46 protein-coding genes and 3 pseudogenes (1 of these 49 running past the window's edge) are annotated in these 57,671 nt (G+C 63.1%); 24 read left to right on the forward strand and 25 right to left on the reverse strand.

What is annotated here, in order from left to right:
• Positions 1–232: 232 nt before the first annotated feature.
• Both BJP07_RS01290 and BJP07_RS01295 read right to left on the reverse strand, forming a co-directional pair.
• Positions 233–1,954, reverse strand: coding sequence for a VanW family protein (locus BJP07_RS01290; RefSeq protein ID WP_083583998.1), 1,722 nt, complete (start codon positions 1,952–1,954; stop codon positions 233–235).
• Positions 1,905–3,092, reverse strand: a complete 1,188-nt coding sequence (locus BJP07_RS01295; RefSeq protein ID WP_071565696.1) for a glycoside hydrolase family 3 N-terminal domain-containing protein — start codon at positions 3,090–3,092, stop codon at positions 1,905–1,907. Before BJP07_RS01295 ends, BJP07_RS01290 begins: the two co-directional genes overlap by 50 nt.
• Between BJP07_RS01295 and BJP07_RS01300 the strand changes: the two genes are divergently transcribed.
• The 3 genes from BJP07_RS01300 to BJP07_RS01310 all read left to right on the forward strand — a co-directional run bounded on the left by BJP07_RS01300 (position 3,093) and on the right by BJP07_RS01310 (position 6,921).
• Positions 3,093–3,269: a DUF2613 family protein gene (locus BJP07_RS01300; RefSeq protein WP_071565697.1), complete on the forward strand. Its 177-nt coding sequence runs from the start codon at positions 3,093–3,095 to the stop codon at positions 3,267–3,269.
• Positions 3,256–6,216, forward strand: coding sequence for an alpha-(1->3)-arabinofuranosyltransferase family protein (locus BJP07_RS01305; RefSeq protein ID WP_071565698.1), 2,961 nt, complete (start codon positions 3,256–3,258; stop codon positions 6,214–6,216). The genes BJP07_RS01300 and BJP07_RS01305 overlap by 14 nt, the downstream gene beginning before the upstream one ends.
• 432 nt (positions 6,217–6,648) lie before the next feature.
• Positions 6,649–6,921 carry a hypothetical protein gene (locus BJP07_RS01310; RefSeq protein WP_071565699.1) on the forward strand — a complete coding sequence of 91 codons (273 nt, stop codon included), beginning with the start codon at positions 6,649–6,651 and terminating at the stop codon, positions 6,919–6,921.
• 192 nt (positions 6,922–7,113) lie between these two features.
• On the opposite strand, the gene BJP07_RS01315 is transcribed toward BJP07_RS01310, so the two are convergent.
• The 5 genes from BJP07_RS01315 to BJP07_RS01335 form a co-directional block, all read right to left on the reverse strand.
• The gene (locus BJP07_RS01315; RefSeq protein ID WP_071565700.1) at positions 7,114–7,584 is read right to left on the reverse strand and encodes a hypothetical protein; all 471 of its coding nucleotides are present in this window, start codon (positions 7,582–7,584) and stop codon (positions 7,114–7,116) included.
• Between the two features lie 62 nt (positions 7,585–7,646).
• Positions 7,647–8,372, reverse strand: a complete 726-nt coding sequence (locus tag BJP07_RS01320; protein ID WP_071565701.1) for an ABC transporter ATP-binding protein — start codon at positions 8,370–8,372, stop codon at positions 7,647–7,649.
• 2 nt (positions 8,373–8,374) lie between these two features.
• A complete protein-coding gene (locus BJP07_RS01325) occupies positions 8,375–9,424 on the reverse strand; it encodes an iron ABC transporter permease (RefSeq protein WP_071565702.1) in 1,050 nt (349 codons plus the stop codon).
• Between the two features lie 7 nt (positions 9,425–9,431).
• Positions 9,432–10,616, reverse strand: a complete 1,185-nt coding sequence (locus BJP07_RS01330; protein WP_071565703.1) for an ABC transporter substrate-binding protein — start codon at positions 10,614–10,616, stop codon at positions 9,432–9,434.
• A complete protein-coding gene (locus BJP07_RS01335) occupies positions 10,613–11,653 on the reverse strand; it encodes an acyltransferase (protein ID WP_255365887.1) in 1,041 nt (346 codons plus the stop codon). Before BJP07_RS01335 ends, BJP07_RS01330 begins: the two co-directional genes overlap by 4 nt.
• On the opposite strand from BJP07_RS01335, the gene BJP07_RS01340 reads away from it, so the two are divergent.
• The 3 genes and pseudogenes from BJP07_RS01340 to BJP07_RS11550 form a co-directional block, all read left to right on the forward strand.
• Positions 11,654–12,448, forward strand: coding sequence for a porin PorA family protein (locus BJP07_RS01340; protein ID WP_255365888.1), 795 nt, complete (start codon positions 11,654–11,656; stop codon positions 12,446–12,448).
• Between the two features lie 436 nt (positions 12,449–12,884).
• A complete protein-coding gene (locus BJP07_RS01345; protein WP_255365889.1) occupies positions 12,885–13,832 on the forward strand; it encodes a hypothetical protein in 948 nt (315 codons plus the stop codon).
• A gap of 136 nt (positions 13,833–13,968) precedes the next feature.
• Positions 13,969–14,154 (forward strand): annotated as a pseudogene (locus BJP07_RS11550) (three-helix bundle dimerization domain-containing protein); the annotation flags it as partial.
• A 1,134-nt stretch (positions 14,155–15,288) separates the two neighbouring features.
• On the opposite strand, the gene BJP07_RS11385 reads toward BJP07_RS11550, so the two are convergent.
• On the reverse strand, positions 15,289–15,576 hold the full coding sequence (locus BJP07_RS11385) for a hypothetical protein (RefSeq protein WP_252931550.1): 288 nt from the start codon (positions 15,574–15,576) through the stop codon (positions 15,289–15,291).
• Between the two features lie 41 nt (positions 15,577–15,617).
• Between BJP07_RS11385 and BJP07_RS01365 the strand changes: the two genes are divergently transcribed.
• On the forward strand, positions 15,618–16,487 hold the full coding sequence (locus tag BJP07_RS01365) for a DNA methyltransferase (RefSeq protein ID WP_143109623.1): 870 nt from the start codon (positions 15,618–15,620) through the stop codon (positions 16,485–16,487).
• 1,240 nt (positions 16,488–17,727) lie between these two features.
• Positions 17,728–18,183, forward strand: coding sequence for a DIP1984 family protein (locus BJP07_RS01370; RefSeq protein WP_071565709.1), 456 nt, complete (start codon positions 17,728–17,730; stop codon positions 18,181–18,183).
• Here the strand turns inward: BJP07_RS01370 and BJP07_RS01375 are convergent.
• Entirely contained in the window at positions 18,180–19,247 is a 1,068-nt protein-coding gene (locus tag BJP07_RS01375; protein ID WP_071565742.1) for a glycosyltransferase family 4 protein, read from the reverse strand. The two genes, BJP07_RS01370 and BJP07_RS01375, sit on opposite strands and share 4 nt — an antisense overlap.
• Before the next feature lie 4 nt (positions 19,248–19,251).
• Here BJP07_RS01375 and BJP07_RS01380 point away from each other — a divergent pair, with 4 nt between their 5' ends.
• The 5 genes from BJP07_RS01380 (at position 19,252) to BJP07_RS01400 (ending at position 23,446) form a co-directional block, all read left to right on the forward strand.
• Positions 19,252–19,992 (forward strand): class I SAM-dependent methyltransferase, encoded by a 741-nt coding sequence (locus tag BJP07_RS01380; RefSeq protein ID WP_071565710.1) that lies wholly within the window; start codon positions 19,252–19,254, stop codon positions 19,990–19,992.
• A gap of 11 nt (positions 19,993–20,003) precedes the next feature.
• On the forward strand, positions 20,004–20,387 hold the full coding sequence (locus tag BJP07_RS01385; protein WP_071565711.1) for a hypothetical protein: 384 nt from the start codon (positions 20,004–20,006) through the stop codon (positions 20,385–20,387).
• A gap of 351 nt (positions 20,388–20,738) precedes the next feature.
• Positions 20,739–21,392, forward strand: coding sequence for an ABC transporter ATP-binding protein (locus BJP07_RS01390; RefSeq protein WP_071565712.1), 654 nt, complete (start codon positions 20,739–20,741; stop codon positions 21,390–21,392).
• 34 nt (positions 21,393–21,426) lie between these two features.
• The gene (locus BJP07_RS01395; RefSeq protein ID WP_071565713.1) at positions 21,427–22,236 is read left to right on the forward strand and encodes a hypothetical protein; all 810 of its coding nucleotides are present in this window, start codon (positions 21,427–21,429) and stop codon (positions 22,234–22,236) included.
• Positions 22,220–23,446: a hypothetical protein gene (locus tag BJP07_RS01400; protein ID WP_143109624.1), complete on the forward strand. Its 1,227-nt coding sequence runs from the start codon at positions 22,220–22,222 to the stop codon at positions 23,444–23,446. Before BJP07_RS01395 ends, BJP07_RS01400 begins: the two co-directional genes overlap by 17 nt.
• Before the next feature lie 165 nt (positions 23,447–23,611).
• Here BJP07_RS01400 and BJP07_RS10930 read toward each other — a convergent pair whose 3' ends face one another.
• From BJP07_RS10930 to BJP07_RS01415, 4 genes are all read right to left on the reverse strand, one after another.
• Positions 23,612–23,962, reverse strand: a complete 351-nt coding sequence (locus BJP07_RS10930; RefSeq protein ID WP_071565715.1) for an ATP-binding protein — start codon at positions 23,960–23,962, stop codon at positions 23,612–23,614.
• 27 nt (positions 23,963–23,989) lie between these two features.
• On the reverse strand, positions 23,990–24,676 hold the full coding sequence (locus tag BJP07_RS10935; RefSeq protein WP_071565716.1) for a response regulator transcription factor: 687 nt from the start codon (positions 24,674–24,676) through the stop codon (positions 23,990–23,992).
• Between the two features lie 10 nt (positions 24,677–24,686).
• Positions 24,687–24,908: a hypothetical protein gene (locus BJP07_RS10940; protein WP_143109625.1), complete on the reverse strand. Its 222-nt coding sequence runs from the start codon at positions 24,906–24,908 to the stop codon at positions 24,687–24,689.
• A gap of 120 nt (positions 24,909–25,028) precedes the next feature.
• A complete protein-coding gene (locus BJP07_RS01415; protein WP_143109626.1) occupies positions 25,029–26,306 on the reverse strand; it encodes a sensor histidine kinase in 1,278 nt (425 codons plus the stop codon).
• Between the two features lie 841 nt (positions 26,307–27,147).
• Between BJP07_RS01415 and BJP07_RS10820 the strand changes: the two genes are divergently transcribed.
• The gene (locus tag BJP07_RS10820; protein WP_083584004.1) at positions 27,148–27,333 is read left to right on the forward strand and encodes a hypothetical protein; all 186 of its coding nucleotides are present in this window, start codon (positions 27,148–27,150) and stop codon (positions 27,331–27,333) included.
• A 390-nt stretch (positions 27,334–27,723) separates the two neighbouring features.
• Here BJP07_RS10820 and BJP07_RS01425 read toward each other — a convergent pair whose 3' ends face one another.
• Positions 27,724–29,547 carry a phosphoenolpyruvate carboxykinase (GTP) gene (locus BJP07_RS01425; RefSeq protein WP_071565717.1) on the reverse strand — a complete coding sequence of 608 codons (1,824 nt, stop codon included), beginning with the start codon at positions 29,545–29,547 and terminating at the stop codon, positions 27,724–27,726.
• 330 nt (positions 29,548–29,877) lie between these two features.
• Between BJP07_RS01425 and trmB the strand changes: the two genes are divergently transcribed.
• The 4 genes from trmB to BJP07_RS01445 are packed head-to-tail and all read left to right on the forward strand — an operon-like array spanning position 29,878 to position 34,633.
• On the forward strand, positions 29,878–30,639 hold the full coding sequence (gene trmB / locus BJP07_RS01430; RefSeq protein ID WP_071565744.1) for a tRNA (guanosine(46)-N7)-methyltransferase TrmB: 762 nt from the start codon (positions 29,878–29,880) through the stop codon (positions 30,637–30,639).
• A 3-nt stretch (positions 30,640–30,642) separates the two neighbouring features.
• The gene (locus tag BJP07_RS01435) at positions 30,643–31,323 is read left to right on the forward strand and encodes an NYN domain-containing protein (RefSeq protein WP_071565718.1); all 681 of its coding nucleotides are present in this window, start codon (positions 30,643–30,645) and stop codon (positions 31,321–31,323) included.
• 9 nt (positions 31,324–31,332) lie between these two features.
• Complete coding sequence (locus BJP07_RS01440) at positions 31,333–33,651, forward strand: MMPL family transporter (protein ID WP_071565719.1); 2,319 nt, start codon at positions 31,333–31,335, stop codon at positions 33,649–33,651.
• On the forward strand, positions 33,635–34,633 hold the full coding sequence (locus tag BJP07_RS01445; RefSeq protein WP_255365890.1) for a YbhN family protein: 999 nt from the start codon (positions 33,635–33,637) through the stop codon (positions 34,631–34,633). The genes BJP07_RS01440 and BJP07_RS01445 overlap by 17 nt, the downstream gene beginning before the upstream one ends.
• A 64-nt stretch (positions 34,634–34,697) precedes the next feature.
• On the opposite strand, the pseudogene BJP07_RS10945 reads toward BJP07_RS01445, so the two are convergent.
• The 3 genes and pseudogenes from BJP07_RS10945 to BJP07_RS01460 form a co-directional block, all read right to left on the reverse strand.
• A pseudogene (locus BJP07_RS10945) lies at positions 34,698–34,871 on the reverse strand (cytochrome c biogenesis protein CcdA); the annotation flags it as partial.
• Positions 34,872–34,910: 39 nt separating this feature from the next.
• The gene (locus BJP07_RS01455; protein WP_071565720.1) at positions 34,911–36,386 is read right to left on the reverse strand and encodes a multicopper oxidase family protein; all 1,476 of its coding nucleotides are present in this window, start codon (positions 36,384–36,386) and stop codon (positions 34,911–34,913) included.
• Between the two features lie 71 nt (positions 36,387–36,457).
• Positions 36,458–37,075 carry a CueP family metal-binding protein gene (locus BJP07_RS01460; protein WP_071565721.1) on the reverse strand — a complete coding sequence of 206 codons (618 nt, stop codon included), beginning with the start codon at positions 37,073–37,075 and terminating at the stop codon, positions 36,458–36,460.
• A 403-nt stretch (positions 37,076–37,478) separates the two neighbouring features.
• Between BJP07_RS01460 and BJP07_RS01465 the strand changes: the two genes are divergently transcribed.
• The 6 genes and pseudogenes from BJP07_RS01465 to BJP07_RS01490 all read left to right on the forward strand — a co-directional run bounded on the left by BJP07_RS01465 (position 37,479) and on the right by BJP07_RS01490 (position 42,763).
• Complete coding sequence (locus tag BJP07_RS01465) at positions 37,479–38,201, forward strand: response regulator transcription factor (protein ID WP_071565722.1); 723 nt, start codon at positions 37,479–37,481, stop codon at positions 38,199–38,201.
• Complete coding sequence (locus BJP07_RS01470; protein WP_071565723.1) at positions 38,198–39,325, forward strand: cell wall metabolism sensor histidine kinase WalK; 1,128 nt, start codon at positions 38,198–38,200, stop codon at positions 39,323–39,325. Before BJP07_RS01465 ends, BJP07_RS01470 begins: the two co-directional genes overlap by 4 nt.
• A 25-nt stretch (positions 39,326–39,350) precedes the next feature.
• A pseudogene (locus tag BJP07_RS01475) lies at positions 39,351–39,647 on the forward strand (heavy-metal-associated domain-containing protein).
• A 51-nt stretch (positions 39,648–39,698) separates the two neighbouring features.
• Positions 39,699–41,933: a copper-translocating P-type ATPase gene (locus BJP07_RS01480; RefSeq protein ID WP_071565724.1), complete on the forward strand. Its 2,235-nt coding sequence runs from the start codon at positions 39,699–39,701 to the stop codon at positions 41,931–41,933.
• Between the two features lie 82 nt (positions 41,934–42,015).
• A complete protein-coding gene (locus tag BJP07_RS11390) occupies positions 42,016–42,333 on the forward strand; it encodes a hypothetical protein (protein WP_255365891.1) in 318 nt (105 codons plus the stop codon).
• 85 nt (positions 42,334–42,418) lie between these two features.
• The gene (locus tag BJP07_RS01490) at positions 42,419–42,763 is read left to right on the forward strand and encodes a DUF3054 domain-containing protein (protein ID WP_071565725.1); all 345 of its coding nucleotides are present in this window, start codon (positions 42,419–42,421) and stop codon (positions 42,761–42,763) included.
• A 130-nt stretch (positions 42,764–42,893) separates the two neighbouring features.
• On the opposite strand, the gene BJP07_RS01495 is transcribed toward BJP07_RS01490, so the two are convergent.
• The 8 genes from BJP07_RS01495 to BJP07_RS01530 all read right to left on the reverse strand — a co-directional run.
• Positions 42,894–44,438 (reverse strand): acyl-CoA carboxylase subunit beta, encoded by a 1,545-nt coding sequence (locus BJP07_RS01495; protein ID WP_071565726.1) that lies wholly within the window; start codon positions 44,436–44,438, stop codon positions 42,894–42,896.
• The gene (locus BJP07_RS01500; protein ID WP_071565727.1) at positions 44,428–49,122 is read right to left on the reverse strand and encodes a type I polyketide synthase; all 4,695 of its coding nucleotides are present in this window, start codon (positions 49,120–49,122) and stop codon (positions 44,428–44,430) included. The genes BJP07_RS01495 and BJP07_RS01500 overlap by 11 nt, the downstream gene beginning before the upstream one ends.
• A 38-nt stretch (positions 49,123–49,160) precedes the next feature.
• Positions 49,161–50,963, reverse strand: a complete 1,803-nt coding sequence (locus tag BJP07_RS01505; RefSeq protein ID WP_071565728.1) for a FadD32-like long-chain-fatty-acid--AMP ligase — start codon at positions 50,961–50,963, stop codon at positions 49,161–49,163.
• A 40-nt stretch (positions 50,964–51,003) separates the two neighbouring features.
• Positions 51,004–51,933 (reverse strand): cutinase family protein, encoded by a 930-nt coding sequence (locus tag BJP07_RS01510; protein WP_071565729.1) that lies wholly within the window; start codon positions 51,931–51,933, stop codon positions 51,004–51,006.
• A 9-nt stretch (positions 51,934–51,942) separates the two neighbouring features.
• The gene (locus BJP07_RS01515) at positions 51,943–52,413 is read right to left on the reverse strand and encodes a DUF732 domain-containing protein (protein ID WP_071565730.1); all 471 of its coding nucleotides are present in this window, start codon (positions 52,411–52,413) and stop codon (positions 51,943–51,945) included.
• 9 nt (positions 52,414–52,422) lie between these two features.
• On the reverse strand, positions 52,423–54,366 hold the full coding sequence (locus tag BJP07_RS01520; RefSeq protein WP_071565731.1) for an alpha/beta hydrolase-fold protein: 1,944 nt from the start codon (positions 54,364–54,366) through the stop codon (positions 52,423–52,425).
• A 572-nt stretch (positions 54,367–54,938) separates the two neighbouring features.
• A complete protein-coding gene (locus BJP07_RS01525; protein ID WP_071565732.1) occupies positions 54,939–55,940 on the reverse strand; it encodes an alpha/beta hydrolase family protein in 1,002 nt (333 codons plus the stop codon).
• 27 nt (positions 55,941–55,967) lie between these two features.
• Positions 55,968–57,671 carry the 3' portion of a hypothetical protein gene (locus BJP07_RS01530; protein ID WP_071565733.1) on the reverse strand. Its footprint extends 105 nt past the window's final position, so the window shows 1,704 of its 1,809 coding nt (coding positions 106–1,809); its start codon lies off the right edge, out of view; the stop codon is at positions 55,968–55,970.

Below are 57,671 nucleotides of genomic sequence, written 5' to 3' on the forward strand. Positions count from 1 at the left end.
AACACCGACTGGGTTGCCTGAGAAAGTCACGATTATCCGCACAACAAGTAAGACCGCGCCGACGCCGTGTGCGTTGATGATGCATTGTTAACCATGATTCCAGTCCACAACCACTTGACACCGAACGCCGGAAAAATTTGGTCGCCATAACCGCAGGCCGTAAAAGGGCTAGACGTCAAGAGGTGCGTCTTTTGTCACTGAAGCGAAAGGGAAGAAGCCAAGAACAGAGACCCTACCCGCAGCGGACGATGGGCTGCGGGTCGTAGACCGTGGTGGTGGTTTCGCGGCTGAGTTCGTTGCCGGCGAGGTCGGTGATCACGCGGGTGTCGGAGGTGGTGAAGCCGGGGGCGCCGCCGGATGGGGCGCAGTCGGGGCCGGTGACGGTGCGGGGTTGCGGCTGGGTGTAGGCCCAGCGTCCACCGTTGATGGATTGGACGTTGACGGTTTTGACGCCCATGAAGCTGACGGTGATGTTGCCACCGCCGTAGTTGGTGACGATTTTGACGGGGTGGTTACTGTCGTTACGGAACATGAGGTCGATGGCGCCTTCGTAGACGGTGGCTTCGCGCCCGGCTGGGTAGCGGGAAATGTAGTAGGAGTGCGGGGTGGAGGCGACGTCGGTCATGCCGGCGAAGTAGGCGGCGTTGTAAAGGGTGGTGGCGAACTGGGAGATGCCGCCGCCGACGGCGGTGCCGCCGCGGCCGTTGATGATGATGCCGGATTCCACGTAGCCCTGGGCGGTGCCGCGGGGGCCGGTGTAGCCGTTGAGGGAGAACGTTTCGCCAGGGTTGACGATGGCACCGTTGACGGTGTTGGCGACGATGCGGATGTTTTCCCCGGAGGCGCCGGAAAAGCCGCCGGTGGTGAAGGAGCCGACGGTTTCGTTGAAGGTAGCTTGTTCGGCGTCGGCGGTGGTGAAGGTGGCGGGGACGTCTTTGTAGGTGGCGTCCCAGGTGCGGTCGGCGTTGTGGAGGAGGCGGTCGTCGAAACCTTTGAAGGTGGCGTCCCAGTCGACGTTGATGCCGTCGACGGAGGGTTCGATGCCGCCGCTGGTGAGCACGCGGGCGTTCTTTGCCTCGACCTCGGACTCGGCGAGCTGTTCGCCGAGGATGGCGCCGGCTGCCTTGTGGTCGACGATGGGTGTGAGGGCTTCGTCGAAGTGGAGGATCTCGCCGATGCGTTCCTTGGGGATTACGGCTTTGACGTCTTCGCGGCCGTTGACGGTGAGCGGCCCGGAGAAGGCACGGTGGACCGGGCCGTCCATCGCTTCTTTCAGGGCGGACGCGCCGATGCGCGGCGCTATTGGTTGCGGCTCAACGGTGACGCCGTCCGGGTTGAGCCAGTGGGCGGTCAGTTGGGTGCGCAGCGCGTCGGCGGGGACGTCTTGGCCGTCTTCGGGGGTGCGCTCGTGGGCGGTGCCTCCCTCGAGAGTGATGGCGGCATCGATTGGGTTGCGGTGCAGTTCTTTCTGCAGGCGGGTGATTTCGGGGGTGAGTTTCGCATCGTCGACTGAGGGGACGACGGCCACTTCGTGCTCCCTGATCAGGCCACTGAGGCGCTCAATCGGGCTTGCGGACTGCAGCCCGGCCGCCTCCACCGTCGCCGAGTAGTCGATGCCGAGTCCGGCGCGCTGCGGCACCACTTCGGCGCGCTCGGAGCCGGAGGTGACGGTGATGGGGCGCGAGGGGGCGTCGCCAAGTTGGGCTTTGAGCTCGGCTTCTGCCTCCTGCGGGGTGAGTCCGCCGATGGCGACGCCGCCGACGGTGGTGCCGCGTGGCACGTGGCCGCGGTTGAGCGCCAGGTCGGCGAGGTAGATGGCCAGCAGCACCGCGAGTACGCCCACGGCGAAGCCAATGAAGATTTTTGTTGCCCTATTCACCCGCCCCAGGGTAATCGAGTGTGGGCTATAACCCAACGTCAATGAGTTGTTGTTGGACGCGGGTGGCGGCCTCATTGATGCGGGTCTCGGGGATTTCGCCCTTTTCGACGCCCGCTACGACACCATCGATGATCCGCGCGATGTCGTGGCCGGTGGACCAGAGGGCTTGGTCGGCACCTGCGCTGATGGCGAGGCGGACCGCGTCGGGCGTCGGGGCGTACTCGAGGATGCCGCGCATGCCGGAGAGGTCGTCGGTGACGGCCACGCCTTCGAAGGGGACGCCGCCGGGGTAGTCGCCTTCGCGCAGGATGCGGTAGGCCTCCGGGTTGAGGCTGCTGGGCACGCCTTCGGCGCCGAGGCCGGGCACGATCATGTGGCCGACCATGACGCTGGCGCGCGGGAAGCGCTGCAGCAGCTCGCCGTAGGGGACGAGGTCGAAGGCGTGCAGGTCCCCAATGGGTGGCGTGGTGGCGAGCTTCTTGTGGGTGTCGCCGGAGGCGCGGCCGTGCCCTGGGAAGTGTTTGAAGGTGGGGGTGACGCCGGCGTCGAGAAGGCCTTGGGAGAAGAGAGCGGCGATGCGGGTGACTTCGGCGGGGTCGCGGTGGAAGGCGCGGTCCCCGATGACGGCGAGGTCGGCGGCGTCGATGTCGACGACGGGCGCGTAGTCCACGTTGATGCCGTGGGCGCGAAGCGAGCGGCCGATGTCGTAGCCGGTGCCCTGGATCACGGCGGGCGTCCCGGTGGCGATGCGGCCCGGCGCGGGGAAGTCGCCGAGGATGTCGGTGTGGCGCTGGACGCGGCCGCCTTCGAAGTCGATGGCGACGGTGAACCCGCGCGGGTACTGCTCGCGCAGGGCGTTGATGTCGTGGCCGGGGTCGTCGAGAAGCTTGGGGTCGGCCCAGCTGGGGATGATAAGCCCGCCGACGCCCTGGTCGAGGGCCGCGCGGGCCTGGTCGTAGTTCTTCACCCCGACGACCATGAGGGATGCAACGCGCGCACGCAGGTCCTCCGGGACGCGCTGCTGGGCTGGCGTTTTGGGGACGATCTCGGTGATTGGCACCGTGTCGGTGGGCAAAAGTGGGATGTGGTTGTGGAGCGGAGCGGGCGTCGTCACGGGTTGTGGGGCCGGTGCGGGCGCGCACCCGGCGAGCACGACGACGAGCCCCGCCGTCGCCGCGGCGGACCCCCATACACGTCTGGTACGCTTTTGCACATGTCAAACCGTACTACCTTGCCTTCCGTTGTGGCTAGCGCCGTCGTCGGTGTCGTGCTCGGCGTGGTGGGCGTGATTGGGGTAGCGGCGTTCTCCGGGCAGAATTCCGTGCCGGTGTCCAACGCCGTCCCGGCAGACGAGGCCGTGCTTGGCGGCCCGGAATATGGCGCGCGCTAGACTCCGCAGCTGTATTCCCCACCTGGTCGCGTGGGTCATCATCGCGCTGATCGTGTGGGCGCAGGCGCCGGGGCAGATCGCCGCGGACACCAAGTTCGACCTCACCACCAACCCAGCCGGGTTCCTCGCGCAGGCAATGCACGCCTACACGGGCCGCTTCACGCTCGGGCAGCTGCAAAACCAGGCGTACGGCTACCTCTTCCCCCAGGGTGCGTTCTTCCTGCTGCCGCTGCCCGCGTGGGTGCTGCAGCGCTGCTGGTGGACGCTGCTGGTCGGATTGGCGTTCTCTGGGACGTACGCGCTGGCCAAGCGGCTGGGCATGCGCGGAGTGGCGGGCCCGGCGGTCGCCGGGACGCTCTACGCATTCAGCCCCCGCATCCTGACCACGCTGACCGCCATTTCCTCGGAAGCCTGGCCGGTGGCGCTGGTGCCGTGGACGCTTCTGCCGCTGCTCGGGGACCAGCGCCGGGGGCCTCACCTTGCGGCGGCGTTACTGCCGGTGGCGTGCATGGGTGCGGTCAACGCGACGGCCACCATCGCCGCCTGCCTGCCCGCCCTGCTCGTGCTGTGCGCGCAGCGCCAGTGGCGCGCCGCCGCGCTGTGGCCGGTGGGCGCGGTGCTGGTCAACGCGTGGTGGCTCGGCCCGCTCGTGGTGCTCGGCCGCTATTCCCCGCCGTTCACCGACTTTATTGAGTCCGCCTCAGTCACCACCGCGTGGCTCAACCCGATCGAGGTCCTGCGCGGCACCACCAGCTGGACCCCCTTCGTCGACGCCGAGCGCGCCGCCGGCCACCTCCTGGTCACCGAACCCGTATTCGTGCTGCTCACGGCGGGTGTGGCGGCGCTCGGCATCGCGGGGCTCGCCCGCCGCGACATGCCCGCCCGCGCCCCGCTCGTCACCGTCTTCGCCGTGGGCGTCGGCATTCTGTGTTTCGCGCACGCCCACCCCTCACTTTTCGACGCCTCCCTCGCCGCCTTCCGCAACCTGCACAAGTTCGACCCGCTTGTCCGCATCCCGCTGGCGTTGGGGGCCGGGTGGGTGGTCTCCCGGGCACGAACCCCGCAGCTGGTCGGTGCCGTCACACTGGTGGCGGTCGCGGTGTCCCCGGCGTGGTCGCTACGCCTGCTGCCACAAGGCACCTGGCAGGAACCGTCCGCGGACTGGGTCGCGGCGGCCCGCTGGCTCGACGAACACGCAGCCGGCACCCGCACGCTCGTCGTCCCCGCCGCGCCCTTCGCCCGCCAGACCTGGGGCTGGACGCGCGACGAACCGATCCAGGCACTCAGCCAGGCGCGCTTCGCGGTGCGCGACGCCATCCCCCTCGTCGACCCGGAGGCAATCCGGGGCCTGGACGGCCAGGTCCGCGCCGTGGACTCGGAGGCGCTACGCGCCATCGGAGTGGGCGTCGTCGTGGTGCGGCACGACTTGGAGGCGGAGGTGGCGTCGACAAGCGTGCCCGATCTTGGCGAGCCGACCGTGCGCTTCGGGGACGTCGATATCTATGCGCTGGAGCCCGCGCGCGACATGATGCTGACCAGCGCCTCCCCCGTGCGCGTCGACGCCGGCGGCGAAGCCCTGCCCCTGCTGTGGCGCGAGTTCGGCTACTTCCCCGCGACCCTGACCAGCGGCGATGCGGACATCGTGACGGATACACCGGCGCTGGCGGTGCGCAACTACGGTGCCGTGCAGCGCGCGCAGTCCGCGCACCTAGCCTCCGCTTCGGAGGGCAAAGACGTGCGCAACCGGGTGCCGGACTACCCCTCCGCGGGCACACCGGTGGGTGTCGCGATGGAAGGGAATGCCTCCGCATCCTCCTCCGCCGCCGACGCCACCGCCTTCGGCGGCGCCCGCGCCTCCCGGTCACTCACCGCCGCCTTCGACGGCCTCGACGACACCGCCTGGTGGCCCGCCGCCCAAGACCCTCACCCGTGGCTGCGCTTCACCCCCAACGCCAACACCGCCACCATCACCGCCACCGCCAACACGAAAGTGCAGGTCACCGACTTATCCGGCGAGCGCACCCTCAGCCTCGTCGCCGACCAGCCCCGCACCATCAGCGTGCGCGGCGAAACCACGCTCACCCTCACCGAACCCGTCGGCATCACAGAAATCGACGTCGGCATCCACCGCATCGTCGACGTCCCCGGCACCGCCGACACCTACTTCTTCCAACGCCTCATGCCCGAAACCACCACGCTGCAGCGCGCCTTCACCACCGCCGAAGACGCCGAATGGGAACTCTCCTCCCCCGCCCTTATCGACGGCTCCTCCGCCACCAACACCGTCTTCCTCCCCGCCGGGCGCCACGAACTAGTCACCGACGCCGAAACGATCACGCTGCGGCGCGGGCCCAAGCCTGGGGCTTCTGTTTCGTGGGAGCCGGTGGCTGGTGACGCTATTGCGCCCGCTGACCAGGATCGCCTGCTCATCACCACCCGCGCGTTCAACCCGGGACTCCAGGCCAGCCTCGACGGCGAACCCCTCACCGCCCAACGCATCGACGCCGGTCAACTCGCCTTCCGCATCCCCTCCGGACGCGGCGGCACCCTTGCGTTCTCCTTCGCAGGAGAGCACCCCTACCGCCTCAGCCTGTTCGGCGGGGCGGCGCTCAGCCTGGTCACCGTGCTGGTGTTGGGGTGGTCCGCGTGGCGACGCCGGTTTGTTGGCACTCCGGCCCGCCCGATCCCCGGCGGGATAGTGGCGGCGTTGCCGCTGGCAGCCGCGCTGTGCATCAACCCGGTACTCGGGATCGTCAGCGCCATCGGGGTCTGGACGGTGCGCCGCTACACCCTCCTGGCCAGCCGATACATTGCCGCCGGCGCAGTCACCGCGATGGGGTTGTGGCTGGCCCGCGCGCCCTGGCCTTCCGCTGGGTACGCTGGCGACGCCACCCTCATGCTCGTGGCCGGGTGCGTCGCGGTGGCCTGCCTCGCCTGGCCGGACTGAGTGTTGGCCCTGCTAAAAAAGTTCCCGCGCCCGGGAACTACTTTGCGTTTGAGGCCGGTTCCGGTCGACCAACGTGACGTTTCCCCAGGTCGCGACCGCTGTCTACGAAGAAAGTTCCCAAGACCACCGCTTCTTCGCACCAGATTCCAGGTTTTCGGCGAGCGGGTTTGCAAAAACCCCAGGTCGCGCAAACCTCATGCAGGAATTTGGTGCGCACCCGGCCGCTCATCGCCTCGCACGCTTTAAACACCTCGACCGGAACAAATTCGGGTGACAGCACGCCACTCCATCTACAAGCGCTCTGCGATGTGCGGCAGCAATCACTAGAATGATCGCAGCCGGTGCTCACGGCAGAGCTGACAAGAATTGCAAGAATCAAAGACCAGTGCTTTGAGTAGATAGCACGACCGAGATATTGCGAAAGGTGTCGTTATGTCTGAGAAACTGATGATCATTGGATCATATTTGGCTCTATTCGCGGCGGTACTGGGGCTTCTTTCCGGCCAGTTTCTGCTTGCGACGGTAGTCGCGGCGATTGGCGTGTGGGGGTTGGGGTCGCATAATCGGCGCTCAGCAGTCGATGATGTTATTGATTCTGATCTGCCAACCCCTTCGGCAGCAGAGTTAAAGAGCTATCGGGAGAAGAATCCAGATCTCTCTTTTTCTGAAGCAATCGTTGCTTGGCAGAAGGGTGAATCAGCCTGAATCCTTCGGGTTGCAGGCGATAGCGTTACCGCGTTTTCAGTCCATCACGCCCCAAAACCGTTTAAAGCGCACGCTTTTAACACCTCGACCGGAACAAAAACCGCCCGACTACGCAGGTCAGATGACGGTAGCGGAGCACACGGGGTGAGTCTGAGACCTATTGGGCACCCACACAACCACCAGGCGCGTGATCTACCAGTTCTGGAGCAAGCGAGCCCCTAGTGGCGACTGCAGCGTCACCTTCATGGAGGCCGTGAAACCGATCAGGATGCACTCATTGGGCGAACCTGGAATATTCCCTTCGTACACTCTCACTTTTACTGTGGTTGCGGTCTCCGTTGTCTCCGCGCGGTATCCGTAGCAAGTTTCGGTTCCGGCGGGGAAGAACACTCGAATTTGTGTGGGGCTGATTACTTGATAGCCCGACCATTTGACTTGATGCTCATTTTTGAGATCGTCGCGCGCCTCCCGGTCGAAGGGTTGTTGGCGCGTTTTGTGGACGATCCCCATTGCGCTGCTGAGTTCGTCGCCGACAGGGGTGGCTGAGACTATTCCTACCGCACTGCCCACCACCGCCAACACCGCTAAAATAGCGCCGATCAAATGTACATTTTGTGCATTCAAACCTGCGTTTATGCCGAATTTAGATAGTATGCCAGACACTTTCGCTCCTTCACTCACATTGGTATAGCCACCATAGCACGCGTCGTGGCCTGTTTGGGCGTCTACGCAGGGCAAATGACGGGCGCGCCGGAGACTGGGTCGTAAAGGACGCGGGCTTCGATGCCGTAGACCTCTTGGAGGAGTTCGGGGGTGAGCACGTCGAGGGGTTCGCCGTGCGTGACGACGCGGCCGGCTTTCATGACCAGGAGTTCGTCGCAGTAGCGGGCGGCGAGGTTGAGGTCGTGGATTGCGACGACGGCTTGGCGTTCGGTGTCGGCGACGATGTTGCGGATGATGGTGAGCAGGCTGACTTGGTGATGGAGGTCGAGGGCGGAGGTGGGCTCGTCGAGAAGGAGGAGTTGGGGTTCGCGTACCAGCATCTGGGCGACGCCGACGAGTTGGCGCTGGCCGCCTGACATGTGGCAGACCATCCGGTCGGAGATGTGGAGGATGCCGAGGCGGTCCATCATCGCGGCGGTGGCTTCGAGTGGGTTGGTGACGGCGCCTCCGGCTTTTGCGGCGACGACGATGGATTCGAACGCGGTCAGCGACGCGCTGGTCAGCAGGTCTTGGGGGACGTAGCCGACGTCGTGGGGCCCACAGGAGGTGGTGACGGTCCCGGACGTGGGGGTTTTGAGGCCGGCGATGGTTTTGACCAGGGTGGACTTGCCGGCGGCGTTGGGGCCGAGGAGGCCGGTGACGGCGCCGGGGGTGCCCAGGCGGAAGGTCATGTCGTGCAGGATTGGTGTGCGTCCGTAGGCAACGTTGAGGTCTGTGGCGACGATCATGGTTAACGGCCTGCCTTGCGGTAGCGGGAGAAGATGAGGAAGACGAAGAATGGGACGCCGACGATGGCGGTGATGATGCCGATCGGGATCACCAGGCCTGGTTTGACGGTGATGGAGACGGCGTGCGCTGCGGTGAGCAGCAGGGCACCGGCCGCGGCGGAGGCGGGCAGGTAGAACTTCTGGTCCTCCCCGACCAACATGCGGGCGATGTGAGGGCCCACCAGTCCGATGAAGCCGATAACACCGGCGAAGGCCACCGAAGCTGCTGCCAGCAGGGATGCCACGATCAGGGTGATGACGCGCAGGCGGGAGACGTTGATGCCGAGGGAGGCGGCGCGGGCGTCGCCAAGTCGGAGGGCGGTGAGCCGCCAGGCGTTGAACACCACGAACGGGACTGCGGCGGCGAGGAGGGCGCCGATGATGCCGTCGGCGAGCCAGGTGGCGCGCTGCATGGAGCCGAGCGTCCAGAAGACGATCTGTTGCAGCGCCTCAAGTGTTGCGCCGTACTGCATGAGCGACAGGAGTGCCTGGAAGAAGAAGGACAGGGCGATGCCCAGCAGGATCATGGTTTCGGCGGCGGCGCCGCGCCACACGGCAGCGGCGGCGACGACGGCCACCGCCACCAGCGCGGCCAGCGCGGCGGCGAGTGCCAGGTTGAACTGGGGGTGCGCGATCAGGTTAATGCCCAGCACGATCGACACCGCGGCGCCGAACGCGGCCGCTGCCGAGATGCCCAGCGTGAACGGCTCCGCGAGCGGGTTGTCCAGGATGGTTTGCATCATCCCGCCCGCAAGTCCCAGGGACGCGCCGATGAGCAGCGCCATCACCGAGGCCGGCAGGCGCAGGTCCCACAGCACCACGGAGGCTTGCTCGGGTGCGGTGTTGGGGTGGAGGAGGGCGTCGAGAAGCTGGGAGGCGCTGAGGTTGATCGGGCCGACCACCGTGGCAACGACGAAGCTGACGAACGCGACGAGCAGCAGCGCGCTGATCGCGATGAGTTTGCGTCGTCCTCGCTGGTGGTAGGCGCGGATCGCCTGATCTTGCTGGTTCATGGTTCCCCTACTGCTGTGCCTGGGCGAAGAACGCGCCGGAGTAGTCGAATGGCAGCCAGTCGGCGTGGAACTGCTCGAAGTCCTTCGCCGGGTCCATGTCAGCGAAGGCTTCTGGGTGCAGCCACTTCGCGAACGCCTCAAGTGCGAACACGTTGTACGGGTTGTCGTAGAACTGGTGGTAGACGGCGAAGTACTTGCCCTGCTTCGGCGCCTGCAGCAGGTCGAGGCCCGGGGTGCCCAGCGGGTTGTTCAGAGTTTCAGCGGCGCGCTGCGGGCTGGACTGGTAGCCGAGCTCGACGTGGCTGAAGGTGTCCGGCTGGTCGGGCTTGCGTGCCCACTCGCCACCGGTGACGATGAGGTTTTCGGGCTGCAGCTCGATCATCTTCTCAGCGCTGAACTGCTTGGAGTCCGCGTTGATGAGCTGTTCGCCCAGGTTGTTGCCTCCCGCCGCGGTGAGCAGCTGGCCGAGGTTCGCCTTGCCGGGGGTGCTGCAGCAGTCAACGAAGCCCGCGGCGGACCAGATCAGGCCGTCTTTCTTTCCGTCCTTTGCGACGGCCTCTTCGACCCGACCCTTGATCTCTTCGACCTTCGATTCGTAGAACTCGCCATACTCCTTGGCGCGCTCCGACTTACCCAGCAGGTCGCCGAGCAGCTGCACGGAGCTGACGGTGTGCTCGAGTGGGGACTGGCGGAAGTCGGTGAAGACGTACTTCATGCCGGTCTGGTCCATCTTTTCCAGGAGGCCGGATTCCTCGGCGACTTTCTTCTGGTCAAGCGTCATCACGACGACGTCCGGGTCCTGCGCCATGAGCGTCTCCAGGGAGACGTCGCCCTTGCCGATGTTGCCGATCTCCTGCGCCTTCATGGCGCCCTCGCTGATCTCGAAGACCTTGTCCTTGAACGCCGGGGCGGCTTTGGTCAGGTCGTTGCCGTAGGCGACGACGTGGTCGAAGGGGTCCCCGCCGAGCAGCGCGGTGGCGAAGACGCCGCGGCCCTCGCCGAGCACGATGCGCTCCGGGGCGTGGTCGAAGGTGACTTCGCGGCCGGTGACGTCGGTGACGGTCAGTGCCTTGTCCGCCTGGGTCGGCTCGGCCGATGGGGTGGTGTCGGTGCTGTTGCCCGAGCACGCGGCGAGTGAGGCGGCCGCGCACAGGGCGACGGCGCCGGTCATTGCTTTACGCAGGATGTTCACAGTGGTTTCCTTGCCGTAGTAACATTCATTCCAATAGAGCGAATCAACAATATATCAGGCAAGGCTTGCCTAACAAGCTTGGCGCGTAGTTGGTGCACCACCCTCGCGCCCGGCACCTCCACCCACGTGTAGGACAAATAGCTCACCACCAGGCTCAACGCCACCGTCAGGGTGAGGATGGGGACGAAGTGGGCGTCGAAAAGCGATACCCCCAAGATTGGGAACACCGCGTAGAGCACCGCCATGTGCCACAAAAACAGCGAGTAGGACCAGCGGCCCAACAGCTGCGCCGGGCGGGTACACAGCGCGGTGCCGTGTAGGCGCGGCGCGAGCGCGAACGGCACGATCCAGAGTGCTGCGAACAGCGCCCCAAGCAACACACGGACGTTGAACTCGACAGCACTCGGGTGCTCCAGCCCCGCAGGCCCCAGCACCCCGCCCGCCCACGCGACCGGCAACGACAACGCCGGGAACACCCAACGCAGCTCCGGCACCCGCAGCTGCCACCTACACCCGGCGCGCTCCGCCTCCGCGCACAGCAGGCCCACCGCGAACCACGGCGCAAAGGAGATTGGCCAGATCTGCAGGTTCAGCTCCCCCGGCGTCTGCTCCGGGGCGGGAATCAGGTGCGGCCAGACCAGGGCGGCCGCCAGCGCCACCGCCAGCACCACGGCGCGGCCCCGCCGCCCGCACGCCAGGTACGCAGGCAGGACCAGGTAGAACGCCACCTCGACACAGAGGGACCAGTGCTGGGTGAGGCCGTCGATAAGCCCGCCGGGGACGTAGAGCTGCGTGAGCGTCAGGTTGGCCACAAGCGGGCCGGCGCGTACCCCCGCGAGCGGCGGCAACGTCACCACGATGATCGCCACGGACACCACGTACGCAGGCACAATGCGGGCAACGCGGCGCCAGTAGTACTCGCGCGCCGGGCGGGGCTCGCCGCGCGCCAGCAGGAACGCCGAGAGCGCGAAGAAAACGGCCACGAAGTAGTCGAAGCGCGCGAGCACCGGCGAGTCGGTGGCCGTCTGGAACGCCACGTGCGTCACCACAATGCCGAGCGCCGCGATACCACGCAGGCCCGCCAGTTCCGGGAGTACGTTAATGTTTCTGATGTGGACATTGTAAGCAAACGGCGCCTGGGTATCTGCGCCGCCATCATCGCGGTGTGCGTGGCGCTGAACTTCCTGTCCCCGCTCATCATTAACCACCAGCGCGTGCTCGCCCCCACAGAAAGCACCCTACTTTTCGACGGCCCCTCCGCCCTCACCCGCACCCTTTTGATCATGGAGGGCCCCTCGGAGGAGAACCCGAAGAAGGAGGCGCTGACCATGTCCGCCACCGTCCGCGACGACGGCGCCGTCATCGCCGAGGACTCCTTCGAGGTCAACCCGGCCTCCGCCTACCCCACCAGCGGGCGCCAGGGCCTCGGCTACGTCCTGCCGTACAACCCGGAGCGCCGCTCCTACCCGTTCTACGACCCGCTTGCGGACCTCGTCGTGCCCCTGGACTACCTCGGCGCGGGCTGGGTCGCGGGCCTGGAAACCTACAGGTACACCGCCACCATCGACGTGCCCGAGTACCACGCCGAGCGCACCATCGACGTCGAGCGCCGCACCGGCCGCCTCCTCGACGAGTCGTGGACCATCACTCGCGGCCCCCTCAAGGGCCTCTACACGCTCAGCGACGAATCCAAGGCCGCCGCGGCTTCCGCCGCACTTCACGACGTCCACATCCTCAAATCTCTCCAGGTCATGGCGTTCGTAACCCGCCTGGTCAGCGCGCTCGCGCTCTTCTACGCCTTCGTCCTGCTGGTGCGGCGCCGCCGTGATTAAGGGGCGTCTGCTCTCCTGGCTGCTGCTCGTCTACGCGGCGGCCCTGGTCCTGGGCGTGACCTGGCCGTTCCTCGCGCCGGGCGATGCACTCGCGTACCGGGACATGCTCGTCCTGCCGGACATGGCGCTGACCCGCGCAGCCCTCGGCTTCGGGGACCTGCCGGCCCGCAACGTCCCCCAGGACGCGCTGCTCGCCGTCCTCCCCTTCCCGGTCCTGGCGGTGCGCGCGCTCGTGGTCTGCGCCGCCGCCGCTGCCGCTTGGGCGGGCTGGCGGATCGGGCGCGGCGGCTGGGGCCGGTTCGCGGCGATCACGGTCGCGGTGTGGAACCCGTTCGTCGTCGAGCGTCTACTGCAGGGGCAGTGGTCGGTGGCGGTGGCCGCCTGGCTGCTGCCGCTCGTGGCGCTTGGCGCGCGTGGCAGCATCGCCGCCCAGTGGGTGTGCTCGCTCACCCCCACCGGCGCAATCGCGGCCGCCCTCCACTCGCGGCGCTGGCTGTTCAGCGCCCTGACCTGCGCACCCTGGGTGGTCGCCGGTGCGATCGCCGCCGTTGGCGGCGGGCACGGCACGTCCTCGGCGCAGGCCGCCGCCATGTTCGCCCCGCGTGCGGAGGCGGGCGTCGGCACCCTCGGCGCGCTGCTCGGCCTGGGTGGGATCTGGAACGCGCACGCCGTGCCCGCCTCCCGCGCCTCCGGCTTCGCCCTCTTCGGCGTACTGCTGTTCGCCGTGCTGTGCCTGGCGTGGCGCCACGTCCCGCGCCGCCTCCTCGCGCTGGCGGGCCTCGGTTTCGCGCTGGCGCTCGCGTCGTGGGCGGGCTGGCTCACCCCCATCATCCAGCACGTTCCCGGCGGCGGCCTCCTTCGCGACGCCCACAAACTCCTCATCCTCGCCATCCCCGCCTACGCCACCGCCGCCGGCAACCTCCCGGGGCTTCGCGCCCAGCTCGCGGGCAGTTTCGCCCTCCTCCAGCTTCTCGACGCCCCCTTCGCCCTCTCCGCCCTCACCCCAGTTCCGGCGTCCTCCCTCCCGATCCCGCACGTCGACGACCAGGGCAGCGACGTCTTCTTCGTCGACCGCCCCGCCCTCACCCGACGCGCCGACGGCGCCATCATCGTTGACCCCGCCCCCAAGATCATGAACGTCGTCGAGTCCGGCGCGCTTCGCGTTGGCAACGTGGAAGTCGACCCGCCGTCCCCGCGCTGGTCCGCTCTCAACGCGGACGTGGGGCGTGCTGGCTCGATGGGCGTCGGCGTGGTGGTGTACCCGGATGGCCGCTCAGTAAACACGGGGGCCGCGCCCGTCGGTTTGCCGCCGCTTGGCCTCGGGCTGTTCGCCCTGTGGTGCTGTTCGCCGCTGATTGCGCTGCTGACCAGACGCATGAGATAGTTGGGACACACCCATTATTGGAAAGAATACAGTATTTGTGCGGGCAGGTTAAAGTAAACTCCAGGTAAACCAGAGTTGAACAAGGAGCGTAACCATGCAGATTCAGTCCAACACCATCTAGAAGCGCGTACTTCGCAACATCCGCCACGACCTCCTCGAGTCCTGGACCCCACAATTCAGCGAAGCCGAAATCAACGACGCCTTCGACACCGTCCTCGCCGAGCACTGCAGCACCGCAACCGTCGAAGACTTCATCCCCGTCCTCGTCGAAGCCGAGATGCTCAACCGCCTGCGCGCAGGCAGCCTCCTCGCGGCCGCCTAAACTCCGGTTCACTCATACTCAACGCGCTATGCCTGCCCCCATCCCCCTCCCTTCCATCTGCGAAAAGTTCCCGCGCCCTGCGTCCGGGAACTTTTTCGCGTTTTCGGGGGCCTCGGCGGCCCTCCGGACGCGTTTCCCAGGCCACTTCGTTTGCTCGCTCGAGCCCGCTGAAATAGTTCCCAAGCCGCTCGGGAACCATTTTGCGTTTTGCAGCTGCTCCGGTCGACCGACGTAGTGTTTCCCCAGGTCGCGACGACTGACCACAAAGAAAGTTCCCAGGGACCACGGGATAATGGAAAACAAGGCACATGCCTAGGAACAAAAACCGGGGCACTTCACCACCATCTTGTTGAGGCCAATGGCTAGGGTAAAAGCGGATTCCGTACTTTCCACCCTGCAAAATGGAAATCTCCATCCTAATACATGATTCTGCTGTTGAATCTGCCAAATAGAAGGGCTGATCAGGTTCGTAATACCACGTTTCAGGCCCTCCAGCGATGCACTCACCAGTGGAGCGCCCTCATATGGGAAAACAGAAAGACAAAAGCATCAAACGTTGAGTACTAGTTCAACACTTGATGCTCTTTCTGTGAAACATTCAGTCAGTGAGCTGAATGGTCAGAGTAGGTTTTCCGAGTCTATTTCTTTCCATCGTTGAGCTGCCGTGCCACGTTGTTTAAATGCGCTTACGAGGTCGCGAGCTACTGCGGGATGTCCTACGATGTGGCTTACTTTTGATAGTAGTTCGTTACTATCAGTCGCTTCTGAGTTGAGGAAATCTAGGATTTCTTGTCGAGTCCTGTATTCTTGTTCGAAGGTGAGGTCATGGCGTAGGCACGCTTTATCCCACGCTTTATGCCCTTCGGGGGCTGAGTTGAGTAGGATTGCGATCCGTCCTTGGTTAAGTTCTAATTGGGAAATGCGATGCTCGATATTGTTCATGTTTTTATAGGGCCAGCCAAGCAATAACGGCTGCGATCATCAGTGAGTAGGACGTACCGACGATTGGTTCTAGGGCTGTAGTGAGCTTTTCTTTCACGATGTGGTGTGCCAGATCTGGTAGCTCTGCTACCTCATCGATTTCGTCGGCAATTTCGTCACTATGCTGCAGAATCTTTTTGCGTGCTCCATCGTCTAGTGTGTCACCAGCTCGCTCGATGAACTTTCAGGTGTATTGCGGAGTAGCCATGAAATACCCTGTAGGGATTTCTTGGCGATGAATCCTTTAACTCCATACGGCTGCACTTCAGGGGTCTCTGATTTGAAGGTGCTGTGTGCGAGGTTGGAGCTTCCTTGGGTACTTGTCGCAGGCGCCTGCTCAGTTTCTTTTTCTGTAGCGTTAGCTACTGCGAATTGTCCAGAAGATGCAAGAAGTGTGCCTGCGACAACCATGGCGGCGATGCGGTGTTGTTGTTTTTGCATGTTAAATATGCTTTCCGTAGATATTGGCAGTGGTGCTAATAATGATAACTTCTACCGAGCTATCGCGCAGGCCGAGTTTCGGCGATCTAAGATTGCTTCGGTCACCAACCTTCAACTTCCTCACACCTAGTGAACGGGGTGAAGGAAGTCAATTGAAGTGCCCCAGATTTTCCCATCTGCTCAGACGGAACAAAACCTGGGGCACTTCAGTCCTTCCAAAGGGAACGAAGAATGTCGGCAACATCGACTACGTAGCGGGTTGGTTCATCAAGGCCGCAGAGTACATGGGCGACCACACCGTACGCACGGCATTCGTATCGACCAACTCGGTTGTCCAAGGCGAACAGGTAGCAAACATTTGGTACCCAATCACCCAATTGGGCTTCCACATTGACTTCGCGCACGACACCTTCCGTTGGGCGAACGAAGCAAGTGACCAAGCTCATGTCTTCTGCGTCATCGTGAGCTTTTCAAAGCAAAAGGTCACCCCGCGCTTATTCCACTACGAGACGCCAGACTCAAACCCGATGGATCTCCACCCGAGCCACCTCAACACATACCTGGCCGACGCGCCGGATATTTTCGTCTGGAATCGCAATAGGCCCCTTTGCGACGTACCTGTCATCGGCATCGGCAACAAACCAATTGATGATGGAAATTATCTCTTCACCGAAGAAGAAAAAGACGAGTATCTTGCCAAAGAACCGTTCGCTTCAAACTTCCTCCACCCTTGGGTCGGTTCTCGCGAATTCTTGCAGGGCAAGAAGCGTTGGGGACTTTGGCTGGGTGATGCGAGTGCCGAGGACTTCAAGAAAATGCCTCTGGCAAGAAAACGAGTTAAGCGAGTTCAACAGTATCGAGCAGCCAGCACCAGTGCACCCACCCGGAAACTTGCTGATACTCCCTCGTGATCGCGGGAATGATTTCAGAGTCCTCCGCTCACCCACCCACTACTGCTACCGTTAATTCTGGTTCACGCTGATGTCCCTACACGGTGATGTGAGCGTGACTCCCGCTGTCGGTGCGCGGTAGGCCCGCGCGTGACGTGGGCCGCCCCGTGCGCCTTGTTTGGCGAGGGACAACCCTACGACGTTAGGGAGGTAGACAATGGGTAAGCACTCATTGGATACGCCCGGTCACAAAGGAAAAGACCCCGCCACCAAAGGAGCTGCAATCCTTAATTTGGTGAGCGGAGTCCTCAACGTTGTGACCGCTATCGTGAAGTTCATTGCGGTGATACTTCACATGGATCGTTAGGCCCGAGAGCTTCAACTAGCTGCAACTGGTTGGGGCTCTTTTTATAGAGCAGCGACAGTCCGGCAACGAACCATGCTGTCACATTTCAGGCTAACGAGTGCTCACCACTTTTGCAATACCCTTCACCGCCTTGCATACCAATGGGAGACCTCGTTCCGCCAGGTCATCCTCGAACGCGTTTCCCAGGTCACGACACCTGTCCACGAAGAAAGTTCCCAATACCACTGCGCCTTCGCACCACATTCCTGTTTTCCCCTGGAGAAGGTGCGACATTTCCCCAGGTCGCAACCACTGCCCAAAGGAATTTGGTGTCGCCCTAGCCGACTCGAGTGACAAAGGACGCAACCCGCTTTTCACGACCTGGGCTTTTGCCGGAGTCTGCCGGGAGGCGTCCTTTGTCACTCGCTGCCCAATCTGAGCACCACATTCCTGTTTTCCCAGCGAGCTGATTTACAAAACCCCAGGTCACGAAAAACCCGTGAAGGAATTTGGTGCACACCAGCCCATCCTCACGCCCCAACGATGCTCATAGCGTGCGATTAGAAGCTTGCGATGCAGGTCGCACATTTTCAACCGGCCCGTCCGATTTCCGGCGACCAGCATCGCACGCTCTTAACACCTCGATACGAGCACAGAACGAGCAACACGGCCACCGCGGCCCAGCCGCAACCGCCACCAACCTGCTATCGTGGTGCGCAGGCCACTCAGCGAGCACCAGCCCGACCGGTTTCCTCGGGCGCAATTGGAAACCACCCAAACCTGTAACCCGGTGGCTTTCCGGGTCCCTGTGATTGATCCCTAAGCCTGCACAAGGTACACGGGCACAGTGCACATGAGAATTGGGAACTACCACGGTGCTGGGGGTGGCCGCCTATTTTTTTGAAGGAGGATGCGATGTTGTTGGCAGAGGCGCTGGCGAAGCGGGCGCAGGCACAGGATCGGCTGAATGAGTTGGAGCGTCGTTTGACGCGGAATGCGCGGATCCAGGAGGGGGATACCCCTGTGGAGAATTCGGAGGCGTTGCTGCAGGAGTCGGCGTCGGTGCTGCAGAGCATTGAGACGCTGGTGCGCCGGATTAACCACACGAACGCGTCGACACCGTTTGAGGGGGATGCGACGTTGACGGATGCGATTGCGCGTCGGGATGCGTTTTTGCGCGCTCGGAGGTTTTATAGCGCGGTGGCGGATGCGGCGTCGGCACGCGCGGATCGGTATTCGGCCTCCGAGGTGCGGTATGTGTCCACTGTGGATGTGGGGCAGTTGCACGCGATGGCGGATAAGGCGGCGAAGGAGTACCGAGAGCTGGATACGAAGATTCAGCAGTTGAACTGGTCGACGGAGCTGCTCTAAAGACTGTCGATGAACTGGGTGAACTTGCGCCCAGTTTCCGCCCACGAGTAGGTCCCGGCGCGCTGTTGCGCCTGGGTGCCGAGGGTTTGGCGGAGGGGGGCGTCGTCAAGAAGGTGGGCGACTTCGGTGACGAACTCGGCGTGCGTGCCCACGAGCATGCCGGTTTCGCCGTGCTGCACTGAGTCGGCGAGGCCGCCTGCCGCCGCGTAGCCGATGGTGGGGACGGCGTGTTGGGCGGCTTCGATGACGGCGATGCCCCAGCCTTCTTTGGCGCTGGGCATGAGGTGGAGTTGCGCACGGGCGAGCAGGGCGTGTTTGTGGTCGTCGGCGACGTGGCCGTGGAAGATGACGCGCTCGCCTGCGAGGTCGCCGGCGTATTCGCGGAGTTGGTCTTCCCACCAGCCGGAGCCGATCACGTCGAGCACCACGTTGTCGAGGGCGGCGACGGCGTCGATGGCATGCTCGATCTGCTTGTGCGGCACGAGCCGGGAGAGGGTGACCACGTGGGTGTGGCCGTCGTCGGCGAGGGTGGGCAGTTCGGCGGGCACGGGGTCCACCCCGTTTTCGATGATGCGGATCGCCGCCGGGTCCACCCCGAGCGCCTCCAAATCACGTTTCGACGCCTGCGAGACCGTCACGTACGGCGCCCCGCGGTACACCCTGGGCGCCACCTTGGATTCCAGCCACCACCCGAACCGCCCGATGATTGGCCCGGCCACCGGCCACTGTTCCTTGTGGCAGTGGTGCGTGAGCAGCACGGTCGTGGCCCGCGAGTAGAGGCGTGCGAAGAAAGGGATGCCGTTTTGGGTGTCCACGATGATGTCGGGCCGGTGCCGCCACGCGGCGAATGGCGCGAGCAGGTAGACGCTGTATTTGCCGCCGGCACGTTCGAAGCGGATGCCGTTTCGCCGGGTAACGCGCGGGGCATCGGTGTGTTTCGCGGTGCGGTAGATCACCTGGTGGCCGGCGGCCGCGAGCGCTTCGCCGACGCGTTCCAGGTACGCCTCGGAGCCGCCACCTTGTGGGTGGGTGGAGTCGCGCCAACACATCAGCAGTATCTTCATTGTCATGTACCGTACCCGCCACCTGGCCACCTTGGCACGTTCGTTGCGCTTGTTGCGCTCATTTCGCTATGAGCAGTTCCGCCCCCGCATTTTCTACGAGGGGTTGGCCCGCGACACCTACCAGCTTCTCGACGCCCTCTCCGCCGACCTCACCGCATCCCCCCTGCGGGGCAAGTCGGTGTTAGACGTGGGCGGTGGTCCGGGCTATTTCGCCGAGGCCTTCGCGGACACGTTCTACGTGGGCGTGGAGCCGAGCGTCTCGGAGCTGTCCGCCGCCGGTATTTCCGGCTACGGCTCCGTTCGTGGCGACGGCACCGCGCTCCCCTTCGCCACGGACTCCTTCGATGTGGTGTACTCCTCCAACGTTGCCGAGCACATCTCGGATTGGCAGACGATGGCCGAGGAGATGCTGCGGGTGGCCAAGCCCGGCGGCCTGGTGGTGTTGAGTTATACGGTGTGGCTGGGCCCTTTCGGCGGACACGAGACCGGTCTATGGGAGCACTACGTGGGTGGCGAGTTTGCCCGCCGCCGCTACGTGGCCGCCCACGGGCACGAGCCAAAGAACAAGTGGGGCGAGTCCCTCTTCGCGGTGTCGGCAAAGGAGGGTTTGGCATGGGCGGAATCGACCGGCAGGCTCCTCGCTGCGTTCCCGCGCTACCACCCACGCTGGGCCTGGTGGCTCACGCGAGTGCCCCTGCTTCGCGAGTTTGCGGTTTCCAACCTGGTGGTCGTGCTGCGCGGGTAGGATCGGCAACTATGAAACTCCCGATCCAATTCCAAGCCCCATCCATATTCGCAGCCGTGTTGGCGGTGGTCTCCATCGTGGTGGCCGTCGTGATGGGCGAAACCAGTTCGAAAGCGCCCGTCGTGGAACCGCGCGGCGAGCAGTCAGTCATCCAGGTAGTCACCGAAGATGGCAAGTCAGCGGGCGTATGCTCACTCGGTGGCCTGCGCCAGGAAAAGGTGCACTATACCGACAAGAACTCTGTCTACTACTGGAAGCTCGAGCCGGGGGAGAAACGCATCGACGCGTCCTGCCCGAGCGTCGCAGCCCTGTCGTCCGGTCGAGTGGATCTGGAAGGCCACGCGCAGGTCAGCAACTTTGATAAACCACAGGTCGTCAAGATCACTGTTAAATAGCGTCGAGCGGTAAAGGCTTACAAGGAGCATCTTGAAACAGCAGTCCCGCTTCTCTTCCGATTTAGCGTGATCTGCGATCACCTCACTGATGCCTTTTATTTGGCTTTCTCCCGCCCCTCGACGGGGTGGTCACTTTTGTATACTGTTTCCCTGTTTTTGCTTGCCAAGTAAGTGGGTTGCTCTATCTTCAAAAGTGCGTAGCAAATCCGCTGTGCTCCAGCGGAATGCTGTGGCTGCCCGTCGGAAAGTCGCTGTGCGGCTTACTGCCGAGACAACCACCACACCTCCGGTGGCTACTGTGAGGGCTTCCTCGACCTGCGCTGCGTCTGCGTGTAAAAGAGAATGGAACATATGCTTGAAATTAGCGATATCAGCAAAACCCTCTCGGGAAAACCTATTTTCGATAAAGTTAGCTTTTCCGTAAAGCAGGGCGAATTAACTGCTATCACCGGACCATCCGGGAGCGGCAAGACTACCCTACTTAGCTGCATCATCGGAATCAACCAACCAGACTCCGGTACGATTTCACTATCTGGAAAGACCTACTCAAGTTTCCCCGAAAAAGACCGCCGTAACTTTCGGCTCAAAAATATCGGTGTAGTAGATCAAGGAAACCGCTTAATTGAGGATCTGACATGCCGAGATAACATCCGGCTGATTGCTGAGATGTCCCAAGGTGGAAGAAGGAAGAGTCTCGCTACGGCGAAGGAAATTCTCAAGCAATTAAATATGGAGGCTTATGAAGATCGCTATCCCAGTTCGCTCTCGGGGGGCGAACGTCAACGCATTAGCATTGGATGCGCGCTAGCTAACCGCCCCTCACTAATTGCTGCAGATGAACCAACCTCTAGTCTTGACGATGAAGCTGCCAGGGTTGTGATCGATCTGTTTCTAGAGTTTGCCCAGAAATTCCAGGTTCCGGTGGTGGTGGTTACTCACGATGCCCGAGTAACTAAGCATGTATCCGCTGTCTACGAGATCGGTGGTTCGTGTGTATCTCGGTAGCCTAGCGAAGCGGAATAGAAGCGAAGTATTCGTTGTGGGCTTTTTTAACCTAGCGCTGCTGGTGATCCTGCTTCTTCCGATCATGGGAATAATGATGCTCGTAAATGCGGATGAACGCACCCATTGGCAGTCTCCGGAGATTATCGCGGGACAGCAGAGCTCCACAACATGGTCGATCGCTTCCGGCGACGGAGTTTTGGAACTGATATCTGCTACGCCTGCCTACCTCAGCAAAATCCCTCTTCAGGGGCAGGCTCGATCGTTCAACTGTGCCACAGGGGCAGGTGATAACGCTCCGGACAGGTTCGTTCGATACATGGAGGATTTGGAATGCACTTCCACAATTAAAGATACGGCGGTCGCAGACTCCCGGACGGTGAACATTGTTATGCCAACAGATAAGGCAGTAGACAGCTCCGCCACTGCGACCAAGGATCAGGCACCTGTACTTGATCAGACCGTCATTTATATAGTTTTGGTCTACTTTATTGTTGTCGTGCTTCCTTGTCTGGTGTGTTTTTGGAATGTGTCCAAGATCTTCGACCCTGCATGGGAGGAAACTGCTCGGGTTCTTGCGCTGCGAGGCGCCGGGAAGTGGGTCGCGGCTGCGTTGCTGTCGGCTGCACCGTTGGCCGGTCTTCTCGTGAGCGTTGTACTTTCAGTAGCCCCCTTATATCTCGTATCTCGCATTCTCGAAAAGGTGGTCTGGGAAGGCCGTGGGTTCCTCCCTGCGGATGCTTTCGCTGGCCTAGTAGGAGCATTTGGCTGTGGGGTTCTTATCACCATCATGGTGGGCGTCGCGACGTACCTGAGGAGGATGAAACTCTTTGCAACGACTGCATAAATGGCAATTAGCTGCTTTTCCTGTTGGCATAGTAGCAGCGGCCCTGATGGCCATCGCATCCGAGATATTTTCCCTCCCAATCTTGGTTCCTTTAGCCTTCCTCCCTATCATTGCTGGGCTAGTGTATCTTGCGCCATTTCTAGCCCTCGGCGCCGGCTGGTGTTATGAAAAAGTCTTCGGCGGAGGGATCCAAGGGACTCTAGTATCAGCTTCCCTTCGCTACCGTGCAACCTCCATTGGTTCGAGCGTAGTGCTCTTATTTTGCATCTGCGCAGTATCGACTGTGACAGTTGGTTTAGCGAATGCCGGACTTGGACAGGTGAGCTCGGGACTGAGTTACTGGAAGCCGGGGATTCACTGGGGAGGTCTTCGCGATGATGCTGAGATTGAGGCCACCTACGAAGAATTCACATCTCCGGGGGTAATGGGAACATTTGGACAAGGACGACTACTGCGGGAAAACCAACGTTCAATAAACGCGTTCGTTATGTCCTGTCATGAATATGCAGAGCTAGCCACTGACGACCCCGTATGTCCAGCCGATGACGCCGAATCAATGTTGATCCCGGTGGGAATGGACGCAGCATCTCTATCTTCTCAATTCGTCATCCCGGTCACAGACACTGAACTAGACCTACCGCCACTACGGATCCAAGAAGTTCCCGGACTCACGGAAATTCTCATTTCGACCTCCAGTGAAGAAATCAACAACGTGGGCAGATATCTATACGCAGATTTGGATCAGCTCCCATCTAATGTTGTTTTGTCTGCAACCATGCAAACCAAGTCCGGATTGACATCGCAGGAAAGAATCGACAATGTCAACTCTGCCATGTCATCCGGGTACGGTGAAGCGGCATCTGCGTTGACGCTCAGTATTATGCTATTCGGACTAGCCGCAGTGAGCGGAATCGCTATTGCAGCGATCAGAGACCGCACTAGACTAGTCAAGGTTCTCACCCTACGGGGAGTACAAGATACGGTCGCTAAGAATCTTGTCCGCATCGAAACGATCAGTCTTACTCTCCCCTTCGCGCTGTTTGGGTGTATCAGTGGCACTCTTCTAGCTGCTGCAGTCGCTCAAGTATCGAGTCTAAATCCTCGGGATGCTTTCACTCCTCATGCACTGGGGATACTGGCGGCTTACGTCGCTGCAGTACCTATCATTACTGAAATCCAGCTTCGCAGAACGGACGGTCAAGATGATTAATCCTGCATGGCTGGTCCAGCTAGTGGGACTTCGGATTGTTGACAAGCGAAGCTCCGAACGGTCAATCGGCAGATTGTTAGGACCACGGATTTAGTAACACTGTGGTGAGTTTCCAGTAACGCCCGGGTGAGTATCGAGTAACACCCGGGCGTCGACCATGAGCAGCTACTTTGTAGTGGCTTCTAAGCGCATGTTCGGACCTTGAAGCGTGATGATCTCAGCACCAACAACAAGCCGATTGAGTATCGACTCGGCGATGACAGCATCCGGGATGGACTTGTACCACTCATCGGGCGTGAACTGGGAGGTGACAATCGTCGATCCCCGATGTTCACGCTCAGCAAGAATGTTGAGCAGCTGGTGTGCTGTGGCAGCATCAATCGGTGTTGTTAAGAAGTCATCAAGAACGAGTACGTCTGCCAGGTGTAAGTCTTGAAGAAACTCCATGCGTGCTGTGTCATCATAGCGTAGCACCATCAGCTGGTTGGCCAGCGTGTCTGTGCGGAAGAAACGCACAGAGTAGTCGACCGACCAGAAAAATTTCTACCACGACTTGCCCAATTTTGATTGGATCACTGTGATTGCCAAACTGAGTCTTGAGGTCGCGCCGAAGCGCGCGATGAGGTGGGAGACATGCTTTTTTACCGTCGCTTCGGAATACTTCATTGCGGAAGCTATTTCAGCATTAGATAGCCCCTGGCATATGTAATGTAGAATGCGCGCCTCTACCTTAGTAAGGTCCTCATAGGCTGAAAAGAAGTCCACTCGGTGGGATGCTGGGGGTGTGGAAACTTTGTCAGGGATGTAATCAACGAGTCTGCTCAGGGCCTGTGGAGATACCGTGATTCCGCCAGTGAGTGGGTCTCGAACTGCGGAAATAATTGCCTGTGGTCGTGAACTCTTAAGAACATAGCCAGCACCACCACCGGCCAGCACTCTGAGCATTGTCTCGTCACTGTCAAGTGCAGTGATCGCTACGAATGGAGGCGGGTCCGTTCGCCGCTGAACCTCGCTCAACAACGTCACCCCGTCCATCTCCGGCATGTGAATATCGGCCAGAATGATATCGAGAGGGACGTTGTCGAGCACGGTGAGAGCCTCGACTCCATCGTGCGCTTCTGCCACAACGCGGATGTCTTTAGTAGTGGCGAAATACTGTCGGAATGAGGATAAGACCCGTGGGTCATCATCAACGAGAAGAACCTTTATTTGCGCAGTATGTTCGCTCATTTCTTGTAGCTTATTTGCTCCATGGCAGGGCTGGATGATGTTTACAGGAGAAGATATCGGTAATAGTGCCGACGATCGCAACAGCGTTATTTTCGATGTGGGACTCTTGGGGCTGGGAAATTTGCGGCGTTACGGAGACTTGTTCAGCCACCGCCGAGGGGGCGATTAGCAGGGTCAGGATTAATGCTGCTGTGAGGGGAGCAATGGAGCGAAGTCGACGGAAAGGGATCATTCTCTGTCCTCTTTCTGCATCTAGGGGGCATCTCTGGGCTATCTCATTATCTCGCATCAAGTAGCCTCCGTTGCCCACAAGCGAAGGTTATAGACGAAAGTGACCACCGTTCTGGGGGTGTCATTGTTTCTGCTGAGGGATCCGTAACTCGGTATTCCATCGGGTGGAGCTTGAGACTGTCCGCATGTCGCCTCCGATGCCTTCGGCTAGCTGTGAAATAGCCGGAAGACCCAGTCCGGTGGTTAAATCCGATGCCGGTTTTCTGCTGCCAACAGTATTGATGAAGCTGATGGTGACATAGCCGTCGTGGTCCTCCACAGTGAGTGTCACTGTGGAACCGGGATTTGCGTACTTGATGATGTTGGTAGCCACTTCTTTCAGTACCTCTCGGAGTACGACAAGGCCATTTGGGTTAAGGGAAAGGGCCCGGAAAGAGCCCCTTGTTTCCACGGTGAAACCATGTGCTTTTAGGAAGCTGACTATCTGATGAAACTGGTCGGCGGCAGATGGTTCCAAATCGCTAGAGCAGGATGAAGAGTCGCTGCTAAGAATACGCAGTAGACCCCGCACCTCTTTCATGGAATCGCGCGCCTGCTCTGCGATTGCAGCAAGTTCCACCTGGGTTTCAGCAGCAAAGCCTTGCTGCAGACTAAGCGTTTCTGCACGCATCACCACTGAGGTCAACGACGCTGCTACGGAGTCATGCAATGCTCTTGCTAACGATGCTCGGCGAGCTCGGATGTCATTATCCCACTGCTCCATCAAGTCTCTTCTCTGAATGATGACGCGGTAAAGGATGTGGCCGAGAAGAACTGCAGCTGCAAGGAATAACGCCCAGACGGTAGATGCCAGCAGATCAGGAGGAAACAGGACCCCTTCTGAAGGGTTGACTGAACCTGAGTACCAAATCAGGATACTTCCGGCTGCCGCCGCTGCTGTGTGGCCACGGTAGGCAACAACTGCAGCGACAAGCGGGGCAAAGAAGGTGAAGGCCGTGGCTCGGATATCTGGCTGTACCGATAAAAGAAGAAATAGAACGAGATATCCGGCCCAGGTAGGTAGCGGGAAACGAGGTACTGCAATGAGACATAAGAGATTCAATGCAGTCGCTGGAATCGTCCAGGGATTGGTAAAAGTACCAGGTTGCAGGAAAAAGTTACCTGCCACCGCCAGGATCCCTACGAGGCCAGTCCAGTAGGGGAGAGGCAAGGGCTTCAGCTTGGACCATATTTTTATCAATGATGCTGGCTTCATATTTACCCCATACTCCTGAAGCTTCTTCTGACTGTCAGCAATCTTAGCTGTATGCGATTCTGAAGCTACAAAACGTAATTCCCTCTTACTTGTTTTCAGGCAGATACGACGACTCTTCTCCTGCAAAAGCACCTGTTGAAGCACTCGGTTAAAGACCGTCGGACTTCTAGACGCGTAATCCCCGGAAAAGTTTCTTGTAAATTAGTACAAGCTTGCCGACACTCTCAACCAGCATACTGAGGTGAAGTGTCCTAGGTTTTATTCCGTTTGAGCAGACAGAAAAATCTGGAGTATGCCAAGATGATTTGACCAGGACGCAAAGGACCGTACTGCCCGCCTTATCGATGCTCGTATCTTGGTGGGCCGGAGACTATCCCCATGAGGATGCGTGCATGATCGTGGCACCGAAAACGCGAGGTTGCTCCGTGAAAATCCAGCGCTCCGCGATACTAATGAGGCACTAGGGCTGCCTCACCTTTCTGCGTCGGAAATAATCCAGTTCATCGATGAATACCGAATTCGTTTCTCTGTCGAGTTCATCTGTGGGACGTTGAAAGATAGCCAAGCTAGTGGGTGCATCATATCGCTTGGTTATCGCCAGGCCAAGGCCTGCGGTTAAAGTGCTCGTCGCCATTGTGATGTTTTGCTCGTTGAATGCATTAGTGCTATTCATCGGGCCCGGTGTCGGTGTGCGGAAATGGGGCATACTCTTCACCGTGACGAAATCGATGTCGGTCGTGAGCAAACTGCACGGTTGATGCGACAGGCCGACGTTTCTGACAAAAGCAAAAGCGGATCACAATCCGTAAGCCTAATGCGCCTCCTCTTCGCCAGGACTGGGTGGAGTGTGAATTCAAACCCAGGACCCGAACAATCTGCGAGTGGCAGACATTACGTATGCACGACGAAGAAAAGCTTCGTGTATGTCGCGTTTGCCATTGGCGTTCATTCTCGACGGATCGTTAGATAGGCGTTATCAGATTCCATGCACACCGAAGTTTTACCGCTGCAAGCTCTCAGCCAGACGATCGCGTCTGCTGAAGAAACAACAGGTCTCAGTCACCACCCGGATCACGGGTCGCAGTATCTCGGCGTTGTCTACAACGAGCAACTCGCCCAGTACGGGTTCGCTGCTTCCACCGGAACTGTTGGTGACACCTATGGCAATTGACAATGCTCTTGCTGTAATTGTGAACAGTTCCTACAAGAACGAGCTGATCCATACTCGCAGGTGAAATGATGCTGTCGAGGGAAAATCGCGATATTCGAATGGGCGTCATTGTGGAACGAGACAAAGCTCCACCAAAGCTTGAGATACCGGAACCTGGTCGAGGTGGAAACCGAACTTTGGAAGCAGACCCCTCCACTGGCAATAGAAATTAAGGCAAAAACCTAGGAACAAAACCCGGAGCACTTCAGTCGCAGAGTACGCGCTCAAGAGTCAACGCCCTGCTGCTAACGGCACGCAAAGCAGAGCGTAGCTAGCAACTCTGGCGAGTACGTTCACATAAGCAAAGGCCCGCCACACGGCGGGCCTTTTACCTTAGAGGCTTACTGCGATTTACTTCGCGGCGTTGACGCGCTCCTCGAGCTTATCCAGCTGTTCGAAGATTTCCTTCGGAACGCGGTCGCCGAGGCCAGCGAAGTACTCGCGGGCATCCGCGACGTCGCCCTCCCACAGCTTCGGATCTGGGTAGAGGGCTTCCTTGACGTCCTCGATTGGCTCGTCGAGGCCCTCCAGGTCCAGGTCTTCCGCGCGGGCGGTGTAGCCGACCACGGTCTCGTCTGCGCCGACGCGACCTTCGATGCGGTCCACGATCCACTTCAGGACGCGGGAGTTCTCGCCGAAGCCTGGCCACAGGTAGCGGCCGTCCTCGCCGCGGCGGAACCAGTTCACCAGGAAGATCGCCGGCATGCGGTCGCCTCCTTCGCGACCCATGTCGATCCAGTGCTGGAAGTAGTCACCGACGTTGTAGCCCATGAACGGCAGCATGGCCATCGGGTCGTGGCGCAGGGAGCCGACCTTCGCTTCTGCGGAGGCAGCGGTCTGGCCGGAGGAGAGCATCGCACCGATCAAGGTGCCGTGCTCCCAATCGTGCGCCTGGGTGACCAGTGGCACGGTGTCCGGGCGGCGTCCGCCGAAGAGGATGGCGTCGACCTTGACACCCTTCCAATCGTCGTACTCCGGTGCTGCCGTTGGGCACTGTGCGATCGGGGTGCAGTAGCGGGAGTTCGGGTGGGCGGCCTTCTCGCCGGACTCTGGGGTCCAGTCGTTGCCGTGCCAGTCCACGAGGTGTGCTGGGGCGTCGCCGTCCATGCCTTCCCACCAGACGTCGCCGTCGTCGGTGAGGCCGACGTTGGTGAACAGGGTGTTGCCCGGCTCCATGGTCTTCATGGCGATCGGGTTGGACTTGTAGTTCGTGCCAGGTGCAACGCCGAAGAAGCCGTTTTCTGGGTTGACGGCGTAGAGGCCGTCCTCACGCAGGTGCATCCAGGCGATGTCGTCGCCGACAACCTCGGAGGTCCAGCCCTCGAGCGACGGGGTGAGCATTGCCAGGTTGGTCTTGCCACATGCGGACGGGAATGCGCCGGTGATGTGGTACACCTTGCCCTCTGGGGAGGTGAGCTTCAGGATGAGCATATGCTCAGCCATCCAGCCCTCTTCCTTCGCCATGACGGAGGCGATACGCAGGGCGAAGCACTTCTTCGCCAGGATTGCGTTGCCGCCGTAGCCGGAGCCGTAGGACCAGATTTCCTTGGTCTCTGGGAACTGGGAGATGTACTTCGTCTCATTGCATGGCCATGCGACGTCTTCCTCGCCTGGCTCGAGTGGCGCGCCGACGGAGTGGAGGCACGGTACGAACTTGTCGCCCTCGATCTTGTCCAGCGCTTCCTGGCCCATGCGGGTCATGACGCGCATGGACATGACCACGTATGCGGAGTCGGTGAGCTGTACGCCTAGCTTCGGGTCCGGGTCGCTGATTGGGCCCATGCAGAACGGCACAACGTACATGGTGCGGCCCTTCATGGAGCCGCTGAAGTGCTCGCGCATTTCCGCCTTGAGCTCGGCTGGGTCGCGCCAGTTGTTGGTTGGGCCTGCGCCGTCCTCATCTTCGGTGGCGATGAAGGTGCGGGACTCAACACGTGCGACGTCGGAAGGGTTCGAGCGTGCGAGGAAGGAGTTCGGGCGCTTCTCCTCGTTGAGCTTGATCAGCGTGCCCTTCTCTACCAGCTCGGCTGCGAGGCGGTCCCACTCTTCCTGGGATCCGTCCGCGAATACCACCTTGTCAGGATCGAAGAGGTCCACAGCCTCGTTGATCCAAGCAATGAGCTGTTCATTGTCGGTTGGTACGTTGCCTTCGATGCGCTTCACGGCAGTGGTCATAATCTCTCCTGGTCAAAATAGACAAACCTCTAGGACCTAAGCCTATCGAAATCGCGTCTGCGCTGGCCCTCGCCATATTTTTTCGACGCCCACCCCGGTCATAACCAGTGACATACTTCATAGATATGACCAAGAGTGAGCGCTGAAATAAGCCCCAAATAGGGGTGTGCCCGAACGGTGGAACGTCGATAAATATGGGGCATATGCAGCACAAACAACATTCATCCGCTGTGCAAACCCGAAAACAAACGTGACTAGCCCCACATCCACCCCTTTCCGGGGGCGGCGGACCAAATTGCATTTCACTACATGGTGTGGACAATGAACACGATGAACATGTCTGAGAATTCACGCCCTGGCGTGGGCGAACTGCCCCACGGGCGGCCCCCACAAACCGAATTTGATACCGGCCTGGACTACCCACGCCTCGGCTCGGTGACCTTCCGTCGCGGCACGCTGACGGACAACCAGGAGGCGCTCTTCGACGAGCATTGGCCGCGCTTGGGGCAGATGCTCAGCGACACTCCCATCGATGTCGACGAGTGGTTCGGTCGCACGGGCCACCCGACGATCCTCGAGATCGGCTCCGGCACCGGCACCTCCACCGCGGCGATGGCGCCGCTGGAGGCGGACACCAACGTGATCGCGGTCGAGCTGTACAAGCCGGGCCTGGCCAAGCTGCTCGGCTCCGTGGTGCGCGGCGAGATCGACAACATCCGCATGGTGCGCGGCGACGGCGTCGAGGTCCTGGCCCGCATGTTCGGCGAGGAAAGCCTCGACGGTGTGCGCATCTTCTTCCCCGACCCGTGGCCGAAAGCCCGCCACCACAAGCGCCGCATCATCCAATCGGGCACGCTGAACCTCATCGCGACGCGCCTGAAGAAAGGCGGCGTGCTGCACGTCGCCACCGACCACGCCGACTACGCCGAGTGGATCGACGAACTCGTCAACGTGGAACCCATGCTGGAATACAAGGGTTGGCCGTGGCCAGAGGCGCCGTTGCTGACAGACCGACAGGTCATCACTAAATTCGAGGGGAAAGGGTTGGAACAAGACCACACGATCCGCGAATACCTCTGGGAGAAGAAGTAAACCATGCAGGACCTGCAGGACAAGACGCACCCCTACACGCCAGGCGCAGAGCCAGGCCCCGACACCTACCTGCTCGTCTGGGACGCACCGAACCTTGACATGGGGCTCGGCGCGATCCTCGGCGGGCGGCCCTCCGGGTCGCAGCGGCCGCGTTTCGACGCCCTCGGGCACTGGCTGATCGGGCTCGCGGCGAAGGCCTCGCAGGAGACCGGCTCCACCATCGAGCCGGAAGCCACCGTGTTTACCAACGTCGCCTCCCACAACGCCGAGTCGGTCCGCCCGTGGGTGGACGCGCTGCGCAACGTGGGTTTCGCGGTCTTCGCAAAGCCGAAGACCGCTGAGGATTCGGACGTCGATCAGGACATGCTCACCCACATCCGCCGCCGTCTCGACGAGGGCGTGCTGCGCGGCGTCGTCGTCGCGTCTGCCGACGGCCAGAACTTCCAGGAGCCGCTCGAACAGCTCGCGGAGGACGGCCTGCCCGTGACCGTCATCGGGTTCCACGAGCACGCCGCGTGGGCCGTCGACTCCCCACTGCTGCGCTTCGTCGACCTCGAGGACATCCCGAACGTGTTCCTGGAGCCGCTGCCGCGCATCAACCTGGAATCCCTGCCGGACGGCGGCGCATGGCTGCAGCCGTTCCGCCCGCTGACCTCGTTGCTGCACAACACCAAGGAAAAGTAGGAGCTGGCCGTGTTTTACAGGTGGGGACATTTCGCGTACCGGCAGCGCAAAGTGCTGCCGATTGTGGTCATCGCGGTGATCGTGGTGCTGCAGGTGCTCTTCGGCTCCAAGCTGGGCGAGCGCCTCTCGCAGGAAGGCTGGGAGGACCCGCGCGCGGACTCCACCACGGCTGCCACCATCGAGAACGACACCTTCGGCCGCGACAACGCCGGTGATGTCATCCTGCTCGTCCGCGCCCCACAGGGCGTGGCGGACCCCGCCGTGTTCAACGAGGCCAACCGCCAAATCGAGGCCCTAAAAACCCAGTTCCCGGACCAGATCGACCACATCACCAGCTACTTCTCCGCGCCGAACCAGCAGCAGATCACCGAGGACGGCACGGCCGCCTTCGCCGCGATCGGCCTGGCCGGCGACGGCGAACAGACGCTGAAAGACTTCCGCGCCATCCAACCCGCGCTCAACGACATCACGCTGCCCGGCGACGCCACCGTGCAGATCGCCGGCGCCACCGCCGTCGCCGACGCGCTAGACACCGGCATGGCCAACGACATCGCCCGCGCCGAAAAAGTCGGCCTGGTGTTCGTGGCCATCATCCTGTTGTTCGTCTTCGGGGGCGTGGTCGCCGCGGCGATGCCGCTGATCGTGGGCATCCTGTCCATCATCGGCTCCCTGTCGCTGCTGTCCATCCTGGCGCAGTTCCAGCAGGTCAACATCTTCTCCCAGTCCATCATCACGCTGCTCGGCCTGGGCCTGGCCATCGACTACGGCCTGTTCATGGTCTCCCGCTTCCGCGAAGAACTCGACCGCGGCGTGAGCACCGAAGAGGCCGTCGCCGCCACCACAACCACCGCCGGCAAAACCGTGTTCTTCTCCGCACTCATGGTTGGTGTGGCACTCTCCGGCCTGCTCATGTTCCCGCAGGCCTTCCTCAAGTCCGTGGCCTACGGCGCTATCAGCGCCGTCATGCTCGCCGCGGTCATCTCCGTGACCATGCTGCCGGCGCTGTTCGGCATGCTGGGGCCCAACATCGATAAGTGGTCGGTGCGGCGGACGTCGCGAAGGGGACGTCGAATAGAAGACACCGTGTGGTACCGGCTGCCGGCGTGGGCGATGCGCAACTCGAAGAAAGTCGTCGTCGGCGCGACCGGCGCGCTGCTGCTGCTCACCGTGCCGATGGTCGGCATCACCTTCGGCGGCATCAACGAAAGCTACCTGCCACCCAACCAGGAAACGCGGCAGGCGCAGGACGCCTTCAACGAGGAGTTCCCGGCGTTTCGCACCGACCCGATCAAGCTCGTAGTCACCAACGCCACCAACGAGCAACTCGTGGACGTGGTCCTGCAGTCCCGCGAAGTCACCGGCCTAGCCAAGCCGCTCTCCCCATCCCAGGCGACGAAGGACGGCACCACGGTGCTCTCCGCGCCGCTGGCGGACCGCAACGGCGGCCAAGCAGTCGTGGACCAGCTGCGCGCCATCGAGGGGCCAGAGGGCGTCGGCGTCTACATCGCGGGCACCCCGGCCATGGAGGTCGAATCCATCGAGGCTCTTTTGGAGCGGCTGCCCTGGATGGCGCTCTACATGGTGCTGGCCACGTTCCTGCTGATGGCGCTACTGTTCGGATCGCTGATCCTGCCGGCGAAGGCCGTCATCATGAACGTGCTCGGCATCGGCGCAACCCTCGGGTTCCTCACCCTCGTCTTCGTTGACGGCGTCGGCTCCGGCCTGCTCAACTTCACCCCAGGCCCGCTGATGAGCCCGGTGCTGGTGCTCATCATCGCGATCCTCTACGGCCTGTCCACCGACTACGAAGTCTTCCTCGTCTCCCGCATGGTCGAGGCCCGCCACAACCGCGCCACCACCGACCAGTCCATCAAGTACGGCACGGCGCACACCGGCGGCATCATCACCGCGGCCGCCGCCATCATGATCGTGGTCGCCGCAGCCTTCGCCATGAGCGACATCGTCATGATGAAGTACATCGCGTTCGGCATGATCGTCTCCCTGGCCCTCGACGCCACCATCATCCGCCTGCTCATCGTGCCGTCCGTCATGCACCTGTTGCGCGAGGACAACTGGTGGGCACCACGCTGGGTCAAGCGCGCCTACCGCAGCCTCGGCGAAGGCTCCAGCTCCGTCCCGCTTGTCGACGCCCCCTCCGACCCCGCCCACACCCCCGTCGACGAAGCGATCGCCCTCGACCCGTCCCCCGCCCGGGCAGGCAGGACCGTCAACGAGGATGCCGACCTTATCCCCTTCACGGAACTGATGCAGGAACTCGAGACCCGCCGGGCGCTCGAGCAGCTCAAGAAGCGTGAACTTGAACGCTAAGTGGCTGCGCTGGACAGCACCCGTCGTCATCCTGATTGTCGGCCTGGTGCTGTTTCGCGACCGCCTCCCCTTCCTCGGCGAAGCCTGGACCACGCTGCGCCGCGCCGACCTGCTGCCGCTGTTCGGGGCCGTGGTCACCGCGTTCGGCGCCATCGCCGCCATGGCCGCCGTGATGCTAGTACTCCTCAACATCGAAGGACGCATCGCCGACCTGCGCGGCTGTATGAACATCACGCTCGCCTCTAACGCCTGGTCCACCACCGTCCCCGGCGGCCCGGCGCTCTCCGCGTGGCTGACCTTCCGCGTCCACCAGTCCTGGGGCGCCTCCACCGGCCTGTGTGCCTGGTTCTTCGTGGTCTCCGGGGCGTTGTCAACTGTGTGGATGGCGCTCATCGGCATCAGCGCCGTCGTCTTCATGGGCGCGAAACTGTCTGTGTGGGCCCTGGCCGGATCGCTCGCGGGGACCGCGGCCGTCGTCGGCGGCCTCTACTGGGCCACCCGCAACCCCGCCGTACTGAAGCGCTGGTTGCGCTGCCTTCCCGAGCGTGTCGCTACCAAAGCCAGCGGCGTTGTCGACCAAGTCGCCGCCATCCAAATGTCACGCCGCCGCTTCACCGCCGCCGCCGCATTCTCCCTGCTCAACCAAATCCTCGACCTGGCCGTGCTCTACTTCTGCGCCTGGTCCGTCCTCGGCACCGCCCCAGGTTTCGAGCCCGGCCTCAACCAAACCTCCGCAATGGGCATCACCCTCGCGTTCATCATGACCAAACTCGCCGGCGCCGCCCAAGTCACCCCCGGCGGCGTGGGCACCGTGGAGGCCATCCTCGCCGGCTCCCTGGTCACCGTCGGCCTCACCCTTGTCGACGCCACCGCCGTCACCGTCCTCTACCGACTCATCTCCTTCGCCCTCATCACCGCCATCGGCTGGGTCATCCACGTGGCCATGTACGCCGGGCGCGGCTACATGCTGGGCAAGGCGTGAGGTCGGCCCTGGCCTGGCCCGGCCCGGTCTGGCCCGGTCGCCCCGAAAAAGTTCCCCGGCTCACCCCCTCGGCGTCGTAGTCGACCTCCCCGCCGACCGCACTGGCCAGATACGACATATACCCGGGTACCAGGGGTACGACGCACGGGGAGGCGAACGAGATCAGACCGGCAGCTGCCGCGGCCAGGATGCCGAAACACCGAGGAAGATCATCAGTGGCCCGGTGAGTGGTCTGCAGCGACTCTGCCTACCTCGACACTCAACCCTGCTGTGGGCGTTACTCGTAGCGAAGCGAGCTGAACATCCCGGTTTCCATGTGATAGGCGTTATGGCAGTGAAATGCCCACTCACCGGGGTTGTCAGCGATCAGGTCGGCGATCATGGTTTCACCGTGGCGGAGAAGGACGGTGTCCTTGCGCAGCCCGCCGCTGCCGGGCAGCGCCCACGTGTGTCCGTGGATGTGCATGGGATGGGGCATCATGGTCCTGTTGCGCATGACCATCCGCAGGCGCTGGCCCTCCTGCACGGTCGCGGAGGAGGATTGGCCGTCGGTGAGAATGCTCCATTCATACGGCATCATCTGCCCGCCCAGGTCGATGCCAACTTCTCGGTCTGGTGTGCCCTCGGGCAGGAGTGCACGGTCTGCAGGCTTCAGAGAGGACAGGAGCAGTCCGGCGGACGACAACTCGGGGAAGTCGACATCGGGGCGGGGGGCCTGGCCGCCGGCGGTGCGGATGACGGCGAAGGCGCGGTCGTCCTTACCCACCGCCAAAGCCGTGAGCGGGAAGACGCCGTCGTCGAGGATGACCTCGACGTCGACACGCTCGCCCATCGACAGGTAGATCGATTCGGTCTCCCTGGGCTGGACAGGGAAGCCGTCGGTGTGGGTGACGGTCATGCGGTGACCACCGAGGGCCACCTTGAAGATGGTGTCACCGCCGGAGTTGATAAACCGCAGGCGGGCCTTATCGCCCGGGCGAGCCTCGAAGGTCCGGTGAGCGCGGGGGATACGTCCGTTGATGAGGTAGTGCGGATACATCACATCGCCGGCATCCCCGCCCAGTACCCGGTCCGGGGTGCCGTGCATCATGTGGCCGTGACCTCCCATTCCCATCCTCCCGTTATGGTCGCCCGAACCCATTCCGGTGAGCTTATCGAGCTCATCGTCGGGAGTGCCCTGAATACCATCGACCCAGTCGTCGAGCACGATGGTCCACTCGACGTCCTGGTCCTCAGTGTCTTGAGGGTCACGGATGATCAGTGGGGCGTGGAGGCCGCGATCAAGCTGCAGGCCGGTGTGTGAATGGTAGAAATAGGTGCCACCGTGGGGGACTTCAAAAACATAGGAGAAAGACTCGCCAGGTTCAATGGGGTCCTGGGTCATGCCGGGCACACCGTCGGCTGCGTTGTGGAGTGCGATGCCATGCCAGTGGATGGAGGTGCTCTCAGGCAATTCATTGGTGATATCGACCTGGAGGACGTCGCCGGCGGTGGCCTCAATGGCCGCATCCCCGGTGTCAGAGACGTATCCCCACGTCTTGGTCTCGATGCCGCCGATATCCAGGGAGAGGGGCCGGGCGGTCAGTGTCCGCCGCACCGTCGGCTCACCGAGCGCAGTGGGAGTGGGGCGAAGGGAGGAACCTGGTGCCGAGGCAGCGGGTCCAGGGTCGCTGGTGCAGGCGGCCACGGCCCCGGTGCCGGCGAGGACGAGCCCGCCGAGCAGAAACTGTCGTCGGGAAAACGCGTTCGTCATGATTTAACCTTCCTGGTGTAAGAATTCAGTGACACGGAGAGACAGGCGCAGGTGAGGACCCTGCTGAGCCATCACGAAAGGCGCAGGTCTGTGACACAGGTGGCACCGTCGTCGGTGGTGGAAAACTCCGTGGTGCCGGTACGCCCCTGGTAGCTGACCTCAATCAGGCCGGTGACATCATCGGGAAGCCAGAAGCCAATAAACCCGTTGTCGAAAGTGGTTGTCTCCTCGTCCACCAGCACCTCACCGGTCGTCTCATCGGTGATCTTGACCTGGATATCCTCATTGCTGAGTTCCCCCACGCAGGTCGTGAGGCTGTGGTAGAAGCAGTCGTGGGTGGAGTTGAGATAGGGTGCGATCGAGACATACGTCTGATTGTCGGGAAGATCGACCACGACTTCCTGGTCACCGCTCGAGAGCAGCAGTTCATCGGCACGCACTGAGGCGATCAGATCCGTGGGGCGCTCAGTGACCTTCTGCCGGTCGAGGTGATCAATGATCTCCACCGCGTCCATGCCGGCCAGGCCATGGGTAGTCAGGAATGTATCTTGGGACACCGTCCCGTCGGCCGTGGGTTCCGGGTCGGCGGCCGTGGGTTCCGGGTCGGCGGCCGTGGGTTCCGGGTCGGCGGTCGAACACCCCGTGAGGGCGAGGGCAAGGGCGGCGGCTGCGATCGCTGCTCGTTTCACGTCAATCTCCTTGGATCGTGGTAACACTGTGAGAAGACACCGCCTCAAGGTCGGTGCCATACCGTTATCTTGCACGGGTGCCTGACGGAGTAGAAATCAAAAACCCTGCTCACAGCCTTATAACAGGGCGAAAAAGGGGTGAATTCAGTGGGCTGGGTCACCACCGGGACACCACCCCACAGCCGTGGGCTATGTCCTTCTACCCGCCCCGGGTATGCGGTGCAGGCAGTGAAATCCCTGGTGGTGCCTGCTGAACCGACCAGGGGAGGCGATGCCGCCGGCCCGGGGTGGGGCACAGGGGTGACGGCGATCGAAGAGTGATGTTTGAAGATTTGATGAAGATTCCCCGCCGGGCACTGAGTAAGGGTGGTATTCCCCCCTGGCCGGAGCGATACTGGGGTCTATGGCTGACCACACACCGACCACCGCCACGCCCCCGGGGCGGGTGCTGGTCGTCGATGATGAACAACCCCTGGCTCAGATGGTGGCCTCCTACCTCATCCGGGCAGGCTTCGATACCCGCCAGGCGCACACCGGCACCCAGGCCGTGGACGAGGCCCGTCGCTTTTCCCCCGATGTTGTGGTGCTGGATCTGGGGCTGCCCGAACTCGACGGCCTGGAGGTATGCCGACGGATCCGCACCTTCTCGGACTGCTACATCCTCATGCTCACCGCGCGTGGCAGCGAGGACGACAAGATCAGCGGTTTGACCCTGGGGGCGGATGACTACATCACCAAACCTTTTAGCATCCGGGAACTGGTGACCCGAGTGCATGCGGTGCTGCGCCGCCCGCGCACCAGCACCACCCCACCGCAGGTGACCACCCCCTTGATCGTTGGTGACCTCATCCTTGACCCCGTCGCCCATCAGGTGCGGGTGGGGGAGACGACCGTGGAGCTCACCCGCACGGAGTTCGAGCTGCTGGTTGCCCTGGCCCTGCGCCCCGGCCAGGCGCTGACCCGCCACGACCTGGTCACCGAGGTCTGGGACACCACCTGGGTCGGTGATGAACGCATCGTCGATGTGCACATCGGCAACTTGCGTCGCAAGCTCGGCACCGACACCCGAGGCCGGGGGTTTATCGACACCGTGCGTGGCGTGGGCTACCGGATGGGGCAGCCATGAATCACGGACCCGGCCTGACCTTCCGCTTCCTGGCCGCCCAGGTGTTGGTCGTGGTGATTAGCCTGCTGGTGGCCGCGGCCGTGGCCACGACGGTGGGCCCGACCCTGTTCCATGATCATATGTTGATGGCTGGCCGGGAGGACCCCTCGCTGGAGCTGTTCCATGCCGAGCAGGCCTACCGGGACGCCAACCTGATCACCCTGGCCGTCGCCCTGCCCACTGCCTTGATCAGCGCCCTACTAGCCAGCCTATGGTTATCGCGTCGTCTGCGCACCCCCCTGCAGGATCTCACCCGCGCCGCTACCAGCCTGGCGGCCGGTAACTCCCGTACCCGCGTGCCCGCCGGAGAAGCAGGCCCCGAGGTCGCCACCCTGGCGCATGCCTTCAACACCATGGCCGACCGGCTGGAACACACCGAACAGGTCCGCCGCCAGATGCTCTCTGATCTGGCCCACGAAATGGGCACCCCCTTATCGGTACTCACGGTCTACCTCGATGGTCTCCAGGACGGGGTCGTGGACTGGGATAATGCCAACCACACGATCATGGCTGACCAACTCACCCGCCTGACCCGGTTGATGGAAGACATTGACGATGTCTCCCGGGCCCAGGAACACCGGATCGATTTGGACCTGGCGGAGGAAGGGCTCGGGGATCTGCTCCATACCGCCGCTGCTGCCGCGGGGGAAGCTTATGCTGACAAAGGCGTCGATTTACAAGTCGAGACCATTACGGACACCGCCCGGGTGCTCGTGGACCGGCAACGCTTCGGCCAGGTGATGAGCAATCTCCTGTCCAACGCGCTACGGCACACCCCGGCCGGCGGGCAGGTCCGGATCAGCGTTCAGCGCCAGGGGGCGTCCACCGCGCTCATCCACGTCGCCGATGACGGCGAGGGAATCCCACCTAGCCAGCTCGGACACATCTTCGAACGCTTCTACCGGGGGGATGCCGCTCGCAGCCGGGACAACGGCGGGTCCGGTATCGGTCTGACCATCTCCAAGGCCTTGATCGAGGCCCACGGCGGCACTCTCACCGCCACCTCCCCCGGACCTGGTCGCGGAGCGGTGTTTACCCTCCGCCTCCCGCTGTCCCCTCCCGACAGTGAGGAGGCTGCTCGGTGACCACACCCTGCCCCGCCTCTTGCCGATGGCCTCCCACGGCCGCAGCTGTTGCGGACCTGCCTCACATGCCGACACCGTCTCCATCCCTGCCGCCAGCAACTCGTCAGCAGGAGGGTCCTCCCTTAGCTACCAGGTCACCGGTCTGACCTGCGGGCACTGCACGAAAAGTGTGACCCAGGCCCTTCAAGCCCTCCCCCAGGTCAACGACGTCTAGATCGATCTCGCTGCTGGTGGTGTCTCCGCCGTCACGGTCACCGGTGTCGTACCTCCGGAGATGGTTCGCCGGGCCATCGAGGAAGCCGGCTACGCCGTCTTATCCTGATCAGTTTTACCCATCATCTCGACCCCGACCGGGTTGAGCGAAAGGAACGTCATGAACACTCCCAACCATTCCGGTGATCACCATGGTGATCACCCCGCTCCGGAAACAGACCACACCTACCACCCGGATCATGCCAGCCACGAACACCACGCAGATGCCGACACCCACGGCCAGGCGACACCCCACGATCACCCGCACTCCGCCCTGGACGAAGACCACCACGTCCATGGTCACGGCGAACACGCCGGACACAGCACCGCAATGTTTCGGGACCGCTTCTGGTGGTCGTTGATTCTGTCCATTCCCGTCGTTATTTTCAGCCCCATGGTCGCCCAACTGCTCGGCTACCACCTCCCGGCATTCCCTGGATCCACCTGGATCCCTCCGGTGCTGGGCACGATCATCTTCGTCTACGGCGGAATGCCTTTCCTCAAGGGCGGATGGAAAGAACTGAAATCCCGCCAACCCGGGATGATGCTCCTGATCGCCATGGCCATCACCGTGGCGTTTGTCGCCTCCTGGGTCACCACTCTGGGGCTGGGTGGTTTTGACCTGGACTTCTGGTGGGAGCTGGCCCTGCTGGTGACCATCATGCTGCTGGGCCACTGGCTGGAGATGCGCGCTCTCGGGGCAGCGTCCTCCGCGCTTGACGCGCTGGCGGCCCTGCTGCCGGATGAGGCCGAGAAAGTCATCGACGGGACCACACACACCGTGGCCATCTCCGAGCTGGTCGCCGACGACGTCGTGCTGGTGAGGGCCGGTGCCCGGGTGCCGGCCGACGGAACCATCCTCGACGGAGCCGCCGAATTCGATGAGGCGATGATCACCGGCGAATCCCGTCCCGTCTTCCGCGACACCGGCGACAAGGTGGTCGCCGGTACCGTGGCCACTGACAACACCGTCCGCATCCGGGTGGAGGCTACCGGCGGGGACACCGCCCTGGCCGGGATCCAACGCATGGTTGCCGACGCCCAGGAGTCCTCCTCTCGGGCCCAGGCCCTGGCGGATCGGGCGGCGGCATTGTTGTTCTGGTTCGCGCTGATCTCCGCTCTGATCACCGCGGTGGTGTGGACCATCATCGGCAGCCCGGACGATGCTGTGGTGCGCACGGTCACGGTGCTGGTCATCGCCTGCCCGCACGCCTTGGGCCTGGCGATTCCGCTAGTCATTGCGATCTCCAGCGAGCGGGCCGCGAAATCCGGGGTGCTCATCAAGGACCGGATGGCGCTCGAGCGGATGCGCACCATCGACGTGGTGCTCTTTGACAAAACCGGCACCCTGACCGAAGGTGCGCACGCGGTCACCGGTGTCGCAGCAGCTGTCGGCGTCACCGAGGGCGAGCTGCTGGCCCTGGCCGCCGCCGCGGAGGCCGACAGCGAGCACCCCGTGGCCCGCGCCATCGTGGAGGCCGCGGCCGCCCATCCCGAGGCCTCCCGTCGGCAAATCCGTGCAACTGGTTTCAGCGCCGCCTCCGGCCGCGGGGTCCGGGCCACTGTCGATGGCGCTGAGATCCTCGTGGGCGGGCCGAACATGCTGCGCGAGTTCAACCTCACCACCCCGGCCGAGCTCACCGACACCACCAGCGCCTGGACCGAGCGTGGGGCTGGTGTGCTCCATATTGTCCGCGACGGTCAGATCATCGGTGCGGTGGCCGTCGAGGACAAGATCCGCCCCGAATCTCGCGCCGCCGTGAAAGCCCTGCAGGACCGCGGGGTGAAGGTTGCGATGATCACCGGCGACGCCCAGCAGGTGGCCCAGGCGGTTGGCCAGGACCTGGGGATCGATGAGGTCTTCGCCGAGGTCCTGCCCCAGGACAAAGACACCAAGGTCATGCAGCTGCAGGACCGGGGTTTGAGCGTGGCCATGGTCGGTGACGGTGTCAATGACGCCCCCGCTCTGACTCGCGCGGAGGTCGGTATCGCCATCGGTGCCGGCACGGATGTGGCCATGGAATCTGCCGGGGTGGTCCTAGCCAGTGATGACCCGCGGGCAGTGCTGTCGATGATTGAGCTCTCCCAGGCCAGCTACCGCAAGATGATCCAGAACCTGGTCTGGGCCTCTGGCTACAACATCCTCGCCGTGCCGCTGGCCGCCGGCGTGCTCGCACCGATCGGGTTCGTGTTGTCCCCGGCCGTGGGTGCGATCTTAATGTCCGCCTCGACCATCGTGGTGGCCCTGAACGCCCAGCTGTTGCGCCGTATCGATCTGGATCCGGCTCACCTGGCTCCGACCGAGTCGAAGGAGGAACACACCACGCCTACTCCGGCATCCACCGCCGTCCACTGATCCACCACTTCTCTCCACTGCCTCCATATGGCCCTGAAAGACCCCACCATGAGGCGCACCCCCTGTTCTTTCCGCTCTCGCCGTGGCCTCCGCCCCGGCGCTAGCCGCCTTCGGTGAGGCCCCCGAGTCAGGCAACACCGATGCCACCACCTCGGCCATCAACACTGCGACGACTGAGGCGGACCGGGAGATCTCCGCCGATCACGACGACACGGACATCGTGTTTGCCCAGGGGGTTATTGACGCCCAGGGACCGGAGATTGACCGGATGAACGCCATGCTCGGGGCCTGGGGCCCGCAGCCACTCCCTCGGGAGGATTACTACAATCCTATTGCTACACTTTGCGGATTTACCGGGGATGGCAGGTTGAAAACGCAAATTTGTTCACAAATTCGCTAAGCGGGTTTTGCGAGACCTAGCGCCTCAGATCACCTCACACCACCAGCTTCTCCGCGCCGCCGGGCACCGCGTTAGACTGTCTGGCATGATCAAAAAACCGTATGCAATTGCTGCTGACTACGTTGCCATCGCCGCGTTCGCGCTGCTCGCGCGCATCGCGCACCAGACCGAAGAGATGCCGCTGAACTTCTTCGGCTGGTTGGAAACCTTCCTGCCGTTCGCGACTGGGCTGGGGCTGGCGTGGCTGGCCACCCGCAAGGACAAGGGGTGGCTGATCTGGCTCATCACGATCGTGGTCGGACTGATCATCTGGGGCTTCTACCGCCACAAGTTGCCGCATTACTCGTTCGTGATCGTGGCGAGCAGCATGTCGGCGCTGCTCATGCTCGGATGGCGCGGTGCAGCGAAACTGATTCTGAAGCGGCGTTAGCTCGACAGCCAACCCATGTTGGCCAGGAAGTCGCCGCCTTGGAGGGCGTAGATCATCCACACGAGGTGGTTGATGATGTCACCGGCGAGGTCGAATGCAGAGGAAAGCAAAATTCTTCTCCTTGTGTGTTTTAGAGGGGACTGATGGTGTGTTTCTTCGGCAGGTCTTGCTCTTGTTTGGTGGCAAGTTGTCGAAGGGCGCGTCGTAACGAGAGGCGGGTTTGGGACGGCTCGATCATTGAGTCGATGAACCCGCGTTCGGCTGCGACGTATGGGGAGGTCATGGTTTCGTCGTAGAAGTCCATGAACATTTTCTTCATCGCTTCGCGTTGGGCGGGCTCCTCGATGGCGGCGAGCTGCTTGCCTTGGATCATGACGACGGCGGCGGAGGAGCCCATGACGGCGATTTGCGCGGTCGGCCAGGCGAGGTTGATGTCGCCGGTGAGGTTCTTGGAACCCATGACGGCATAGGCGCCGCCGTATGCTTTGCGCACGATGAGGGTGACCTTCGGCACGGTGGCCTCGACGACGGCGAATGCTAGTTTGGCACCGCGGTGGATGAGGCCTTCGCGCTCCTGGTCGACGCCAGGCAGGTAGCCTGGCGTGTCCACGACGAAGACGAGGGGGATGTTGTAGGCGTCGCAGGTGCGGATGAAGCGCGCGCCTTTGTCAGCGGCGTCGGCGTCGATGCATCCGGCCTGGTACATGGGGTTGTTGGCAACGAAGCCGACGGTGCGGCCGTCGATGCGGCCAAAGGCGCAGATGAGGTTTTCGGCGTAGCCGGCTTGGATTTCGACGAGGTTGTCGTCGTCGCCGAGTTGCACGAGAAGGTCCATCATGTCATAGCCGGCGTTGGTGTCGTCGGGCATGAAGGTGTCGAGGGCGGAGTCGTCGAGGTCGTCGTCCTCGGGGGCCCATTCGACGGGGGCTGGGTCGAAGGTGGACGTCGGCAGGTGGGCGAGGAGGTCGCGGACATAATCGAAGGCTTCTTCTTCGGAGCCGACGACGGCCTGGATGTTGCCGGACTGCTCCTGCACTCGGGCGCCGCCGAGTTCGGCGGAGGTGATGTCCTCGCCGGTGACTTCGCGGATGACGTTGGGGCCGGTGACGTACATTTCGGACTGGCCGTCGACAGCGACGACGAAGTCGGTGGTCACGGGGGCGTAGACGGCGCCGCCGGCGGATTTGCCCAGCATGATGGAGATCTGCGGGCTGCGGCCGGACAGCGGTAGCTGGCGGCGGGCGATCTCGGAGTACATGGCGAGCGACGTCACGGCGTCCTGGATGCGGGCGCCGCCGGAGTCCTGGATGCCGATGACGGGGCAACCAATCTTGATGGCGAACTCCATCACCTCGACGACTTTGCGGCCGAAGGTGACGCCGACGGAGCCGCCGTAGACGGTTTTGTCGTGGGCGTAGATGGCGATGGGGCGGCCGTCGATACGTCCGTAGCCGGTGACGACGCCGTCGGAGTAGACGGCTTTGTCGTCGCCGGGGGTGCGGGCCAGGGCGCCGATCTCGACGAAGGAGCCTTCGTCGAGAAGCGCGGCGATGCGCTGGCGCGGGGTGGTGTTCCCGGCGTCGTCGCGGCGCTTCCGCGAGCGCTCGGAACCGGGGTCCTGCGCTTTTTCTAGACGTGCACGCAGGTCAGCGAGCTTTTCTGCGCTAGTTGCCATTCTCAATCCATTCGTTCATGTGCTTGCCCACGATGCCAACCGCGGGCTCGTCGACTACTGCCAAATGGTCGCCCGGCAGGTGGACGATCGTCAAATCCTTCACGATAGCGCCCCAGCCGCCGTCCTCGTCAATGTGGGCATAGGCCGGCTCGAGGGTGATCGCGCCGTCGTGCATGCGCTCGGCGCGGAACAGCAGCACCGGCACCTGAACGTCTGCCCAGCGGGCGAAGTCGAGGCGGTTGAGGATCTGGTTATCGACGAAGGAGGCGCGCTGGTGCTCCAGCACACCGGCGGCGAGTCCGTGTTCGGAGGCGTCGGTGGTGGCGAGGAACTCGGCCAGCATGTTGAGGACCGCGTCCTCCCCCGCTGTCTCAAGTAGGTCGAAGGGCACCGGGAAGTCGAGTCCGTAGGTGTCCTTGGCGAACTTGGCGTAGCGCTCCCAACGCGCCTTGGTTTCTTCCGGGGTGTCGGGGGCGGGTTCGGACGGTTGGGTGGTGTCCAGCAGCGCGATGTAGGCGATGCGGTCGTTGCCCAGCTGGTGCGCTACCTCGTAGGCGAGTGCGCCGCCGAAGGACCAGCCGGCGAGCACGACCTTGCCTTCGGGCGCGATGCGGTTGATGTCTTCCACGTAGGCCGCTGCACGCTCCTCCAGGGTGCCTTCAAGTCGCTCGACGCCGTACACCGCGACGTCGTCCGCTAGTCGACGAGCCAACGGCTGGTACACCGCACTGGACCCACCGGCGGGGTGGAACACGAACACGGGCGGCTTGGTGGTGTGCTCTGGCTGCTGCAGCACGCGGATGTTGCCTTCGACCTCGGTTTCGAGGCCCTCGCGCACGATGTCGGCGAGCGGCTCGAGCGTTTCGGCGTCCTTGACTTGCTCGGCAGTCACGGTGATACCGGAGCGCTCACTGAGGTGGTTGGCGATGGCCTCGGCCTGCGCGTCGTCGATGGCGGGCAGTTCGGAGGTCACGCCTGCGGCGGCGGTGCCGGTGAACTTGGCCCACGCGCCGAAGACCATGCGCTCCGAGGCGTCGCGCGGTGCGACGCCGACACCCTGGGCGCCCTCCGCCTTCTCTGCGGGTGCGGCGGGATCGACAGGCTCAGAGACGGCATCAGCAGCCTCGGACTGCACCCCGGCGACCGCGTCCTCGACGATGCGGATGACGTCGGCGACGGAGGCGTCGCGAAGCGTTTGTACCGGCAGCGGCGGAATCTGGAAGTCGTTCTCCACGCGGTTCTTGATACGCATGCCCATCAGGGAGTCCAGGCCGAGGTCGATGAGCGGCAGCTCGTCGGGCAGGTCTTCGGCGTCGTAGCCCATGGACTCGGACACGATGGAGCGCAGCCGCTGGGCGACGGACTCGCCGGAGTTCGGGTCCCAGCGGATGGCGTCGACGTCGGCGAGCTCGTCCACGGACGGCGCGGCGTCACCAGCGACGTCAGGCTTTGAGTCCTCCTCAACAGCGCCACCAAGGTCGAGCGCGGTAGCGAAACCCTCCGCCAGCAGGGTGTCCTCGTGGAAGACTTTCACGCTCACCCCGCCAAGCGAGGTCGCCGCGATGGTGGTCACGTCGCCCTCGGCAGGCAGCACGCCGTGATCCTCGTAGGCCACTACCCGGGAGCCGGGCAGGACTTCGGCGGCGACGGCGTCGATAATCTGGTGCGGGCTAAACAGTGTGTCCGCGGCCGTCGAGTACGCGACCTGGCCCTCCGGCAGGCGCACCTTCGCACCGAGCAGCGAGGTGTGCGCGGAGGCGGGACGCGCGTCGGTCCAGAATTCGGAGCGCTTGAACTGGGTCAGTGGGGCGTCGATACGCGGGCCGCGGCCGTAGAACGCGGTGAAGTCGACGGCGGTGCCGGTGACGTACAGCTTCGCCGCGAGGTCCAGGATGGACTCCACCTCGTCGACCTTGCGCTTGCACGTGAACAGCAGCTGCGCGTCTGGCTTGCCTGAGGCGAACGCGGTGTTCATCAGGCCCATGATCGCCACGGGGTTCGGCGCGACCTCCACGAGCGTGGTGTAGCCCTCGGCGAAGGCGGTCTCGGTGGCCTGCTGGATGTAGACCGGCTGGCGCGTCATGCGCAGGAAGTATTCGTCGGTGTGCACGACCTGGCCCGGCTGGTACACAACGCGCTCGTCGACGCTGCTCAGCAGCGGGATCCGCAGCGGGTGCGCCTCAATGCCGGCGATCTGTGCGGCCAAATCACCCAGGATCGGGTCGAGCGCACTCGTGTGCCCGGCGCCGCGCACGCGCATCAGTCGCGCGAACTTACCTTCTGCTTCCAGCTTTTCGACGAGCCCCTTCACCGCACCAACGGGGCCGCCGACGGTGAGCATGCCCGGTCCGGCGAACACGGCCGCTTCAACGCCCGTACCCACCAATTGATCGGCGCTCAATTCGACGACGGCCATGGCGCCCTCGGCGTCAGTATCGGCGGTGAGCGCTTCGCCCTCACCCATCAGGCGGGCGCGGTGGCACGCAATCACCATCGCATCCTTCGCAGTGATGCCGCCGGAGGCGTAGCCCGCGGCGATCTCGCCCATGGACATGCCCATCACGGCTGCCGGGCGGATACCGGCGGCGTCCAGCATGTCGGTCAGCGCGATCTGGTAGGCGGTCACCGCGACTTGGCCGGTCTCGGTGCCGTAGGTCAGCCCGTCGTCCTCGATGATCTCGATGATGGACCACCCGGCCTCGAACTGGACGATGGAGTCCAGCTCTCGCATCCGCTGCGCGAACAGCGGCGAGGAATCCATGAGTCGCTTCGCCATCTTGCGGTGCTGAGAGCCGAAGCCGGAGTAGACGAAGACCGGGCCGAGCGCGTTCGGCGAATCCGCCACCGCGATACCGGGGCCGATCTTGCCCTCAGCGACCTGGCGCAGCCTCTTTACCGCCTCCTCGGTCGTGGCGGCGGTGACTACCGCGGCCGAACGGCCGTGGTTACGCAGCGCCAAGGACCGCGCAATGGGAATGAGGTCTGCGTCGGGGCGCCCCTCCAGCGCGTCGGCAAGCTCGGCTGCCGCGGACTTGCGCCGCGAGGTCAACAGGCCGCTGACGGGTAGGGCGGCCGTCGATACGCCGGTGAGCGCCTCGGGGCGCTGCGGTGCTGCCTCGTAGTCGGCCGGGTCGAACTCCTTGACCACGACGTGCGCGTTCGTGCCGCCGAAGCCGAAGCCGGAGACACCCGCCACGCGCTGGCCGGAGTACTGCGGCCACTCGCGCGGGTCCTCAACGACCTCGAGGTTGTTGGCGTCGAAGTCGACGTAGCGGTTCGGACCGGCGAAGTTCGCCATGGCCGGGATCGTGTCGTGCTGCAGAGCTTGGACGACCTTGATCAGCGCGGCCACGCCCGCGGCGGACTCCGAGTGCCCGATATTGGACTTCGCGGAACCGAGCAGCAGCGGTTGGCCGGCCTCGCGCCCGGCGCCGCAGACCTGACCCAGCGCGGTGGCCTCGATCGGGTCGCCGAGGATGGTGCCGGTGCCGTGGGCCTCCACGAGGTCAACCGTGCGCGGGTCCACGCCCGCGTCGGCGTAGGCCTGCTGCAGCACGTCCACCTGGGCCTCTGGGTTCGGGGCGGTCAGGCCGTTGGAGTGGCCATCCGAGTTGGTAGCGCTGCCCTTGATCACGGCGAGGATGTCGTCGCCGTCGGCGATGGCGTCCTCCACACGCTTGAGCACGATGAACCCGGCAGCCTCCGAGCGGACGATGCCGTCCGCGTCGTCAGAGAATGCGTGGATCTTCCCGGAGGGCGAAATCACGCCCAGCTCCGAGAACATCAGGGAAGCAAACGGGTTGGCCAAGATGTTCACGCCGCCGGCAAGGGCGACGTCGGCTTCGCCGTCGCGAAGCGCACGTACCGCGTGGTGTACCGACACCAGCGAGGAAGAGCAGGCCGTGTCCACGTTCATGGACGGGCCACGGAAGTCGAAGGCGTAGGAGATCCGGTTCGGGATCACCGCGCTCGACGCGCCGGTCAGCGCGTACGGGTGCGCCTGCGCCGGGTCGGCGCCCATGAGCATGCCGTAGTCGTTATTCGAGGACCCGACGAACACGCCCACGCGCTGCCCACGCAGCGAGTCGGCGGGGATGTGGGCGTCCTCAAGCGCCTCCCAGGCGACCTCCAGCATGATGCGCTGCTGCGGGTCGATGTTCTTCGCCTCCAGCGGGGACAGGCCGAAGAACTCGTTGTCGAAGGCTGCGATGTCGTCGAGGTAGCCGCCGTCGGTAGCTTCTTCGCGCATCTTGGTGCGCAGGAACGGATCCGAGTTGTACTCGTCCCAGCGACCCTCCGGCAGCGGGCCTGTGGTGACCTCGCCGGAGGCGAGCAGCTCCCAGTACTCGTCCACGTTGTTCGCGCCCGGGAACCGCCCGGCCGTGCCGACGATGGCGATGTCGTGGCCCTTCGCCTCCACGTCGCGGCCGGTGGCGACGACGTTCGACGCCGCCGGGGCGTCCGCAGTCAGCGCGTGGGCCAAGGCAGCGACCGTCTGGTACTGGTAGGCCACAGTGGGGTCGATGCGTCGGCCCAGGAGCTTCTCCAGTTCCCCGGAAAGCACCACTGCGTCGCGGGAGGAGAGCCCGTAGGACTCAAACGGAGTGGTGGCGTCAACGCTTTCCACTCCGGTCGTCTCCGCAACCCGCTGCTGCAGCCACTGGATCAATGCATTCTCACTCATAGCATCCAACCCTATCGGTCGTGCCTTTCTTTTCGTTATCAGCCTTGGTACTTCTTCGCGTTGACCTGGCGCGCAATCTTGCCCGAGGAGGAACGCGCGATCTGGTTCGGCGCGTAGAAGCGGATGTCTGCGGGCGCCAGGCCGTGCTTCGCGGTCACGGCGGAGCGGATCGCGGCGATGGCGTCGGCGTCGCCATCCGGGGTGGCGGTGTCCGCGCGCTCTACCAGCAGCACCAGCTTTTCGACGTCCTCCCCCGGCACCGCAAACGCAGCCACCGAATCTCTACGCACGTGTTCGCTGGCTTCCATGACGGTGGCCTCGATGTCTTGCGGGTAGTGGTTGCGGCCGGCGACCACGATCAGGTCCTTGACGCGGCCGGTGATGTAGAGGTGGCCGTCGAGAAGCGTGCCGAGGTCCCCTGTTGCCAGCCAGCCGTCTTTCGGCAGCCCGTCCTGGCGTGTGGCGCCGATGGTGTTGCCGAAGGTGTCGGCGGTGTCGCGCTCGCGGTCCTGGTAGCCGAGGGCGATGTTCGGGCCGTGGGCCCACAGCTCGCCGATGGTGCCCGGCGCGACCTCGTCGTGGGTCTGCGGGTCGACGACGGCGAAGCGCATCCAGGGCACCGGCTGGCCGTTGGAGGCCATCGCGACGCCGTCCTCGGCCTCCGCCGCCTCCACCGCGACGCCCTCAGTGAGCTTGTCGCGGTCGAGGGTGACGAACTTCGGGCGCTCCGGTGTCTGCGGGGTGGACACCAGCAGGGTCGCCTCCGCGAGCCCGTAGGAGGGGCGCATCGCTTTGCGGTCCAGGTTGAAGCCCTCGTAGGCGTCGATGAAGGAATCGACGCTCGTCTTCGTCACCGGTTCCGAACCGATGACGAGCGCCTCCAGGACGGACAGGTCCAGATCCTGCGGTGCGTGCTGCGCCACGCGGGCGCACAGCTCGAGCGCGAAGTTGGGCGCCGCGGTGAAGACGTGGATGTCCTCCGGGTCGCCCTCGCAGCGGCCGAGGCGTTCCACCCAGCGCATCGGCTGCTGGATGAAGTCGCGCGGGGTGAATAGCTCGAACTCGCTGCCGAGGATGATCAGCATCATCGAGATGATGATGCCCATGTCGTGGTGCAGTGGCAGCCAGCACGGCACGCGCATCGGCTGTTGCAACTTCGCCGCCGTGTAGATCTGGATGACGTTGGACACGATGGACTCGTTGGTGAGCATCACGCCGGCCGGGTTGCGGGTGGAGCCGGAGGTGTACTGCAGGAAGGACACATGGTCCGACGTATCGACGTCCCCCTCCGCCTGCCCGGCGACCCAGCTGGCAGCGAGCGTGTCCGGCAGCGCGTCGACCGCGATGATGCGCGGGCGCTCCTTGCCCGGCAGCTCCGCGAAGAAGGCGCGCACCGCTGGCGCGCCCTGCTTGTTGGTGAGCACCACGTTTGCCTCGGCGTCGGCGAGGACGGCACGCAGGTGGCCTTCGTGGCCTGGCTCGGTCGGGTCGTAGAGCGGCACCGGGATCTGGCCGGCGTACATGGCGCCCATGAACCCGAAGATGTACTCGGGGCAGTTGCCCGCCAGGATGGCCACGCGGTCCCCCGGCGCGCCGATCTGCTGCAGGCGCGCCGCCACCGACTTGATCCGCGTGTTCACTTCCGCGCGCGTGAACGTGCGCGGCGCCCCGTCCGGGTCCACGGAGTAGTCCCACGAGCGGATATTGATGGTGTCTGTCGCACCGGCTTGTGCCGCCGCCCCGTAGAGCATCTCGGTCAGGGCCGGGATGGTGAAGTTCGGCGGGAGTTTGATCTGGCCGGTTTCGTCAATAAACCGCTGAATCAGTGCTTGGAGATCCATGGGCACTCCTTGTCGTCAGGTCCTAGAAAGTAGTTAGTTTCTAGTAAGAATCAATTACGGACATTGCCCAATCTACAGCCCATTGCGGCGTAGTGGTACCCGGAATCACATCCGGGTTCGTGGCATACATCGCGTGATTGCCGTTGGCCAGCAACAACGCACTCGCGCGGTCCACCGCATTTCCGATATCCTGCGGCGCGTCACAGATGGAATCATTCGGCGCACAAATCTCATACGCGCGGTCAGCCACCTGGCCGAAGCCACCCTGCCGCGCACCGGTCATCGTTGCGCCTGGCGTCGCCGCGCTCACAACCATCTGCAGCGGGCGCAGCGCAATCTCAGCGCCAACACCGCTCAGCTCAACACCAGGGTTCACGCCGACGCCGTTCTCACGACGCCCGTCCGCAATCATCAACGAGCCCAGCAGGCGCTCCGGCGGCAACGCGTGCGTCCCCGCGCCAATCTGGTTCGTAATATCGCCCGCAATCACCGCGCCCTGCGAGAACCCTGCCACAATGAACTTCGTCGACGGACACTGCTCCGCCACGAACGCAATCTCGCCGTTCGCGCGCGCCGTGCCCTCAGCGCGGGACTCGTCGTAGCTCATCTCGTTGCGGCCCTGCGGAGTCTGGATGTTCCGGAACTGTGCCGTGTACGGCACCGTGAACACGCGCACCTGGTCAATCGAGTAGCGCTCCTGCAGCGGGTTCGTAATCGACAGCATAAAGCTGTTCGGGTTCGCCTGCGGGGCGAAGGGGTCGTCGTCAATTGACGATTCCCACGTGCCCGGAATCGAGACGAACTCCACCGCCGGGCACCAATCTGGCTCCTGGCGAGCCTCCGTCGAAGTACCCGGCTCACTGGGCTCGACAACGCGCGGGCCGTCCTGGTTCTTCAACCACTGGAACACCCCCAACCCAATCGCCGCGAGCACCACAATAACCGCAGCTACAACGCCTGCTCTGCGCATACTACTCCCTTACTTGCACAGCTTGGACTGCGCGGTTTCAGTAATCAGCGTCGCCACAGCGTTCGCATCCAGATCGGTGCGGCGCTGCTCGACCAACTGCCCCGCGACCGCATCGCGCGTCACGGAGTCACCATTGCACACCGTCGCGCCCGTCGCCGTCAACTGATCCTCGACACCCTTCACGTTCACGCCGCTTTGCTGCAGCTTGTCGAGGAACTCCCGCTCCTGCGGGCTAAACGTCGGCGCCTGCTCCGGAATTGAGGTCACCTCGCGCGCCGGCTGATCCGCCGGGCCCGAGTTTTTCGACGTCGGCGCCGCGCTCCCAGACGTCGTCGGCTTCGCAGAACCAGAAGCCGACGCTGTCGGGGGCGCCTGCGTCCCCTGCGTCGCCGTCACGTCATCGCTTTCCACCGTCGTGCCACCGCAGGCCGCCAGGCCCAACGCGAGGCAGAGGCTTGCGCTCGTCAGCAGTCGCTTCATCGACGCTCCCTACTTCCGCTCGCGGACCACACCGTTGACCTGTTCCAGCGTCCCGTGCTGGAAGTCAATCACCAGGCCACCGGCAGGGATCTCGCGCATATCCGAGGTTGGCCAGCCCATCGCGCCCTGCTCGTAGCCGCGCTTGCCCCACTCCTCGAAGATGTCGCCGTAGAGCACCACGTGCGCACCGGTCTCCGGCGACCAGTAAATGTTGCCCTTCTCGAACTGCTGGAAGAACCCGCCACGGATCGCAATCTCGTTGCTCTTCGGGTAGCCCAGCGCGCTCGTCGCCGTGCCCAGCTCGCCGTACTTCTCGGCGATCGCGCCGTGCACAATGTTGTGGCTCTTGTCCGGGTTACGGGTCAGGAACCCGCCCTGGAACTTTTGCACGTAGCCCTTGCCCACCTGGTTCGCCTCAGCGACCGGGTACTTCAGGTCGCCCGTCTCGTAGCCGTTCTCGCCCCAGGCCTTGAACATGTCACCAGGGATGGCGTACGCGCCGGTCTGCGGCGTCCAGTAAATCGAGCCATTCTCGAAGTGGACGAAGCGGCCAACGCCGTCCGGGGTCGTGGTCTCACCCGTGGTCGGGAAGCCGAGCCAGCCGGAGGCGCCGCCCAGCCCGTTGTACTTCGCCAAAATGGCGCCGAACAGCGGCTGCGCACCCGTCTTCGGGGACCAGAACGCCGTACCACCACGGAAGTCCTCAGCCTTACCCTTGCCACCAGCAACGTCGTACTCGTTATTTACGCAGCTGCCGATCACGCCAGACTTCGTCGCCTCCGCAATCGCACCCACCGGGTTACAATCCGAACCGCGATCCCCCTCCGCCATCGCCAACGCGTTCGCGATGTACGGCCACGCCTGCGTCATCTCAAACTGCCAGTACTCCCACGAGTGCACGCCCGACGGACGGAACTTCACAATCGGCTTCACCGGCGTCCGCGACGCGTAATCGACGAAGGTCTGCGTCGACAAGCGAGAAATAACCTCAAGCCCGACACCTGCCGGGTTCGCCGCACCCTTCGCCACCGACTCCGGATTACCAAAATCATCGCGACCCGAACCCGAAGACACGTACACCGACATGTCCTTCAGCGCCTCAATACCAAGCTTCGGATCGTGGTCAATCCAGTCCTGCGACCCAGCCGGCCCCCACATCGCCTCCGAGTCATAACCGCCAGCATCCATCTGCGCGGCCTTAATCGCCGTCGGCATACCTGTAGTCGTGGTGTCCAAGTAACCAGAGAAGGAACCCACAAACTTGAACAAGTGCGGGTTGCGCTCCGCCAAGTTCACCGCGGCAGTACCGCCCATCGAGATACCCACCACAGCGCGGCTGTTATTCGACCGGAACTCGTTGGTCAGCACCGGGACGAGCTCCTTCGTCAGGAACGTCTCCCACTTGTAGTTCTTCCCATTGTTCGGGCGCTGCCAATCCGAGTAGAACGAAGACTCACCGCCGACCGGCAGAATCACGTTCACGTTCTTATCCGCGTAGAACTGCTCAATATTCGTCTCGATGGTCCAACCGTTCTCATCATCACGAGCACGCAGACCATCCAACGCCCACACCTCAGGGAACTTCGCCTGCGGATTCGAATGCCAATCACGCGCCAGCAGGATCTGCACCTGCATCAGCTGCTCCGGCATCGCCGCCGAACGAATAAACACAGCCACACGGCGGTTCGTCAACCACTCAATGCGGTCCACGCTCACGCCCTCAGGCAGGCCCGGGATCTGCGGGTTCTTATCAACCTCAAGAGGCGTCCGCTTCGGCGGATCCGACGGCCGAATATTATCCGACAACCCACCACGGTTACTCGACAGCGGCAACGACGACTGCGCCGCAGCCGACGTCGACACCACCGGAACCAACGACGCCACCATCGGCACCGCCGCCGCAACAATCGCAGCCTTCTTCATCCGATTCATAGGGGAACGGGTCTCACGCATGAATTTCCTGCCTCAACTCTTCTTCCGGGCTTCCGCCATTTTTGGGGTGTGCACAACCAGCGCCGCGTGCTCTTCGGCAAACTCCGAGGGTTCCCCTCCCCCGGAATCAACCAGCGACGGCGCTAACAAATCACTCTAAAGGTTAAGTATGCCTTGAGAGTTTAGCCACCAGACACGCCGAAGCGCCACCAAGATATTTGCTTGGTGGGGAACTCCGCACCAAATTCCCCCGGTGAGAGTCGGCGACCTGGGAGTTTGCAGATCAGCGCGCGCGAATCCAGGAATTTGGTGCGCATAGGCGCTGGATAGACACCAAATTCCCTCCCGCGAGCAACACGACCTGGGGAAACGCGGAACCCACCCGCTCGAATCCTGGAATTTGGTGCGCAGATTGGGCGGACACCAAATTCTCTCGCCGACGAACCTCGACCTGGGGAAACGCGGAACCCACCCGCCCAAATCCTGGAATCTGGTGCGCAGCATCACAGCAGCGCAGCACTCATCAACCAAAAAAACCCCGCCAACCAAAGCTGACGGGGTTGACGGGGTCCAAAGAGCCCAAACGCCAGGAACTACCAGGCGTTCATCACGTCCAGGATGCGAGGCTTCGTGTACTCAAGCTGCTGTCCGAACTGTTCCCAGTTGTGCAGGCCAACAGGCGTGAACACGGCGGTGTGCTTGACACCGGTGACGGTTGCCTTGGTGCTCCACAAGCGGGTGGTGAAGTTCGCCACCATCTCGAGCGCGATACCGGAGGCCTTGTGCTGTGGCAGGTAGCGGTCGTCGCGGGCGGATGGTGTACCGCTTCCGGCGGAGACGTAGACGTCGCGGCCGCGGAGGTTACCCATGTTCAGGAATGGGTCGTTCTCGTAGCGGCGCGGGTCGAAGATGGAGCCCCACATGGCGTTGAGGTTGTAGAGGCCGCCGTCGAGGAGTGCGAGGCGCAGTGCGGTTTGGGCGCCGGGGATGGTGGTGGTGAGGTATCCCGAGTAGGACAGCACCTGGCGGAACTGCTGTGGGTGCAGCGCTGCGAGGTTGACCGCGGCGGTGCCACCCATGGACAGGCCGAGGATCGAGTTGTTCGTCGGCGAGACGCCGAAGTGGCTCTGCAGGTAGGCGGGCAGCTCCTTCGACAGGAAGGTGTCCCACTTGTAGGTCACTGGGCTGTTGAAGTTGTAGGTGGCCGGGGCGTTCCAGTCGGTGTAGAAGGAGGACTGGCCGCCGACCGGCATCACGAGGGTGATGTTGTGGTTGACAAAGGTGCGGGCAGCGTTGACATCTTGGACCCAGGCATTGGTCTGTTCGGTCGCGCGCAGGCCGTCGAGCATGTACAGCCCGGCGTTGCCGCCGCGCTGTGCGGGCTGGATCTGGACGGTGATGTGGCGTCCCATTGCTGGCGACCACACGGTGCAGCGCTGCACCCAGTAGCCGACGCGGTCCCACTCACACGTGCCGGTGGAGTCGGGGCGCAGCCAGTCGCGGTTGGCGGCCTGTGCCTGGGGTGCGGCGACGATCATCGAAAGTGCGGTGAGGAGTGCTACCACAAGGCCTAAGAGTCCGTGGCGGTTCTTCATACAGCGTTACCCTTTCTCAGCAGTTTGTTACCAAACTACACGGGCACCACTGTTGATTCCCAAATCCTCGCCTTGGCTGAGTCGTGCCTGTTCGTCCTCTGTGAGGTAACCAAGGTAGGTGGCGGGGTCGTCGGAAAGCTGGAGGGTCCTGCCTTTGCCCAGCGAGTATTTGATGTTCTTCCAGAAGCGTTCGCGGCTCATTGGTTCGCGGGAGGTGGCGAGCAGCTCCGCAATTTCGGGGCTACGGAGTGCGGCGCGGGCTTGGCGCGCTTCGTCATGGTCGATCCAGTCGGGGATCTTTGAGATGTCGGTGGCGGTGTCCGCGACTTGCCATTCGGCGGCGAGCTCCTTGTCGTGCCCGACGCGCCCTTCGGGGTCGCGCGGCATGCGGGCCGCGAGCGGTGTTGCGAGGCCGACGGTGTCGAGGACGCGGACGTCGAGGGGCGCGTTCATGCTGGTCATGCCGAGGTTGATCAGGTAGAGCGACATCGGGTACGCCTGCAATTCACTGTCGGTTTCGGGGACGCGGGGGCGCGGGAACCAGGCGTAGCGCTCCGGGTCGCGGCTGATGCGCCCGGGTGCGATTTGCGCGGCGCCGGCGTCGCGGGCCTCGACGACAACGTCTGCGTAGTTCGTCATGAGCTTGGAGCTGAGGAAGTCTTCGGCGTAGCGCGGTGGGTTCTGGGGGGCGCGGTTGACGGCCATGGTCCAGAATTCGCGCTCATCGACGATGCCGAGCTCTTTCGCCGTCCTGCTGTGAATATCATCGTCGAGCGGGTGGGCACGCACCACAATTATCGACGCCCACACCACCAACACCAGCGCAACCACCACGTTGAGGCGCGTCAGTGGGGCGGCCATCATCGGCAGCAGCAGCGCGAAGAGCGGCAGCAGCCACATGCGTCCGTGCATGAAGTCGCCGCCGACGCGTAGCACGTACAGGATGTGGATCAGCGCGCACCCCACGACGAGCGCCACGATGGCGGCGCGACGTCCGGTGACGAGGAGGCGTCGTAAAGAAATAAGGAGTACCGCGATGACCAGCAGGAGCGGCAGGTACAGCGCGTAGGGCCCGATGAAGTCCCAGGCGTACTTGGCGCCTTCGGCCCACTCGCTGCCGGAGGCGGACTTGGCCACTGCGGTGTGCGGGGTGAGCAGACCGTAGTAGCCCATGCGGAAGATCTGGCACGCGGCGGGCACGGGCAGCGCGGCCGCCAGGATGCCGAGCGTCTTGCGCGGCGAGTACACGAGCAGGACGAGGCCGGTGAGACCGCCGTAGAGCGCGAGCTCTGGGCGGACCAGCCACGACAGCCCGCACCAGAAGGCCAGCCAGTAGCCGACCACGGGGGCGGCGCGGCGTGCGGTGCCACCCGCCCACTGGACGAGCAGCGCCCACCACGCGGCCAGCCACAGCAGGGACAGGCCCCACTCAAGGCCGGAGGTGGCGAAGTCGCGCGCGGGCGGCAGGGCGAAGTAGACCAGGATGCCCAGCGGCACCACCGCCGCGGAGCGCCAGAACCTGCCCGCAGCGTAGGTGGCCAGCACCGCCGCGACGACCGTGCACAGCAGCGCGAGCCACATCGCGATGGTTTCCAGGCGGGCGTCGCTGACCATCGCGAACGCGGTGATCAAGTACTGCCACAGCGTGGAGGTGTTCGCCTCCACGCGCTCACCGGCATTGAAGACTGGGCCATTGCCGGCCAGCAGGTTGCGCACGGTGCGCAGGACGAT

The organism is Corynebacterium sp. NML130628 (genome assembly GCF_001875665.1).
Lineage (GTDB): Bacteria > Actinomycetota > Actinomycetes > Mycobacteriales > Mycobacteriaceae > Corynebacterium.

What these genes read in the sequence shown, in the direction of transcription:
- BJP07_RS01290 (WP_083583998.1), bottom strand. Translation starts at nt 1,954, where the DNA reads ATGAGGCCGCCACCCGCGTCCAACAACAACTCATTGACGTTGGGTTAT.
- BJP07_RS01300 (WP_071565697.1), top strand. Translation starts at nt 3,093, where the DNA reads ATGTCAAACCGTACTACCTTGCCTTCCGTTGTGGCTAGCGCCGTCGTC.
- BJP07_RS01305 (WP_071565698.1), top strand. Translation starts at nt 3,256, where the DNA reads ATGGCGCGCGCTAGACTCCGCAGCTGTATTCCCCACCTGGTCGCGTGG.
- BJP07_RS01310 (WP_071565699.1), top strand. Translation starts at nt 6,649, where the DNA reads ATGTCTGAGAAACTGATGATCATTGGATCATATTTGGCTCTATTCGCG.
- BJP07_RS01320 (WP_071565701.1), bottom strand. Translation starts at nt 8,372, where the DNA reads ATGATCGTCGCCACAGACCTCAACGTTGCCTACGGACGCACACCAATC.
- BJP07_RS01325 (WP_071565702.1), bottom strand. Translation starts at nt 9,424, where the DNA reads ATGAACCAGCAAGATCAGGCGATCCGCGCCTACCACCAGCGAGGACGA.
- BJP07_RS11385 (WP_252931550.1), bottom strand. Translation starts at nt 15,576, where the DNA reads ATGCAAAAACAACAACACCGCATCGCCGCCATGGTTGTCGCAGGCACA.
- BJP07_RS01365 (WP_143109623.1), top strand. Translation starts at nt 15,618, where the DNA reads ATGATAACTTCTACCGAGCTATCGCGCAGGCCGAGTTTCGGCGATCTA.
- BJP07_RS01370 (WP_071565709.1), top strand. Translation starts at nt 17,728, where the DNA reads ATGTTGTTGGCAGAGGCGCTGGCGAAGCGGGCGCAGGCACAGGATCGG.
- BJP07_RS01375 (WP_071565742.1), bottom strand. Translation starts at nt 19,247, where the DNA reads ATGAAGATACTGCTGATGTGTTGGCGCGACTCCACCCACCCACAAGGT.
- BJP07_RS01380 (WP_071565710.1), top strand. Translation starts at nt 19,252, where the DNA reads ATGTACCGTACCCGCCACCTGGCCACCTTGGCACGTTCGTTGCGCTTG.
- BJP07_RS01385 (WP_071565711.1), top strand. Translation starts at nt 20,004, where the DNA reads ATGAAACTCCCGATCCAATTCCAAGCCCCATCCATATTCGCAGCCGTG.
- BJP07_RS01390 (WP_071565712.1), top strand. Translation starts at nt 20,739, where the DNA reads ATGCTTGAAATTAGCGATATCAGCAAAACCCTCTCGGGAAAACCTATT.
- BJP07_RS10935 (WP_071565716.1), bottom strand. Translation starts at nt 24,676, where the DNA reads ATGAGCGAACATACTGCGCAAATAAAGGTTCTTCTCGTTGATGATGAC.
- BJP07_RS10940 (WP_143109625.1), bottom strand. Translation starts at nt 24,908, where the DNA reads ATGATCCCTTTCCGTCGACTTCGCTCCATTGCTCCCCTCACAGCAGCA.
- BJP07_RS10820 (WP_083584004.1), top strand. Translation starts at nt 27,148, where the DNA reads ATGCACACCGAAGTTTTACCGCTGCAAGCTCTCAGCCAGACGATCGCG.
- BJP07_RS01425 (WP_071565717.1), bottom strand. Translation starts at nt 29,547, where the DNA reads ATGACCACTGCCGTGAAGCGCATCGAAGGCAACGTACCAACCGACAAT.
- trmB (WP_071565744.1), top strand. Translation starts at nt 29,878, where the DNA reads ATGAACATGTCTGAGAATTCACGCCCTGGCGTGGGCGAACTGCCCCAC.
- BJP07_RS01435 (WP_071565718.1), top strand. Translation starts at nt 30,643, where the DNA reads ATGCAGGACCTGCAGGACAAGACGCACCCCTACACGCCAGGCGCAGAG.
- BJP07_RS01455 (WP_071565720.1), bottom strand. Translation starts at nt 36,386, where the DNA reads ATGACGAACGCGTTTTCCCGACGACAGTTTCTGCTCGGCGGGCTCGTC.
- BJP07_RS01465 (WP_071565722.1), top strand. Translation starts at nt 37,479, where the DNA reads ATGGCTGACCACACACCGACCACCGCCACGCCCCCGGGGCGGGTGCTG.
- BJP07_RS01470 (WP_071565723.1), top strand. Translation starts at nt 38,198, where the DNA reads ATGAATCACGGACCCGGCCTGACCTTCCGCTTCCTGGCCGCCCAGGTG.
- BJP07_RS01480 (WP_071565724.1), top strand. Translation starts at nt 39,699, where the DNA reads ATGAACACTCCCAACCATTCCGGTGATCACCATGGTGATCACCCCGCT.
- BJP07_RS01490 (WP_071565725.1), top strand. Translation starts at nt 42,419, where the DNA reads ATGATCAAAAAACCGTATGCAATTGCTGCTGACTACGTTGCCATCGCC.
- BJP07_RS01495 (WP_071565726.1), bottom strand. Translation starts at nt 44,438, where the DNA reads ATGGCAACTAGCGCAGAAAAGCTCGCTGACCTGCGTGCACGTCTAGAA.
- BJP07_RS01500 (WP_071565727.1), bottom strand. Translation starts at nt 49,122, where the DNA reads ATGAGTGAGAATGCATTGATCCAGTGGCTGCAGCAGCGGGTTGCGGAG.
- BJP07_RS01505 (WP_071565728.1), bottom strand. Translation starts at nt 50,963, where the DNA reads ATGGATCTCCAAGCACTGATTCAGCGGTTTATTGACGAAACCGGCCAG.
- BJP07_RS01510 (WP_071565729.1), bottom strand. Translation starts at nt 51,933, where the DNA reads ATGCGCAGAGCAGGCGTTGTAGCTGCGGTTATTGTGGTGCTCGCGGCG.
- BJP07_RS01515 (WP_071565730.1), bottom strand. Translation starts at nt 52,413, where the DNA reads ATGAAGCGACTGCTGACGAGCGCAAGCCTCTGCCTCGCGTTGGGCCTG.
- BJP07_RS01520 (WP_071565731.1), bottom strand. Translation starts at nt 54,366, where the DNA reads ATGCGTGAGACCCGTTCCCCTATGAATCGGATGAAGAAGGCTGCGATT.
- BJP07_RS01525 (WP_071565732.1), bottom strand. Translation starts at nt 55,940, where the DNA reads ATGAAGAACCGCCACGGACTCTTAGGCCTTGTGGTAGCACTCCTCACC.